Raw genomic sequence first — 50,707 nt, forward strand, 5'->3', positions numbered from 1 at the left:
GCGCAGCCCACCTCCGAGATCACCCGCCCGAAACCGCTGATGATGGCGGCCATCACGCCGAAACGCACCTCGTACAGCAATGTCGCCATCACGCGCCAAGGCGAAGCGCCGTGCGCGATCGCTGTTTCCGCAAAGCGCGGGTCGGCCGCCTGTACTGCCGCCAGTGTAAATGCCAGCAGGACCGGCAGCGCAATCAGCACCTGTCCCGCCACAATGCCCGGCTGCGAAAACAGCCACTGCAAACCGCCCATCGGCCCATGGCGCGAAAGCACCATGTAAAGCAAGAGGCCAATCAGCACCGTCGGCAGAGAAAGTGCCGCCTGCACCAGCCAGATCACCACGCGCCGCCCGCGGAACTGCGACATCGCAATTGCATAGCCCCCGGCCACCGCAAACGGCGTCGCCACCAGCAGGCCGACGACGCTGGTACTCAGCGAAATCCAGACAATCCGCCACAACACCGGATCGCCCTCGAACAGCAGCTTGAACGCCCCCCGCACAGCATCCCACGCCCCCATCAACCCTCCTTGTCCAGCCCGTGTCCCACCATGGGGTCACACCCGAAATGGGACACGGGCTCGGCGGTGAGCACCGCCGAGCTCGTGTCCCGATTCGGGTGTGACCCCATGGTGGAACACGAACTCGGCAGTAGGCCGGCGAGCTCGGGTTCGGGGACCAGGCGCTCGGGTGAGGTCAGGAGCAGGAAGTGGCGGCCGGTGCAGCGCGCGAGGAGCGTCATGCCAAGCCGGCTGGCGACGCTGTGGCCCATCTGCGTGGTGCCGGAGCGCGAGAGCAGGAAGGGAATCGACATCTGCGCGCCTTTGATCACCATTTCGGAGGTCAGGCGCCCGGTGGTGTAGAACACTTTGTCGTCGCCGGACATGTTATCCAGCCACATTTTCCCGGCGATGGAGTCGACCGCATTGTGGCGCCCGACGTCTTCCACAAAGTACAGCAGCTCGCCGTCTTGCGTGAACAGGGCGCAGCCGTGGACGGAGCCGGCCTGTTTGTAGATTGATTGCTGCGTGCGGATGGTTTCTACAATACGGTACACGCCGGACTGCTTCAGCCGCGCGTCGGGCGGGAGCACGATGTCGTCTACTTCTTCCATCAAGTCGCCGAACACGGATCCCTGGCCGCAGCCGGTTGTGACCACCTTGCGTGCGGTGCGTGCTTCGATGTCGGCCACGCCGCCGCGGGTCTTCACGGCTGCTGCGCCAACCGACCAGTCGACGTGGATCGATTCCACATCTTCCACCGAGCGCACCAGGCGCTGGTTGCGCAGGTAGCCGAGCACCAGGGCCTCGGGCGCGCCGCCCAGCGTCATCAAGGTCACCAGCTCCCGCTTGTCCACATACACCGTCAGCGCTCGCTCGGCCGGGATGTGGATCAGCGAGCGGCGGCCTTTCTCGTCGATGGCTTCAACTTCCTGCGTGAGCGGCACGCTGGCCTGGGTCATCTCCGGTAGTCTCATGCGCCTGCAGCCTCCATCGCTTTGCCGCCGCCAAAACTGGTCTGGGGCTGTACCTGCCCGCCCAGCGTCAGCTTGATCGCACAGTATTTGAATTCGGGGATCTTGCCGAACGGGTCCAGTGCCGGATTGGTCAGCTTGTTGATCGCCGCTTCGTAATAGCAGAAAGGCACAAACACCGCGCCGCGCGGCGAGCTTTCGTCGGCCCGGGCGTACAGCGAGACCTGGCCCCGCCGCGAGGCGATCGTCACGACGTCGCCCGGCTTGCCGCCTAGCGCCGCCAAATCAAGCGGATGCACCAGCGCCACCGGGTCCGGTTCGAGCGCGTCGAGGACGGCCGTGCGGCGCGTCATGCTGCCCGTGTGCCAGTGTTCCAGCTGACGGCCGGTAATCAGCACTTGCGGGTATTCGGCGTCCGGCCTTTCGTCGGCGGGAATGATATCGGCGGGCACAAAGCGCGCCCTGCCCGACTCGCGCGGGAAATCCTCGGTGAACACCACCGGCGTGCCGGGATCGCCCTCGGCCAGGCAGGGATAGGTGACGGCATGTTCGCGCTCCAGCCGCTCCCACGTGATGCCGGCGATGCTGGGCATTACCTGCCGCATTTCCGCGAACACGTCGGCTGCGCCGCCATATTGCCAATCGAGCCCGAGGCGTTGCGCCATTTGCTGGATGATCCACAGCTCCTGGCGCGCTTCGCCCGGCGGCTCGAGCGCCTGGCGGCCGATTTGCACCATGCGGTCGGTATTGGTAAAGCTGCCGGTCTTCTCTGGAAATGCGCTGGCGGGCAGGATGACGTCGGCCAGGTAGGCCGTTTCGGTCAGGAAGATGTCCTGGACCACCAGGTGTTCGAGGGACGCCAGCGCGGCGCGCGCATGATTGGCGTCGGGGTCGGACATGGCGGGATTCTCACCCATGATGTACATGCCCTTGACCTCGCCGGACTTGGCGGCGTCCATCACTTCCACCACGGTCAGGCCAGGCTTATCGTCGAGCGTGCCGGGAGAAAGCCCCCAGGCGCTTTCAAAGCGGGCTTTGGCGGCGGGTTCGGCCACGCGCTGGTAATCGGGATACATCATCGGGATCAGGCCAGCATCGGAGGCGCCTTGCACATTGTTCTGGCCGCGCAGCGGATGCAGGCCGGTGCCAGGGCGGCCGATCTGGCCCGTCATCAGCGCCAGCGCGATCAGGCAGCGCGCATTGTCGGTGCCGTGGACGTGCTGCGAAATGCCCATGCCCCACAGGATCATCGACGCGCGCGAAGCAGCATATTGGCGTGCTACGGCGCGGATGGTGTCCGCCTCGATGCCGCAGATTGGCGCCATCGCCTCGGGACTGAATTCGGCAACGTTGGCCGCCAGTTCCTCATAACCTATGGTGCGGCTGGCGATGAAGTTCCTGTCCACCAGCCCTTCCGTGACAATGACGTGCATCATGGCGTTCAGCAGCGCGACATCGGTATCGGGCTGGAATTGCAGGAAACGATGTGCAATGCGCGACAGGTCGGATCGGCGCGGGTCGCACACGATCAGCTTCGTGCCCTGCTTTACCGCATTCTTGATCCAGGTCGCAGCTACCGGATGGTTGACCGCTGGATTGGCGCCGATCAGGACCACCACCTCGGCCTTCATCACATCCTTGACGGGATTGGAAACCGCGCCCGAGCCTATCCCCTCCAGCAACGCCGCTACCGAGGAGGCATGGCACAGGCGCGTGCAATGATCGACGTTATTGCTGCCAAAGCCGGTGCGCACCAGTTTCTGGAACAGGTAGGCCTCTTCGTTGCTGCCCTTGGCGGAGCCGAATCCGGCCAGTGCGCGCGGGCCGTGCGCATCGCGGATGGCCGCCAGCTTGCCGCCGGCCAGCGCCAGCGCTTCTTCCCAGCTGGCTTCGCGGAACACATCGGATACGCGCTCAGGGTCCATGGCGAAATCGCCCGATTTGGGTGGTGCGTCGGCGCGCCGCACCAGCGGTCTGGTCAGGCGTTGCGGGTGGTGGGCATAGTCGAAGCCATAGCGGCCCTTCACGCACAGCCGGCCCTGGTTGGCGGGGCCGTTGCGGCCTTCCACGAAAAGGATCCTGTTGTCCTTGACGTTGTAGGTGAGCTGGCAGCCTACGCCGCAATAGGGGCAGACCGATTCGACCTGTTTGTCCGGCACTGCGAGCGCGGCATCGCGCGCCGGCATCAGTGCGCCAGTCGGGCAAGCCTGCACGCACTCTCCGCAAGCAACGCAAGTCGATGCGCCCATCGGATCATCCATGTCGAAAACAATTTTCTCCTGCTCGCCACGCCGGGCCAGGCCAATCACGTCGTTCATCTGCTCATCGCGGCAGGCGCGCAGGCAGCGTGTGCACTGGATGCAGGCGTCGAGGTTGACGGCAATGGCGGCATGGGTCAGGTCACGCATCGGCTGCGTGCGGGCGGCGAAGCGCGGCTTGCCGACGGAGAGCTTGGCGGCCCAATGTTCGACTTCGTTATGCCGTGTGTGGCCTTGCTCCGGCATGTCGGCCAACAGCAGTTCAAGCACCATTTTCTGCGCAGCGACGGCGCGCGCGCTGTCGCTGCGCACATGCATGCCTTGCACAGGATGGCGGCAACATGATGGCGCCAGCACCCGCTCACCATCAATCTCCACCATGCATGCGCGGCAGTTGCCGGCGGCGGCCATGCCGTCCTTGTAGCACAGATGCGGAATGTCGACACCTTCGCGGCGCGCTGCTTGCAGCAGCGTTTCGCCCTCTGCGGCCTGCACGGCGCGGCCATTGAGTTCGAAAGCAATCATCGGATCACCTCGTGCGGGAAGTATTTCAGCACGCAGTCCACCGGGTTGGGCGCAGCCTGCCCCAGGCCGCAGATCGATGCGTCGCGCATTACCTGCGACAGTTCGCCGAGCAGGCTGGCGTCCCATACCGGCTGCTCAATCAGTCCGACCGCCTTGGCGGTGCCGGCGCGGCACGGCGTGCATTGGCCGCAGGACTCGTGGCGGAAAAAGCGCATCATGTTTCCGGCCGCGGCCCGCGCGCTGTCGTGCTGCGACAATACGATGATGGCCGCGGAGCCGATAAAGCACCCATACGGTTGCAGGGTATCGAAGTCGAGGGCGATATTGGCCATGCTGGCGGGCAGGATGCCGCCGGATGCGCCGCCCGGCAGGTAGGCGTATAGCTGGTGGCCGTCCAGCATGCCGCCGCAGTATTCGTCGATCAGTTCTTGCGCCGTAATGCCGGCCGGGGCCAGCTTGACGCCGGGCAGTTTGACGCGACCGGAGACGGAGAACGAGCGCAACCCCTTGCGGCCATGGCGGCCATGGCTGGCGAACCATTTCGCGCCCTTGGCCAGAATCTCGGGAACCCAGTACAGGGTCTCGAAATTGTGCTCCAGCGTTGGGCGGCCGAACAATCCTTTCTGCGCCACGAACGGCGGGCGCAGGCGTGGCATGCCGCGCTTGCCCTCGATCGATTCGATCATCGCGGATTCTTCGCCGCAAATATAGGCGCCTGCCCCGCGCCGCAAATGGATGCGCGGCTCTGCCGGCGCCAGGCGCTCCAACTCCCGTTGCAGCAGCTTGCGGCAAGCGTGGTATTCGTCGCGCAGGTAGACGTAGATGTCGTCGATGCCGACGGCCCAGGCGGCGATCAGCATGCCTTCGATGAACTGGCGCGGATTGCGTTCGAGGTAGTAGCGGTCCTTGAAAGTACCCGGCTCGCCTTCGTCGATATTGACCGCCATCAGGCGCGGGCCCGGCTCCTCGCGCACGATGCGCCACTTGCGCCCCGCTGGAAAGCCTGCACCGCCCAATCCGCGCAGGCCGGAGTCTTCCAGCTCCGCGATCACCGATTCAACTGTCCGCGCGCCGGAAAGGCAATCACGCAGCACCGCAAAGAGCGCTCCGCCGCCGCTGCCCGCGCCAGCCTCGGCGCCGCCCTCGCCCGCACTGCGCGCCGCCAAAGCCGCAGCGCCCGGCCCGGCATCATCGGCGGCAACGGTTGTCGCAACGCTCTCGCAACTGGCCCGTGCCAGCGCACGCTGGCCGACCAGCACCGCCGGCGCCTGCTCGCAGCGCCCAATGCAAGGTGCGGAAATCACCCTTACATCGCGCCCGAGCAAGGCAGGCAGGTGCGCCAGCAGTTCGCCCGCACCGGCAAGCTCGCACGGCAAGCCGTCGCACACACGCACCGTCAGCGCAGGCGGTGCGGACTCGCCTTCCAGGACAATATCGAAATGGTGGTAGAAAGAGGCGACTTCAAAGACCTCGACTTGCGCCAGCCTCAGTTCGGAAGCCAGGGCCGCCAGGTGCGCGGCCGACAAGCAGCCATACGCATCCTGGATCAGATGAAGGTATTCGATCAGCAAATCGCGCCGGCGCGGCGAAGCGCCGAGTAAAGCCTGCACTTGCTGCAACGCAGCAACATCAACCTGCCTGCCTTTCGGCCGCTGGCGTTTGCGTTCCCGGCTGGCACCCTGCACTGCAATAGGAATCATGTGCTGATTCACCTCGCGATTGGCGTTTGCTTACCTCAGGGTATCATGCGTAGCCCTGTGGCGGAATATGTTAATTTCAACATAAGGATGCCACAGTGCGGAGGTACGCCCGTGGAAAATTTGCAGTCACTGGCGTCCATGTTGGACTTGTACCAGCTCAGCCTGACCGCCGTACTCGTCCTGCACGCCCTCAGCCTGGTGCCGCAATGGCAGCACCAATACTTCAACCCGCGCCTGCTGCGCGTGGCAATGCTGGGGATGATGCTGGGGATGGGGCAAGGTGCGGTCATCGTGGCCGCAGTCGAGCACGCTACATTCGTGCACGGCGGCGGCATCGCAATGCTTGGCGCCGCCATCATGATGCATGCCTGGGTCGCCTTGCAGAACCTGCTGGCCAGCTACGCGTTCGTCAACTTGCACCGCCCGTGCGCGATCATGGCGTACCGCATGCTGTGGGCCCAGCGCCCGCTCGGCTATCTCAGCGCCGCGCTGACAATGGTCGCGGGCTTTACCCTGATGTGATCAGTTGCGGCCGGCAGTGCCATGCTCGGGCCAGACGATATCGTTATCGACAGAATACAGGCGGCACGGTTCCTTGCTGGCTGCCTGGCAAGCTGCCAGCGCCTTCTCATTGGTGTTCTCGCCCTCTTCCGCCCAGCCCCAGGAACCGGTAGGCGAAATGGCAAACGCACGCGGCGTCGCCTTCTGCAGGAATTCGCGGTACTGCTCGCGGCCGCGCTGGGGCACGAACGGCACGGCATCCACATCTTCAAGCGCCGCGTAATGCGTAGCGCGCTGCACTGGAGGATCGGCCACCGCGTACACCTCCCGCGTCGGCATGCCGATCTCGCCCAGGAAACGCTCCACTTCCGGCAGCCAGATCGTCGCACCGTCGCGATTGCCGAGCAAGCCGTGGGCGTCTTTCTTGAATGGGCCAAAAGCCACCATTTCCGCCTTGCCGCCGGCCGCCGTGAACGCGCTATGCATCCGGGCCGCGAGTTCCGGACCGAAGTAGCTGTCGTTGGCGCCATACATCCACATGCTCGGCACCTTGTTGCGGCGGCCGTATTCGGTGAAGGCTTTGACCAGCGCACGGCGCCAGTCGCACAGGTCGCCGTGCACTTTCAGGCCGCCGGCAAAGTTCATGACGCCACGCACGCCCGGCAATTCCTGGGTGGCAGCGGCCATGCTGGCCAAGCCGCCGAAGGACTGGCCCGCCAGCACGATATGTTCGTTATCGACCCAAGGCTGCGCGCGCGCATAGCGCACCACGTCCGCAATGTCGCCCGCCTGCTCGTAGCCATTGGCGGTCATATTGCAGCCGTATTCGACGAATTTGCCGGTGGAATTGGCGAAGCCGGTGCGCATTGGCACCATCACCGCATAGCCGCGGCGCACGAAGGCCGTGGCCAGGTAAATGAAGCGGTCGCGGGCCTGCAGCTTGGGGTTGCCCGGCGCCTTGCCATGGTTGACGATCAGCAGCGGGAATGGGCCCGGGCCGGGCGGACGGAACACGGTGGTTTCCAGCTGCACGTCCTGCGCACGGCCGGCTGGAATCTTGATAATTTGCTCATTCAGGCGTGCATCGAGCGCGGCTTCCCCCGCCTGCGCAAATGGCAGGCTGGCGCAGGCCAGCAATAGGGCGGCAAGTCGGGTGGCGAAGGCTTTGATGATGCGCTCCGGAACGATGCGTTTGGGCAATGTCCCAGATTCTTATGCGCACGGCTGAGGAAAGCAATCCCAAAACGTCAACCGTAGCAATTAACTCATCCTGGAAAGCAGGTTTCGTACGGATTCCAGCACTTCATCGGCCAATTGCGGGTCGGATTTGTAGACATTCCGCGACACCGAGATGGCGCCGACCAGGGCAGCCATGATGGCCTGCGCCTGCTGTTGCTGCCCTTCCCCGGCCGGCAAGCGGCTGCGGATGTAGTCGACCATCTGCCGGTAGCCGCTCGTATAGTTGGCGGCGACGGCCGCATCCTGCCGCGCCACCTCGCTGGCAGCGGCAGCCAGCGGACAGCCTTCAGCCAGGTTGTCGCGCTGCTCCGGCGCCAGGTAATAGCCGATCAGTTCTTGCAGCGTGACGGGGCGTGCAGTGACCTTGCCAAAGGCGGAACGGGTGCTGAATTGCATGGCTTCGGCCGCCAGCGCGTCCTTGGAGGGAAAATGGGCGTACAGCGCGCCGTGCGTCAGCCCGGCTGCCTTGCTGATTTCCGCCACGCCCACACCATCGATCCCCTTTTCGCGGAACAGGCGCGCCGCGGTTTCGACCAGCAATTGCCGGTTTTCCGCCGCTTTTTCCTTGGTGATCTTCATGGCAAGCCCCTCCCGCATCAATCATTGCGACCATCATCATACCATGTGTTGCGTCGCATGCCTATTTTTTGGGCAGGAGGTTTGTTTCCACATGGAATCGGTTAAACTAGTGCCATGGCAATCTCCGCACTCCAAGCCGGCCTTTCCGGCCTCCAATCCAACCAGCAGGCGCTGGCGGTGGAGGGACACAACGTCGCCAACCTGTCGACGCAGAATTTCCAGCCGCAGCAAGCCAATTTCCAGGAAACGCCAGGCGGCACCACGGTCACCATTTCCACCGCCGCGCGCGGACTGTCGGCGGCGAATAATGCCGGTGGCGCACCTTCGGGCACCGATCCGGCCAGCTCCATCACCAACTCTCTGGTCTACAAGGCCAATTTCGACCTGTCCGCCAAAGTAGTGAAGGCGGCGGATGAGCGAATCGGCACACTGCTGGATATCCAGGCTTAACGTGCGCGCCTTACCGCGCTATGCTGTCATATGGGCAGCGTGGTGGAGGCTAGCATGGACGACATCGAACTCCCCCTTCAGGACCGCCGGCAGGCCGCCGAACTGCTGGCTGACAGGCTTGCCCATCTGCGCGGCAGCAATCCATTAATCCTCGCCATTCCCCGCGGCGCCGTGCCGATGGGACGCATCATTGCCGACCGCCTGCAGGGTGAGCTCGACGTCGTGCTGGTGCGGAAGATCCCCTCTGCTATTGATCCCGAACTGGCCGTCGGCGCCGTCGACGAGCACGGCAACCGCGAACTGGCGCCCTACTTCAACCGCACACGGACCAGCATGGAATGGGTCGAGCTGCAAACCCACGAGCAGGTGGAATTGATGCGGCGCCGGCGCGCTTCGTATGGCAGCCAGCGGCCGCCCGCCAATCCCGAAGGCCGCATCGTGGTGATTGTGGACGACGGCCTGGCGACCGGCTCCACCATGGCCGCGGCCCTGCGCGCCACGCGCGCCCGCAAGCCTTTCCAATTATTGGCCGCCGTGCCGGTGGCTGCCCCGGATTCGCTGGACATCATTGCGCCGCTGGCGGACGGCATCGTCTACCTGGCCGCGCCGATGAATTTCATGTCGGTCAGCCGCCATTACCGCAGCTTCCCGCAAGTATCGGAAGAAGAAGTGCTGGAGCTGCTCAAGCGCCAGTAGTGCGACTTTGAAGCGCCGCGTGTGCGACACTCAAGCCCAGGAGGCAGCCAGCGCATGACCGACCACGACCCACGCAAACATGATCGCCGCGAAGGCGACCGCGGACAACGGCGCCGTGCCGGCGACGCACCGCACTACCTCGATCCCGGCGAAACCATCTTCAGCCTCTGGGGCCGCGTCATCCTGGCGCGCTACAAGCGCTGGGCGGCAGCCGCCACGCGGCACATCATCCAGCGGCCTTTGCACATCGGCGTCTCAGCCCGCATCTACCATCCCGAACCCGGCGCCACCGGTTTGCGCAGCAAGAACCTGCAATACCTCGAAGAGTCGGTGGCGCAGTGGGTCATGTCGCGCGACGTGCTGGTATTCATGATCCCCACCGTGAACACGTCGGGTCTGCTGCACCCTTCCAATATCCGCCTGCGCGATTACGCCAAGCACCTGGACGGACTGGTGCTGCAAGGCGGCGCCGACGTCTCGCCGCAAAGCTATGCCGAAGCGCCCACCAAACCCGAATGGAGCGGCGACCGCGCGCGCGACATGTACGAGCTGGAACTGCTGCACGAATTCGTCGAAGCGGGCAAGCCGGTGCTGGGCATCTGCCGCGGATGCCAACTGCTCAATGTGGCCTTTGGCGGTACGCTGTACCAGGATATTGCGACCGACGTGCCGGACGCGCATCCGCACGTCTCAGACGACTACGACCGGCACCGGCACGAAGTCACCTTCCCGCCTGGTTCGTCCCTGCCCGCCATGGTGAAGGGCCCGCAACGCGCGCTGGTGAACTCAATCCACCACCAGGCTGTGAAGTCGCTGGGCAAAGACATGCAAGTCGAAGCGCTGTCCTACCCAGACAATATGATTGAAGCGATACGCTACCAAAGGGCGCCCTTCGTGATGGGCCTGCAATGGCACCCCGAATTCCACCGCGCCGGCGGGGTTGAACTGCTGGACTGCACCGGCATCCTCGACAGCTTCCTGCGCGCCGCCCGCGAGACCCGTTTTTAGTGCTCTTCAACGAATGGCAGGTACCCCATTTGCTATTGACTTAACTCAATACATCAACGTTTGCAGGGCTTGCCTTCGTATTGTTTGCCGATGACTTTGTATTCGCTGCCGTTCCAGCGCTCGACGGGGAAGCAGAATCCGGGGCCGCCGATCTCGAGGTCGGGCCAGCCGTCTTTACCTTTGGTCTTCTGAACGATCAGGATGCCGACGCCGCGCGACATGACTTCCCAGCTGCCGTCAGCTTGTTTGCTGACCAGGGTGTAGCCGACGCCGGTATCGCCAAAGCAGGCGCTGCTGCCCTCCGTGATGACGGCCTCGGGACGACCGTCACCATTGATGTCCTGTACCTGGTCTATCGCGCCAGGCACGTAGCTGGCGCTCGAATCCTTGCATGATTTCCACTGCTTGCCGTGTTGTTTGAATCCCGCTGCCTTGAATGCGGCAGCCTCGTCGGCTGGCGGCAAAGCACTGGTCCCGGCCAGCGCAGCCTGGCATAGCACCAAGCTAATTATTGTGACGACAACTTTCATAGCACACTCCTTCCTGCTCCCGCCATTCTATACCTTGCGGCATGCTAGCTGGACCAAAAAGGAAATGCAGCACTCGGCGCCTGCTGGCGCCAGAGGATTTGGAAGACCGATGCAGCAGCAGCGGCTTCATCGCCAACACGTCGCCTGCCCGTGCAGGGCAAGCCCGCTCACCGGCCCGCAGCGCAGCCGCATTTTGCGCACTGATCACGCCCTGTGTGTGCGAACCAGGCACCACATAGAGCGGCCCGTCTTCCGCAGCGCAGGTGTCGAGATGCAAACGCACGGCGACCAATTGTTCAAGAATCGCCAGCGGCGGCTGGACATACCAGCCATCCTCCTTCAGCGACCAGCCTCGCATGCCGTCCGCATCGGTGCGCCTTCGCACCGGAATGCTCAAGTCCTGGTGGACCGGCACCAGCCAATTGACCGACTCGGACTTTTCAAACAAGGTGCATTGCACCGCCATGTGGCCTGCTGGAAGAATTCCCGCCATGGCTGGGGAATCAAGGAATTGCGCGGCCAGCTCGGCGCACCATGATTGCGCAAGCAAAGCACGAGAACCGGGGCCGCTGATCGAAGGGAGATGCCCCATCAACTGCGCGCATTGCGCAGCGTCGAGCAAACCAGGAACAATATCGAAACCGTGCCGCTGGAAATGATTCAAGGCTGGGCGTAGAAGACCAAGGAGCTGCCGAGGGTCAGTGCTTCTTCAATGTGAGGATGCAGGTCCTTGAAAGGCGCTTTTTCCAGCATATCGGCTTGCAGGATGCTGAAGGCGTCCATCGCTACGTTTTCGAAACCGAACTTGCTGCACTCAATGATGGCCGCATCCCACAATGCGTCCGCCCCTTCCTGCAGCAGGAACAGCATGCACTTGTGCAGCGCATGCTCTTGCGGATACGCGTATTCATATACCGCTTTGCCCTCGAAAACGCCTTCGAAGGTGTAGATCCCCAGGACACTGTTATCGCTCATGAGCTGTTTGAATTAAAGGTCGTGCCTGATTATACGATGGACTCGCCCGGGGCCAATCGAGAGAAAGAGCGTCTAAATCCGCTCAATTCCCCCGGAACCGGGCAATCGCCGCATCGACGACGCCTTCCACACTGCCCGAAGCATCAAATTCCGCGCGCAGGTAGTGGGCGTCGCTGCCCATATGCGTCACCTGCATCAGGTGGTTCAGCGCTGCGCTGCCGCCGAGGGCTTCGGCGTGCAAGTCCATGCGGCGCAGGGTGGTGAGGATGTCCTCGCGCAAGGACAGGCTTTCGTAAGTCTTCGGGTGCACTACCGTTCCATCCAGGCCGAAGCGGCAAGCCTGGAAGCGGTTGTAGTTGTAGACCAGGTAATCGTCCTCGGCGGGCGGCGCCTCCTTGCGCTCCAGCAGATACGAACACAATGCCTGCAGGTAGCAAGCAAGTGCGGCGGCGCGTTCCACCGTCAGCGGCGTGTCGCACACGCGCAGCTCGATGGTGCCGTATTCGGGCTTGGGGCGGATGTCCCAATAGAAGTCCTTCATCGACTTGATCACGCCCGTGTGCTCCATCTTGGAGAAGAAGCTGTGCTCGAACTCGTCCCATTTCAGGATGAACGGCGCGCGGCCGCTCATGGGGAAGGCGAACACGCTGTTCAGGCGCGCCGAGTTGAACAGGGTGTCGTTGCCCTGCACGTAAGGCGACGATGCGGAAAGCGCGATGAAGTGCGGTACGTAGCGGCTAAGCGCGTGCAGCAGGTACAGCGCATCGTCACCGCTGCTGCAACCGATGTGCACGTGCTGGCCGAAAATCGTGAACTGCTTCGCCAGGTAGCCATACAGCGCCGATACTTCCTTGAAGCGGGGCTTGGAGAAGATCTTCCGCTCGGACCAGCGCTGGAACGGGTGGGTGCCGCCGCCGCAAATGCCGATGTTCAGCGTATCGGCCGCCCTCACCAGCGTGTCGCGCGTCTCGCGCAACTGTGCAAGCAGCTCGCCGTGGTTGGTGTGCACGTCGCTGTTAATCTCGATCATGCTCTCGGTGATCTCCGGCGTCACGTGGCCGGGAAATGGCTTGCGCGCCAACAGGTGCAGCAAGTCCGGGCTCGACGCAGTGAGGTCGAAGTCGGACAGGCTGACCAGCTGCAGCTCCAGCTCCACGCCCATGGTCAGCGGTTGCGACGATTTGAATTCTTCCAACGGCATATCAGCCCTCCTCTTTTGCCGTTTCGCGCGCCAAAATCAGCGCGCGCTGGGTGATGATAGGCCCCAGCACTTCCATGAACAGGGTCATGGCGGCCAGCGCAGCCAATTCATCCACCAGCACAATGCCCATATAGCGTGTCTGCTCCAGCAGCAGGATGGCGAACACCGACATCGGCGACAAAGCAATGCCGATCAGCGCCCCCTTGCGCCACGCAATACCGGCCACGTGGGCGAATACCGCCACCGCAATGGTCTTGGTGGCAAAGCGCACCAGTACCAGCAAGAGGCCAAGCGAAGCGCCGAATACCACCCGCTGCCAGTCAAGCGTGGACACTGCAAACACAAACAGCAATACCGTCAATAGCTCGCCGATCGCACCGAAGTTGCGTTGCGTGCGCGTGAAGGTCACACGGCGGTGACGCGCGGTCAGGCCGAAGGTCAGCGTTGCCAGCACCGGCGACAGATCGGCCGCTTGCGTGATCGACACCAGCAGCACCACCACCATCGCAAAGGCGACGGTACCGTCGCGCGACAGGGTGCCCAGGCTGCGCAGCAGCGCTGGCACCAGCATCCCGGCCACCGCACCCAGCACAGCGGAGGCGAGCAATTCGATCACGCTGCGCGACACCGCCTGGGTCAAGCTGCCGGAAGTCTGGAATACCCAGAAGCCGACCACCACCTTGAACACGAACAAAGCAAGCACGCAATTGATCGCCACCAGGTGCAGCACGCGCTCGGTCACCTGCCCCGAGCTGCGTTCCTCATTGATCACGCGCAGCACACCGGCCGGCGAAGAAGACATGGCCAGCGATGCGAGCAGCAATCCGGTCAGCGGCGGCATGCCTTGCCAATTAGCGATCAAGAACACGGCGCCAAACGTCAGCGCCGATTCGGCCAGCCCGCTCACCGCAATCCACGGATTCACGCGCAGCCAGCGCAAGTTGATGCGGTAACCAAACTCAAACAGGATAAGGCCGAACGCTATATTGGCGAGCAGCGTTACCTGGCTGCTGCCGTCCGGCACGAGAAGTTCGGGCATTGCCTGCGCAAGCAGGAAGCCCACCAGGCCGTACACGCTGATGCGCGGCAGATTGGTCCAGCGATGGACGAACTCACCTGCGAGCCATGCAAGCAGCATGGCGCAAGGCCACGCGAGTTCGTCAGAGATGACTAACAAATCGGTCATAGACTTACCTCCGACCCGTACTATATTGCATTTGTGAAAAACGTGACACACGAATCTTCGTTACAATGCCATGCATGGACATGATCAGCGAACACGTTTGCCACGGCGGGATGCAACGCTTCTATCGCCATGAGTCGGAAGCGATTGGCTTGCCAATGCGCTTTTCCATCTTCATTCCACCGCAGGCAGCCAACGGGCCTTTGCCCGCACTGTTCTACCTCGCGGGACTCACCTGCACCGAAGAGACCTTTGCCATCAAGGCCGGCGCGCAGCAGCATGCGGCGCGTGAAGGCATCATCCTCATCGCACCGGATACCAGTCCGCGCGGCGCAGGCATTGAAAACGAAACGGCGAGCTGGGACTTCGGCGAAGGCGCAGGCTTCTACCTCGACGCCACGCAAGAACCATGGTCGCAGCATTACCGCATGGAGAGTTATATCCACGAACTGCGCAAGCTGGCAATCGACGAATTGCCGGTGGACCCAAAACGCATCGGCATCTTCGGCCATTCGATGGGCGGTCATGGCGCGTTGACCCTGGCACTGCGCAGGCCGGACTTGTTCCGCAGCGTGTCGGCTTTCGCGCCGATCGCCGCGCCGGTGCGCTGCCCATGGGGACAGAAAGCCTTCAACGGCTACCTGGGTCCGGACAAGGAAAGCTGGCTGCAGCACGACGCCAGCGCGCTGATGTCGGTGCAGGACGAGGCGCCCTTCCCCTATGGCATCCTGATCGACCAGGGCCTGGCCGACAAATTCCTTGAGGAGCAGTTATATCCGGGAGTGTTCGAGGATGCGTGCCGCGCCGCCGGTCAGCCCCTGGAGCTGCGCCGGCATGCGGGCTACGATCATGGCTACTACTTTATTTCGAGCTTCATTGGCGACCATCTGACGTTCCACAGCCGCCAGCTCAGGGAAATCACTTAGTCAATACGCGGCGGATGGTCTCCGCCAGTTCTTCCGCGACGAACTTGGCCACGTAAGCATCGGCGCCAACGCCTTTTACGTGGTCTTCGTTGGTCTTGCCCGACAGCGAGGAGTGGATCACCACCGGGATCTTGGAGAAGCGCGCATCCTGCTTCACCAGGCGGGTCAGCGTAAAGCCGTCCATTTCCGGCATTTCCAGGTCGGTCAGCACCAGGGCCACGCGGTCTTCCACCGGAATGCCTTCGGCCTTGCAGCCTTCGGCGATGTGGTTCAGCTTATCCCATGCTTCCTTGCCGGTCTTCATCATCACGAAGGGCGCATGCATGGCTTCCAGGCCGCGTTCAATCAGGTTGCGCGCCACAACGGAATCGTCGGCGGCGAGGATAAAGGTGCCTGGCTTCAGCGGCAGGCGCCCGATCGTGTTTTCGTCGATATCCTTGCCATCGCTCGGCGTCAGGTTGCGCAGGATGGTTTCGACGTCCAGCACCTGCGCCAGGCGGGTGTTCTGCACGTCGCCATCGACGCGCGCAATCGAGGTCACCATGCCGCCGCCGTGGCTGCCTTCGGCGCTCAGCACCTGGCTCCAGTCAAGGCGCACGATCTCGTCCACCGATTCAACGGCGAAGGCTTGGGTGGTGCGGGCGAACTCCGTCACCAGCATGATGTTCAGGCCAGTCTTCGGCTTGACGCCGACGATGCCCGGCAGGTCCATCACGGGAATGATCTGGCCACGCAGGTTGACCACGCCCAGCATATGCGGCTCCGAACCCGCGACTGCAGTCACGGTCGGCATCGCAACGATCTCGCGAATCTTGAAGACGTTGATGCCATAGAGCTCGGAGTTGCCGCTGGTATCATCAACGCCCAGGCGGAACAGCAGCAACTCGAACTTGTTGGAGTTAGTGAGGTTACTACGCTCGTCAACTTCTTGTTGAACGGAATTCATCGCGATCGCTCCAATCTTCTCGAATAAGCATTCCCTTTGGTATGGAATGTTTCGGCAGTATACCGGCCTTTGTTAAAAATCCGGGGGCGATGAGGGGCAGAAACAACAAAAAAAGGACGCACGATGGCGTCCTTTCAAGAATCCTGGAGCGGGAAAAGAGTCTCGAACTCTCGACCTCAACCTTGGCAAGGTTGCGCTCTACCAACTGAGCTATTCCCGCAGAAGGCGCTATTATGACAGCCACTGTCAGAACAGACAAGTTCTTTTTCGAATGGCATCCCCCTATAATGCCCGCATGGATTCTATCGAGATAGTATTGGCAATGCTGCTGGCCGTGATCGCCAGCGCGTACATGACGCGGATGCTGCCAGCCGGCATTCCCCTCCCCCTGGTCCAGATCGGCCTTGGCGCCGGGATTGCCGCATGGTCCGGCCACGGCATCCAGCTGGATCCGGAGCTGTTCTTCCTGCTGTTCATTCCGCCGCTGCTGTTCCTCGATGGCTGGCGCATTCCGAATACGGGCCTGTTCCGCGACCGCGTGGTGATCCTGGAATTGGCGCTGGGCCTGGTGATCTTCACCGTGCTAGGCGCCGGCTACCTGATCCACTGGATGATTCCCGCCATGCCGCTGGCAGTGGCGTTTGCGCTGGCAGCCATCCTGTCGCCGACCGACCCGATTGCCGTCGGCTCGATCGCTTCGCGCGCACCGATCCCCAAGCGGCTGATGCACATCCTGGAGGGCGAAGCCCTGCTGAACGATGCCAGCGGACTGGTGTGCTTCCGCTTTGCCGTGGCGGCAGCGCTGACCGGCACCTTCTCGCTGACCAGCGCTTCACTGACGTTTGTCTGGCTTGCAGCGGTGGGTATCGCCGCCGGCGTGGGCGTCACTTCCGCCGTCGCCTGGCTGCAAGGCCGCCTCACATCGCGCTACGGCGAGCCCTCGGGATCGCCCATCCTGGTCAGCCTGCTGATTCCCTTCGGCGCCTACCTGGTGGCGGAACGCATGCATGCTTCCGGCATCCTGGCGGCGGTCGCCGCGGGCATCACCATGAGCTATGTGGAATTGGGCGGCCAGGCGCTGGCCGCCACCCGCATCCAGCGCACCGCCGTGTGGGACACGGTGCAGTTCACCCTGAACGGCGTCATGTTCGTGCTGCTCGGCGAGCAATTGCCGGACATCCTGCGCGGCGCCAGCGAGTCGCTGGAGCAAAGCGGCCATATCAATTCCTGGTGGCTGGTGCTGTATGCGTTTGCCATCAGCTTTGGCCTGATTGCGCTGCGCTTCCTGTGGGTTTGGGCTACCCTGCGCGTGACCCTCTATCGCCGCAGCCGCCGCGCCGGCGCCGGCAATGGCGAACGGCCGCACTGGCGCTTGCTGCTGGCCACCGCGCTGGCAGGCGCGCGCGGCGCGATCACGCTGGCTGGCGTGCTGACCTTGCCCCTGGCGTTGCCTGACGGCGATCCGTTTCCGGCACGCGACCTGACCATCCTGCTTGCCAGCTCGGTGATCCTGATTTCGCTGCTGGCGGCCAGCATCGGCCTGCCGCGCCTGCTGGGCGGGATGCACTTCCCAGAGGAACCGGCCGAGCGCCAGCAGGAAGACATGGCGCGGCGCCAGGCCGCATCGGCTGCCATTGCGGCCATTGAGCGCGCCGAACTGGCGCTGGCCGATGCCCACCATCCGGACGTGCTGCCGCAAGCCGCGGCACGCGTGATCGCCCTGTACGAATACCGCTTGAACGTGGCCTGGTCGGCGGAAGACCAGAACAAGGAGCACTTCCGCAAACTGGACCGTGCCGAGCGTGAGCTGCGCCTGGCAGCAATGGAAGCTGAACGCCAGGCCATCTTCGACCTGGCGCGCCACCACCACATTTCCGACGAAACGGCGCGCAAGCTGGTGCGCGAGATCGACCTCGTCGAAGCACGCCACCAGAAGCAGGCGAAATGAACAGGCGCGCCACGTTCTCACTCCTTATCGCGTGGCTGCTGTTCTGGGCCATGATGGTGGCAACCGCCGTCCAGGAGTTCCTGCGCCACGAACCAGGCCACGGCGGACTATGGCAGCCCATCCTGTGGGAATCGTCATCAATGCTGGTCGCTTCGCTGCTGCTGGCGATGCAGCGCCTCGCCACGCGCCGCTACGATGGACTGCTGACGACGCCGGTTCGCTGGTTCGCGCGGCAGGCGCTGTGGCTGCCCGTCTGGTGGATTTTGTTCACACCATTGGCGTTCGGGATTCGCCATGCGGTGTACGCCGCGATCGGCCTGGAGTACCGGCATGAGCCATGGGGCGAGACTTTCCTGTACGAGAACATCAAGATCTCGATCTTCGTCGTGATCTTCACGCTGATTACCTTCGGCATACTGTCATTCCGTGCGGCGGAGCAGGCCAACGCCCAATTGCGCACGGCACAGCTGCACCAGCTCACGCAGCAGATGCAGCCGCATTTCCTGTTTAACGCGCTGAACACCATCTCGTCGCTGATGCACTCTGACGTCGACCGCGCGGACGCCACCCTGGTGCAGTTGGCCGACGTGCTGCGCGCCACGCTGGACGTCAGCGGGCAGCAGCAAGCGCCCCTGTCCACCGAATTGCGCCTGCTGCGCGGCTATGCGCGGCTGATGGAGGAGCGCTTTATCGACCGCGTGCAGATCAGCTGGGATATCGATGCTTCCTGCGGCGAGTGCCAGGTGCCGGTAATGAGCATGCAGCCATTGCTGGAGAACGTGTTCAAACACACCGTCGAACGGCGGCGCGGCGTGACCAGCATCGCCATCAGTGCGCAGCGCAGCGGCGACGCGCTATTGCTTACAATTTCCGACGACGCTGGCCGGCTTACGACCGAGGCTCCCGCCGCCAAGCCGGGCGGGAGCGGGATCGGCGTGCGCAACTTGCGCGAGCGGCTGCAAGGGCTGTATGGCGAGCGCGCCAGCCTGTCGCTGCTGCAGATGGAGCCCGCCGGTGTGAGCGCGCAAATGAGGCTGCCATGCGCGTCCTGATCGTCGACGACGAGCGCCCGGCGCGCGACAAGCTGCGCCGCATGCTGGTGCAGGAGCAAGGCATCTGCGCCATTGAAGAAGCGCGCGACGGCGTGGAAGCGCTGGAGAAAGTCGCCAGCTTCGCTCCCGACGCCATTTTCCTCGACGTGCAAATGCCGGAAGTGAGCGGGCTGGAAGTGGCGGCCTCCCTGCCCCAGCCTGCGCCGCTGGTGGTGTTCGCCACCGCCTTCGACGAATACGCCGTGCCGGCTTTCGACGCCAACGCGATCGATTACCTGCTGAAGCCCTTCGATGCCACGCGCCTGCAGCGCGCCATGCAGCGCCTGCGTGAACGTCTCGCTGCCCGCCCCACCCAGGCCGAGCGCCCGCCAGGCTTGCCCGGCGCACCGCTGCAGCAATTGCTGGTCACGGAACGCGGCGGCACGCGTGTGGTGCCGGTCGCCGAGATCCAATGGCTCGAGACCGCCGACAATTACGTCGCCCTGCATACATCCCAGGGAGCGCCCCTGTTGCGGCAAACCCTGACCGACCTGCTGGACAGCCTGGGCGGCGACTTTGTGCGCTGCCACCGCCGCGCCGCAGTACGCCTGTCGCTGGTGGAAAAGATCGACTCGCAGGGCTGGCTCGTCCTGCGCAGCGGCGCCCTCGTCCCGCTCGGGCGCAACAACAAGGCCGCTATCGTGGAAGCGCTGGCGCATCGGTAATCCCGATAATTCAAATCGCCAATTCCCGTTTCCTGTTCTCGCCGTGAGCGCCGACAATGGCCCGGTCCACATCAAAGGAGAAACCATGGAACGGGTATTGATCGCCGGCGGCAGCTCCGGCATGGGATTGGCGCTGGCCGGGCGCCTGCTGCGCGAAGACTGCGCGGTAACGATAGTCGGACGCTCGCCGGAAAGACTGGCGGCAGCGCGCGCGCAATTGGCAGCAGCGCCGCAGCTGCGGACGATCGCAGCCGACATCACGCTGGAGGACCAGGTGGCCGGCCTGTTCGAGCAATGCGGCCCGCTGGACCACATCGTCTGCACCGCTGCCGATCTCGAAGGCGCGTACAGGCTCTTGCCGGAAATCGACGTCGCGGCCATGCGCAAGGCCATGGATTCCAAGCTGCTTGGCCCGCTGCTGCTGGCCAAGTACGGCGCGGCTGCGCTGCCTGCAAGCGGCAGCATCACATACACCTCCGGCATCGCCTATTGCCGGCCCATGGCACGCGGCTCGGTAGTAGCGGCGATCAATGGCGGGCTTAACTCCCTGGCCTATGCCTTGGCCGTGGAGCTGGCCCCTGTCCGCGTCAACGCCGTATCGCCCGGCTGGGTCGAAACACCGATCTGGGAACTTGTCGCCGGCGACGCCAAAGCCGGCATGCTGGAAGCAATGGCGAATAGACTACCTGCCGGCCGCATTGGGCATAGCGACGACATTGCCGACGCGATCTGCTTCCTGATGCGAAACCGCTTCACGACGGGCACCATCCTGCACGTCGATGGCGGCCACCGCCTCGTGTAAGCCAAGGGGCCGGCTGCGCACCGCTTCCTGGAACTGGCGCAGTGCGGCCGGTAATTGCCGCGCGCGCCAGATCATCTGGATGGCAACGCTCCCTGCGCCGCCTTCCCAAGGCAATGCGGCTATACCGCCATCGAGCCCTGCGAGGGCCAGCCTTGGCATCAGCGCGCAGCCGAACCCTGCGCGCACCATGCCCACGATGGCCCCCAGGCTGCCATATTCGCCAGCCACTGGCGGCGACTGGAAGCCGGCGCCGGCAAATGCCGTCTCAAACATGTTCCGATAAGCACATCCTTGTGCGGTGACGAGGAAGCGCTCCCGGAGAAGCTGCTGCGGCCCTGCGCTGCCGCGCGCGGCCAAGGCATGCCCGGCCGGCAGCAGCAGCACCAGGTCATCCGCCCCGACGCGTTCGCTGAGCAAACCACTCTCCGCTGGCGGCTCGGTAAAGGAAAAGCACACATCCAGCGTGCCGTCTCTCACCGCATTGCGCAGCTCGCCGCTGCCGCCGACACGCACATCAAGTTCAAGCCCCGGATGACGTCCCTGGAACCCAGCCAGCAGCGGCGCCAGCCAATGCACGCACAGGGTTTCCAGCGCGCCCACCGCCAGGCGGCCGCTCAAGGCCCCGGCGCCACCGGTCACGGCAGCCCTGGCATCGGCGGCAAGGGACAACAAGGCTCCGGCATATTCCACCAGCTGCGCACCCGCATCGGTCAGGGCCAGCTTGCGCTGCGAGCGCTCGAATAATTTCACGCCCAGGTCGTCTTCCAGCGCCTGGATCTGCTCCGTTACGCTCGATTGCGCCAGATGGACCTTCTGTCCCGCCTTGGTAAAGCTGAGGGTGGAAGCGACCGCAAGAAACGTTCTTAAGTGTTTGAGCTGCATGCCCACGATTATCGCAAAAATTGATCGAGCGTCCTGTTGCCCCGGCAGAAGCGTCGTTCGCCCCTGCCAGCCGCCGTTCGCCACCTATTGCTCGCCTGGCAAGCAGCGCGCCACTAAGCTGGCTTCATGTCCAACCCTCAGTGCAAAACGATCATGCAAAACAAACGCCTGTACTTCCTCGACTGGCTGCGCATCGGCGCCTTTTTCCTGCTGGTGCTGTTCCACACCGGCATGTATTACGTCACCTGGGACTGGCATGTGAAAACGCCCCACCCCAGCGACGCCCTTGAGCCTTTCATGATGCTCTCCTCCCCGTGGCGCATGTCGCTGCTGTTCCTGATCGGAGGCGCTGCGGCAGCTTTCCTGCTGGAAAAGCTGGGCGGCAAGGGGCTGGCGAAAGAGCGCAGCAAGCGCCTGCTGATCCCGCTGATCTTCGGCATGTTCTTCATCGTGCCTCCACAAGCGTACTTCGAGGTGGTTTCGGATGTAGCCTACCAGGGCAGCTATTTTGATTTCATGCAGCTGTATGTGCGGGCTTACCACGGCTTCTGCGACCACAATGGCTGCCTCGACCTGCCGACCTGGAACCACCTGTGGTTCCTGCCCTACCTGTGGCTGTACACCCTGATCCTGGCCGGCATTGGCAGCCGCCGTGTGCAGGCCGCCGGCGAGTGGCTGCTGGGCCAGCTGCATGGCTGGAAACTGTTCGTGCTGCCGGTTGCCGTGCTGGCCCTCGGCCGTATCCTGCTGCTGTCGCATTGGCCGCACACCCATAATCTCGTTGCCGACTGGCATAACCACGCCATGAGCTTGCCAGTCTTCCTGCTGGGTGCGGCGATGGCGCGCCAGGGCGAATTCTGGCAGCGGCTGGACGATGCGCGCTTTGCCGCCCTGGGCTTCTTCCTTGCGAGCTGGGCAGGCATCGTCTGCTTCGGCACAATGCATGAGGCATTCCAGATCACCTGGCTGCCGGCAGCGCGCACCGTGTATGCGCTGTGCCAATGGAGCGGCATCGTCGCCGTGTGCGGTTTCGGCCATCGCCACCTGAACTTCGACAGCGCCAAGCGCCGTTACCTGACCCAGGCCGTGTTCCCGGTCTACATCCTGCACCAGACGCTGATCATCTGCCTGGCGATGGCCCTGCGGGCGGCCGGCTTGCCGCCGGTGACGGAAGGCATCCTGATCGTGGTGCTGACCCTGGCGATCAGCTTTGGCGTGTTTGAAGTGGTGCGCCGCGTACCGCTGCTGCAGCCGCTGTTTGGCGTAGGGAAAGCGGCAGGCGCCAAGCCTGCCGCACAGGATGGCTTAGTTCAGAACCTTGCGTGAACGCTTGGCACGATACATCTCGGCATCGGCAATGGCGAGGGCTTCCTCCAGGTCGATGCCGGGCTTGCGCATGGCCATGCCGATCGACGCTCCCACATCATATCCCGCCAGGGTTTCCTGCACCCGCAACAGCATGGCCTGGGCGTCGAAATAGTCGCATTCCACCATCAGCATGGCAAATTCGTCGCCGCCCATGCGCGCCACCACGTCGGAGCCGCGCGTGACTTCCTTCAGGGCCTTGCTGCAGCGGATCAACAGCGCATCGCCGGAGGCATACCCTTGGGTATCGTTATAGAACTTGAGGTCGTCCAGGTCCAGCGACACCACGCAAGCCGGATGGCCGTAGCGCCGGCAGCGTTCTTCCTCGCGCAGCACCAGCATGTCCCAGCCGCGCCGGTTGTACAGGCCTGTCAATTCGTCGCGGGTGATGTCGACGTCGATCCGCTCGGCCTTGCGCGCAGCTTCGATGCCGGCCAGTTCCGCTTCCAGCAAGCCGCCCAGCAGCTCGCCCATCAGCACCACCATGTCCGTATCCTCGCGGATACGCTCCGGCTGCGGTTCGGGATCGATGGCGCACAAGGTGCCGAACAGCGTACCGTCGGCACGCCGCAAAGGCACGCCGACATAGGCGCCGACGGCGATCTGCTGCGTGATCGGGGCCTCGGCATACGCCGGCACGTTTGCCACATCGGGCGCGATATGCGGACCCTGCCCCTCGACCATGCGCGAGCACAGGGTCTCCGCCCAGCTATAGGTCTGGCCGGGCTTGACGCCATAGCCGTGGTCATCGGCGAACAGGACGATCCAGTCCTTGCCATCGGTGCGGGTGACCATCCATAACTTGAAGCCCAGGCGCTGCCGAAGGAATTGCATGGTGGCCTTGGAAGCGGCCGCAAAATCGTTCATCATTGCTTGCCTCATCAATAGCGATTACTGGCTGGAGCCGAACTGCCATTATGCACCGGTCGGAGTAGACTTGACAGCCTAAAATTACCTGGAGAATGTGCGATGACCCGCCTTACCGCCAAGGATTTTGACCCCGAAGTATTGGAACTGTTCGACAAATACGTGCACGGCCAGTTAAGCCGCCGCGATTTCATCTCGCGCGCCACGCGCTACGCCGTTGCCGGCGCCACGGGAGCCAGCCTGCTGGCCAACCTGTCGCCAAGCTTTGCCGCCCCGATGGTGGCGGCCGACGACAAGCGCATCAAGGCCGCTTTCGTCGAATATTCCTCACCCGACGGATACGGCAAGCTGCGCGGCTACCTGGTGCAGCCGGCCGCCGCCAAAGGCAAGCTGCCTGCCGTGCTGGTGGTGCATGAAAACCGCGGCCTGAACCCGCATATCGAGGACATCACCCGCCGCCTGGCGCTTGAGGGTTTCCTGGCTTTCGCGCCGGACGCCCTCTTCCCCCTGGGCGGCTATCCGGGCGACGAGGACAAGGCGCGCGAACTGTTTGCCAAGCTGGACCAGGCGAAGACCCGGGCCGATTTCCTGACGGCCGAACAAATCCTGAAGTCGCATCCGGCCAGCAACGGCAAGGTCGGCGTGGTCGGCTTCTGCTGGGGCGGCGGCATGGCCAACTACCTGGCCACCGTGGCGCCCGACCTGGCAGCCGCCGTGCCCTTCTACGGCATGCAGCCGCCCGCTGCGGACGTGCCGAAAATCAAGGCGCCCCTGCTGATCCACGACGCTGGCAATGATGCGCGCGTGCTGGCCGGCTGGCCGGCTTATGAGGCGGCCCTGAAAGCCAGCGGCGCGCATTACGAGCACTTCGTCTACCCGGGCGTCGAACATGGCTTCAACAACGACACCACGCCGCGCTACGACGAAGCGGCTGCCAAGCTGGCCTGGCAGCGCACGGTGGACTTCCTGCGGCAGAAAACGGCTACTTCGTAAAAGTAAAGGTGTGTGCGACTGGGCCGGGCAGCAAAGGCGTGGGCTTGCCCGCCACCCAGTCCGCATGTCCGGCCAGGAAGAATGGCGACAGCGGGTGGCCGCTCTGGCCGCCAGGCATATTGAACAAACCCTGCTCCTCATGCCCGGGCGAGACGGTCATGCGCTCGGACTGGCCAAACGCCGGCCCCGCCACGCGCGGCATATTGCTATCGCCCGGCAGCTGGTCCGGCGGCACGCTGAGCCACTTCCTCAGCATCGGCAAAGCGCCGGCAATGGGATGGGCAATGCTGGCCGTGTTGCGCGCACCCCAGGTGGCCGATGCCAGCGGCTTGCCATCCTTGCTCAGGTGCTCGATGGTGCGGTCCAGCGCCGCCAGCTGCAGCGCATTCCAGCTGGCATAACCCTGGGGCAGCCAGCCGGCCGGACGCTCGTCCAGCAAGCGTTCCAGCACCACCGGCCAGCGGCTGGAAGCGGCGCGCATATTGGCGTCCTTGTTCAACTTCGCCAACTCGATATTGGCGCCGCCGTACAGCAATTCATACAGCGACCACATGAAGGCGCGGCTGGCGCGATAGGCCACCGAATCCACGCTGGCGCGGCCATTCCAATTGTTCTTCAGCAGGCGAGCCAGTTCGGCGCGCTGCGGCTTGCCTTTCAGCGCCTCCTCGTCCAGCACGGCCAGCGCGCGGTCGCGCCACTGGGAGATGAACAGCGCGCGGTCGTCCAGCGTGACACCGTAGACGCCCTGCTCGTCGGCCTTGTCGCCCAGCGCAGCCAGGTCGTCGCGCGCCTGCGTCGCGCGCGCCCCCAGGTCGAAGCCGCCGTCGCCCAGTTTCAGCGCATCGGCGCCAAGCAGTTGGCGGTTGTTGGCCGTTACCAGCTGCCCGGCGGCGGGGTTGCGCACCGCAGGATAGGCCGCAGCCGGCAGCAAGCCTTGCCAGCCGCGCGTGCTGCCGTTGGCCGCCAGGGGATAGCTGGCGTCGACTGGCGTCGCTGGCCGCTGCGGCAAGGGGCCGACGATGGTCCAGCCGATATTGCCGCTGCTGTCGCCCACCACCAGGTTCTGTGCCGGCATGCCGATTTTTGGGGCCAGCGCCAGGGCTTCGTTCACGCTCTCCGCTTCTTCCATATGCAGCAGGCCCAGGTTGACGGCCTTCACATCATGCGCCACCCAGTGCACGGCGTAGTCGCGGCTGCCGGCGCGCATGACCGGTCCCAGCGATGTCTCGCGCACTTTCAGCGTGACGGCGGGCTTTCCCTTTACCAGGATGCGCTCTTCGTGTTCGGCCGGCGTTTCCCAGCCGCCCGGCAATTTGAGCTGGCCCGGACGGTCCTTGGCCGTCGCCACTTCCACCAGGTCGATGTAGTCGCCATAGCTGTTGGTGAAGCCCCAGGCCACATGGCCGTTGCTGCCGGCCGCCACCGCCGGCACGCCCGGAATGGTGACGCCGACGACGCGGCGCGTGCTGCCATGCGGGCCCGGCACGTGCAGCAGCATGCGGTACCAGGTGCTTGGCAGTTTGATGCTGAGATGCATGTCGTCGGACACGATGGCGGCGCCATTGCGGCTGCGCTGGCCCGACACCGCCCAGTTATTGCTGCCCACGCCATCGACGAAGGCGGCAGCGGCCAGCGTAGCCGGCTCGGGCGAAATGCCCTTGCCCCACCAGTCCGGCGCGCGCACCGGGATCGGCGCATCGGGTGCCGGCGGGCTGGCGGCGTCCAGCGGCGCATCCCATTGCGTTGTTTCAGGCAGCAGGAAGGCCAGTTGCGCCTGGCTCGCATGTTCCTTCAGCCAGCCGCGCGACAGTTCACGGCCAATGCCGGTCACTTGCAAATCGATATACATGGCGCAGGCCACCAGGAACGAATCCTCCAGCGCCCATGGGCGCGGCGTCATGCCGACCAGGGCATATTCAAAAGGACGGGTGCCCAGCGCGTTCAGGCCATCGTTCACCCCGGCGGTGTAGCGCTCGAGCAGGCGGCGGTCGGCCGCCGGCATGGCCTGCACCGCCTGTGCGGCACGGGCGCGGAATCGGTGCAGGCGGTTGATGCGGTCGGTCTCCAGCGCCTTTTCGCCAAACAATTCGGATAGTTCGCCGGAGGGCATGCGGCGCAAGAGGTCCATCTGGAAGAAGCGGTCCTGCGCGTGCACATAGCCTGTCGCATAGGCCACGTCGCCGCGCTCGCCGCCGGCGATGGAGGGAACGCCATGCGCATCGCGCATCACAGTCACCGTGCCGGCCAAACCGGCGACGCTGCGGCGCCCGTCAAGCTGTGCCAGGCTGCCGCGGAGGAAGAACCACAGCGCCAGTAGCGCCACCAACAAGAGCACCAGCAAACCCAGCGCAAGACGTTTCAGCCATAGCTTCGCCATTGGCAAACCCCATTCTTATTGTGTTGCGTCAATCTTGCCAGAATCTAAATGATTACGGTGCAAAAATGTGCAAGCGTGCTACAGTATTTGCACCATGATCGCCGCCCCTACTCCATCGAATGAGGCCGAGCGCCTTGCAGCCCTGTACGCGCTGCTGCTGCTCGATACACCGCCCGAACAGCGCTTCGACAAGATCGTCGAATTCGCGGCCGGGGAATTCGAGGTTCCCATCGCCTTGATTTCCCTGCTCGACACCGACCGCCAATGGTTCAAGGCTGCCATTGGCCTGGGCGACACCTGCCAGACGGGCCGCGATATCTCCTTTTGCGGCCATGCCATCATGCGCGCCGAGATCATGGTGGTGGAAGACGCCCTGCTCGACGAGCGCTTCCATGACAATCCCTTGGTGACCGGGGCGCCGCACATCCGGTTCTATGCCGGCGCACCGCTGATTCTGTCCAACGGCATGGCGCTCGGCACCTTGTGCATCATCGACACCAAGCCGCGCCATCTCGACCCCATGGCGCTCGCCATCCTCTCCACCTTGCGCAGCCTGGTGATCCAGGAGCTGGAAAACAGCCATGGCTGAACTCAAGCAAATGCTGCTGGTGGAACCGGAAGGCGTGCTGCGCCGGACCGTCGCCATGACTGCGCGCTCAATGGGATTGGCCGACGTGCAGGAAGCGGCCAGCACGCCGCTGGCGCGCCGGATCCTCGGCCAACGCGCCTTTCACGGCGCCCTGATTTCCATCGATGCCGGGGACGGGTTCGACTTTACGCTGCTGGACATGGTGCGCCAGGGCCACAGCGCCAGCCGCCCGCGCATTCCTATCGCGGTGCTGGCGTCGCGTTGCGACGAAGTTCTGCTCGCCGCACTGCGCGAACGCGGCATCACCCGCATCGTACTCAAGCCTTTCCGCGCCCGCACCCTGCTGGATGCCTTCACAGCCCTGGCTGGCGGCTAAGCGCCGGCGCGGCATGGCCAGCGCCGCCGTGCACCATTTCATGGTAACGGAAGGCTTCGCGGATATTGCCGCGCAAGGCCTGGTCATCCCAGGGCTTGGTATAGAAGCGGTAGATTTCTCCGCGGTTGATGGCGTTCAGCACGGACTCCAGTTCGGCGTAGCCTGACAGGATGATGCGCACTGTCTCCGGGTACAGCTTGCGCACCCGGCTCAGGAACTCGGTGCCGCTCATATCCGGCATGCGCTGGTCGCTGACCACGACCTGCACCTCGTGCGTGGCCAGCAGCGAAAAAGCTTCCTGCGCATTGTGGGCCGCCAGGATCTGGTAGCCGTCGCGGCGCAAGAGGCGCATCAGCGATGACAGCACATTCGGCTCGTCGTCCAGCAGCAGCAAGGTGCCCCTGGTTTCATTGGCCGGCCGCAGCGCGGGCTGGCGCGACTGTTCCTGCTGCAGCAAGGCGGCAAAGGCTTCCGGCGTGATCGGCTTGCTGAGGTGGAAGCCTTGCGCTTCGTCGCAGTTATAGCGCTGCAGGTAGGCCAGCTGGCCTTCCGACTCGACGCCCTCGGCGATGATGCGGAAGTCCAGGCTGTGGCCCAGCGAGATGACGGAGCGCACAATCGCGGCCACGGTGGGGTCGCCCAGCATGTCGCGCACAAAGGACTGGTCGATCTTCAGGTAGTCGATGGGGAACAGCTTGAGGTAGGCCAGGCTGGAATAGCCTGTGCCGAAATCGTCGATCGACACCCCGACCCCGACCTTCTTCAGGCGCTGCACGGTGGCCACCGCCTCGTCGGCATTCTGCATCATCATGCTTTCGGTCAGTTCCAGTTCGAGGTGCTGGGCTTGCAGGCCGGTGCTGCGCAGCGCCTCCACCACCTCGTCGGCCAGCCCCTTGTCGCGGAACTGGCGCGCCGACACGTTGACGGCCACGCGCAGCGGCTTCAGGCCGGCATCCTGCCAGGCCTTGTTCTGGGCGCAGGCGGTGCGGATCACCCAACGCCCCAGCGCCACGATCAGGCCCGTTTCCTCCGCCACGCCGATGAAGCGGCCCGGGGGAATCAGGCCCATGGTGGGATGCTGCCAGCGCAGCAGCGCTTCGACACCGGAAATCTCGCCGGTGGCAACATTCATCTTGGGCTGGTAGACCAGGAACATCTCGCCGCGCGCCAGCGCGCCGCGCAATTCGTTTTCAATGGCGGCGCGTTCCACGATGCGGGCATGCATGGCCGGCTCATAGAACTGCACCTGGTTGCGGCCGCCTTCCTTGGCGCGGTACATGGCGATATCGGCGTAGCGCATCAGCAGCTGCGGGTCGGTGCCGTCGGCCGGATAGAGCGCGACGCCCATGCTGCAGGTGACCGCATGTTCCCGGCCAGCCAGATGCACGGGCGCGGCGATGCTGTCGAGGATCTTGCGCAGCACGGCTTGCGAGGGCATCGCCTCGTGACCGTCCAGCAGCACCAGCACAAATTCATCGCCGCCCATGCGCGCCACTGTATCGGAATCACGCACGCAGGCGTTCAGGCGCGAGGCCACGGTACGCAGCAATTCGTCGCCCGCTTCGTGTCCCAGGTTGTCGTTGACCAGCTTGAAGTTATCGAGGTCGATAAAGGCCACCCATACCGTGTGCCCGTAGCGCTGGGCATATCCGATCGCCTGCGCCAGGCGGTCGCCGCAAAGGTTGCGGTTCGGCAGGCCGGTCAGGGCGTCGTGATTGGCCTGGTGCTCGAGCTGCGCCTGGTAATCCATGGTGGACGTCATGTCGGTCAGGACGCAGACACGGTGCGTGCGCTGGCCTTCCGGTCCGCCAACCGGCGCCACGTGCAGCTGCGCCCAGTAGGCGCGGCCATCCTTGCGGCGGCCGCGCAGCATCAGCTGCACATCGTTTTGGCCGTGCACCGCTTCGTGCACGGCGGTGCGCGCGGCGCCATCGTCCTGGTCGGATAACAGCTGTTCCAGGCTGCGGCCGGCCAGCTCCCCAGCCGCGTAGCCTGTCAACTCGGCCAGCGCCTGGTTGGCGTAGTCGATGGCGTCGCTGCCATCCTGGATGGCGGTGATGGCAATGGCGTTGACGCTCGATTCCAGCGCGCGGTTATGCAGTTGCAGCATCAGCTCGACCTGCTTGCGTTCGGACACGTCTTCGATGGTGCCGAGCAGGCCGATGGTCTTTCCTGCCTGGTCATGCAAGGGCAGCTTGTTGATCAGGAACCAGTGCACGCTGCCGTCCGCAAACAGCAGGTGGTCCTCGCGGTTCAGCTGCGGGACGCCGCTGCGGACGATCTGCAGGTCATCGCTGCGAATGCGTTCGGCGTTATGCGACCAGGGAAAATCGAAATCGCTCTTGCCCACCACCTCGGCCTGCGAGGACAGGCCGGCGGCGCGCAGGAAAACGTCATTGCAGCCGCGGTACAACAGGTCAAGGTCTTTCCAGAAAATCTGGTGCGGGATATGGTCGACCACCAGTTGCGTCATTTCCTGCGATGCGTGCAGCGCCCGTTCGATGCGCAAGCGCTCGGTGACATCGTGGGCAAACACAAAGCGCGCCTTGTGCCCCGCCATCAGCAGCGGGTGGGATGAGATCTCGACCTGGATATGGCGGCCATCCTTGCAGCGATGGGTCCAGGCGCCCGATTGCTGCGCCGAGCCGGAAGGCGCAGTAGACAGGTCATCGTGCAGGCGCTCGATCTCGTCGCTGGGGCGAATATCCTCAATCGTCATCTCGAGGAACTCTTCTTCGCTGTAGCCATACACCTCCACTGCCGCGCGGTTGACCACCAGGAAGCGCAGCGAGGCCAGGTCATACACCCACATGGGATGGGGATGGTGGTCGAACAGGCGTTTGAAGCGCAGGCGCGAACCGTAGGAGTCGGCTTCGGGCAGCGGGGTCACAAGACAGCGGAAGCATTCCGGCTGGTCGCCGTGGCCGGCATAGAATTCCAGCGCCAGCGTCACAGGCGTTCCATCGCCCTCCTTCGCGCACAAAGCCAGTTCGCCACGCCACAGGCCACGCTGCCTGGCTTCCGGCATGGCGTCATCGCGCAGTTCGACGGCGGACCAGTTGCGGAACAGGCCAAAGGCATTGCCCCCGGTGCCGAGTTCGCCGGCCAGCCGCCGTACGTGAGCGTTCGCGGCGAGCAAAGCGCCTTCGGCATCCATCATGAAAGCCAAGTTGGGGCTGTCTTCATACACGGCAGTGAATGCGTCCAGCCTGGTCCTTCCCGGCGAAGCGAGAGAAACCCTGTCCATGCCACCGATGGTAGCAGAACTATCCTGCCAGCAGCGCCCATCTGAGCGGCAATGCGTCTTCCCTCCATACAAGCTGCTGCGGGAAAAATTCCCAGTGCCGGCCACCTTCGTCCAGAGTGAGGCGCGCCGAGCCGCTCATCTGCAGCAAGCCGCCGCTTTCAAAATCCGGAAACACCAGCCCGGCCTTGCCATTCAGCAGTATGTTACCGAGAGTGGCAAAAAAGCGGTTGCCTTCATAGTCCGGAATCCTGAGGCTGCCGTCGCTGCCGATCTGGACAAATCCCGGCGGGCCGCCACGGTGCGAGACGTCAACCTTCATGTCTTCTCCCTCGCCGGAATAGGTCGCCACAAAAAAAGTCCCGGCGCGGCCAATGAGGTCGCGTGCCAGTGCGTCCAGCTGCGGCAGGCGGCGCGGCGGCAAGCCTGACGGTTCGCCCGGCTGGCGTTCGAAGCGATAGTCGCGTTTGTGGATGTATTGCGGGCAGTTGCCGAACGATTCGCCGACCGTCATTTCAAAGCGCTCCTGACCCAGGGCGCGCAGCCTGCCATTCAGCCGGTTGCGGCGCCGCGTGTGCAGCTCGATGCCGAGCATGCCCACGGCCGCGCCGTCGCGCAGGCCGGCCTGCGCCGGATCGTCCGCCTCGGCCGGCAGCACAAGCTGCAGGTGTTGCGGGTCCGGCGAATGCAGGAATCCTTCTTCCCCGGCACGCAGGGTGGCCCATGGGCGGCCTTCGGCGTCAACGCTGCCGAACACGGCGAAAGGCAGCTGGGCGAAGAAGTCGCGGTGCTGCTCCGGCATGTAATCGCGGATCACCTTGCGGCCGATTTCGTCCATCCGTTCCGCCACGCCCAGCGTGGACTGCAGCGCGATTTCTCCGGCGTGCCAGGGCGCGTTCATGCTGCCAACCCGACCGGTGATTTGATGAAGGGCTGGAAGCGCGGCAGCGCTTCGACGCGGGCGAGCCAGGCCGTGATGCTGGCGTACGGCGCCAGGTCCACATTGCCTTCCGGCGCGCGCGCGATGTAGCTGTACAGGGCGATATCGGCGATGGTCGGCTGGCCGCCTGCGATCCATTGTTTGCCGACCAGGCTGCCGTCCACCAGGCCAAGGATGCGGTGGGCGCGGGCGATGGCGTCAGCCGGATCCACCGGTTTCTTGAACAGGTTGATGATGCGCGCCGTGGCCGGGCCGCTGGCGATCTCACCTGCTGCGACGGACAGCCAGCGCTGTACCATGGCTGCCCCCACCGGGTCTTTCGGGAGCCAGGAGGGGTCGCCGTAGCGGCTGGCCAGGTAGACCAGGATGGCGTTGGAATCAGCCACCACGATGCCCTCGTCCTCCAGCACCGGCACCTGGCCAAAGGGGTTGAGCTTGAGGAAGGCGTCGGTCTTCTGCTCGGCTTTCATCAAGTCCACTTCGACCAGCTCGAAATCCAGGCCCAGCAGGGACAGGAACAGGTGGGCGCGGTGGGCGTGGCCGGAAATTGGATGGTAGTACAGCTTCATGGGATCTCCTTTCAAATAGTGCTGAAAGTGTGATCCATGCGAGCAAAGATGAGAATCACCATCATCGGCAATAAACTATTCCACCCGGCGGAATAATGCCTAGGGCAGTACTTCAAACAGGAGGAACTGGCTGACCTGGGTCTGGCGGAAATTATCGTCGCTGGCCATCACCAGGGTTGCATGGCCGTTGGGCAGGCGCGGGCCGAAGGCCATGGCTTCCAGGTTGTCAACGCGCGGCAGGCCAAGCGTGCGCGAATCGAGCACCAGGCGCTTGCGGGCGGGCGTGAAGTTCGCGCCCGTCAGTGCGGGCAGCGATTTCACATCGCTCGCGCCGCGTGCATCGGTGGCGTAAATGCGGACGTAGTTATGGTGCACGTCCGCGGCATCCTGCACGGTGGCGCGCTCCAGCACCAGCAGTTCGCCGTCGGGCAGCACGAGGATTTCGGAGACGCCGTTTTCGGCCTCCTTGCCCGGCCCCGGTTGCGCAGGAATCGCGTCGAGCGGATAGGCGAACTGGCGCAGCACCTTGCCATCGCGCTGGAACTGGGTCATGCGCACCATGCCGCCTGCTTGCGGCGTAGGGATAGGGCCATCTTCGTACAAAGGCCATTCGAGCGAGGCCCACAGGCTGCGGCCATCGGGCGCGAACGCCAGTCCTTCGAAGACTGCGTTGTAGCGGCTGCCGCGCTCCTCGTCCTTGTGCACCTTGAAGTTGTCCGGCAAAGGCAGGTCGGCCAGGTAGCCGCCGGCGCGCGTGGCGTGGCGGATGAACGGGTCGAGGCCGGCGCGGCGGTCGCCTTCGCTGGCGTACCACATGCTGCCGTCCAGCGGGTCGAGGCGGATCGATTCCACGTCCGCCTGTGCGCACCCGGCCGGGCTGGCGACGTAGTCTTTGCCGTCGGAATTCATGAAGTAATGCACGCCGACGAAGCGCACCGCGCGGAATGCAGTGGCATCGAAATCAAGTTCGGCTTCATAGAAACGCGCCGGGTTGTGGGTGCAGCGATCGTCGGATTCCACCAGCCAGCGCCCATGCGCGGCGTCGTAATCGAGGCCGGAAAAACCGCCCAGCATGGTGCCCTCAAACAGCGCGCGGTGCGGCACGCGCTGCTCGCCGATCAGGCGCAGCGCGCTGACCGGCGAGGCGTTCACAACTGGCGCCGGCTGCGGCGCACTGGCACATGCGGCCAGTGCGGCCGCCAGCGTGGCGGCACGGGCAACAGCTGCGAGGTGGCGGACGGTCTGCATCATCCGTGGTGCAGGCGCTTGTGCATGCTGCGCAGGCCGAGCCACATGCCGACCGCGACCACCGGCACCATCACGCCCATCAACAGTTCCGGATTGACGCCCGCGCCCAGTACCTTGGCGCCCTTGGCGGTGTAGCCGATCAGTCCCACAACGTAGTAGGAGATCGCCGCCACGGACAAGCCCTCCACCGCTTGCTGCAAGCGAAGCTGCTGCGCGGCGCGCTTGTTCATCGATTGCAGGATCTTGCGGTTCTGCGCCTCCTGCACGATGCCCACGCGGGTGCGCAGCAGGTCGTTGCTGTTGGCGATGCGGCCGGCCAGCGCCTGCTGGCGTGCGGCCACCGCTTCACAAGTTTTCATGGCCGGAGCCAGGCGCCGTTCCATGAATTCTTCCACGGTCGGCGTGCCTTCAATGCGCAGCTCGCGCAATTCGTCAATGCGGGCGTTGACCAGGCCGAAATAGGCCTTGGATGCAGCGAAACGGTAGCTGGTGTCAGCCGATACTTTCTCGATACGCGCCGCCAGGTGGGTAATGCGGTCGAGCAGCGTCTGTTCGGTGGTACCGTCATCGACCTTGCCGTCCGCCTCGACCAGGGCGCCGGCCAGGGTCGCCAGCTCCGACTCCACCTCGTTCAGTTCCGGCGTGGCGTCTTGCGCCATCGGCAAGCCAAGCAGGGCCATCATGCGGTAGGTTTCAATTTCCAGCACGCGCTGCACCAGGCGGCCCGATTGCTGTTCATGCATGCCGGCGTCGCAGATCACGAAGCGGCTGAAGCCATCGGCGTGGATGGCGAAATCGGTCCACATCTCGCCGCCATTCATGACCTGGCTGCCGGCCAGCGGCGCGCCCTGGAACAGGCGCTGCAGGCTTTCCGCGAAGGCTTGCTGCTTGCCGCCCGGACGTCCCAGCAAGACGTGCGCCGCCACCATCACCCTGCCCTTCAGGCGCAGCAGCCATTGCTCCGGCAGGTGGCGCGCCGGCATGTTGGCGAAAGCCTCTTCCGGCATCGGCATATTGGCCACGGTTTCGGCGAAGGTAAAGGTGGCGAATTCGGTGTGCAATTCCCACTTCAGGCGGAAACGGCCAAAGTCGTGGGTAAAGTATTTCCCGCCAGCCGCCGGCGCTGTCACGCCGAAATGCCCGCACAGGTCCGCCAGCAACTCTTGCTGCTCCTGTTCGCCCATGATCGCGAAGTGGGTCAGCAACGTCGGCGCTTCCAGTTTCAGGAAGGGGCGCGAGTGGATCTCGGCAGCAAGGGGCACGCGCTGCGCATGGTTCAGGCTCGAAAACACGATACTCATGGGGCTAGGCTCAGTGATGGCAGAGTCCAGATATTAACATTGTATTTACCGCATTATGTTGCACCGCAACGCAACTTAAGGCATCCATCACTTGCCGGCATCAGTGGCTCCAGCCAGAAATAGGTGGGCGGATCGCCCGGCCCTATTCTTATGCTGCTGGCATTTGTAAAGATTTCCAGCAGGCGGCCGCTGTCCGGATCGGACAAACGCAGTGCAGCATTTTCACCACGGTCAGGATCGAGCAGGTAGCGTGCCTGGCCCGGCAGCTCCTCGGCCGGCCGCGCCGAACGGCAATCCCATGCCGTGCCCGCCACGTCCTGCTCATGCGCCCCCGCCGGCACTACCTGCCCTGCGCGCACCATCATCAGCTGCTTTCCCGCGTCGCCTTCGCCCGCCATATTGAAGGCCGCACGCAGGCTCAGCGTTGCCTGTGCAGCCGCAGGTGCGTGGCAATGCAGAGATAGCCCATTGGCCTCATCGAGCACATAAGTGGCGACCACCGATTGCGGCCCGGGGCTGACCAGGCGCAGACCGACGCTGGCATCTTCCACCAGGGGCACGGCATGCCAGGGCAAGCGGTGCAAGGCACGCCCCGGCGCTGGCAGCAGATGGATGCCGCAATCGGGCGCTTCCGCATGCACCACGTCGGCCAGCCGGCCGTGTCGGTCCGGGGCACGCAGGCAGGCAATGGATCCGCCCATTGTGCTGAGCCGCACTTCCATGCCATGCCGGTTGCACAAGGTGAATATATACAGCGGCAAGCCTTCCGCAGTGTGCCCGGCATCTTCCTGTGTGATGCTTAATTCCATCCTTTAAGTATATTCACCGATCGCATATTTGATAAAATTGGACTTTATTTCCGGTCGGCAAATTAATAAATGCAGGCATCGCAATTTTCCTCTCGTACAGCCCTTGCGCTAGGGGCGGCGCTATTTATGGCGTGCATTTCCGCGCAAGCCGATGAGGTATCAGATATCAATAAAATGTTGCGCGCCGGGCAGTTGCCGGCTGCTTTGGCGAAGGTTGATGTTGCACTATCACAACACCCAAAGGATGCGCAATTGCGTTTTATTAAAGGAATGATTTTGTCCGAACAGGGCAAAAGCGCCGATGCAATTAATATTTTCCAAAAACTGACGGAAGATTACCCGGAATTACCTGAGCCTTATAACAATCTGGCAGTGCTGCATGCATCGGCCGGGAATTACGACAAGGCGCGCGTGGCGCTGGAACGCGCCATCCGTACCAATCCAACCTATGCCACCGCCCACGAAAACCTGGGCGATGTGTATGCCAAGCTGGCCAGCCAGTCTTATGACAAGGCAATGCAGCTGGCCGATCCGACCCAGCAGCCGCCGCAAAAGTCGAAACTGGCCATGGTGCGCACGCTTGCCCCGAAAGGCGGCGAGGCCCCTTCCGTGCTGGCGGCAATCGCAGCTCCCCCTCCCGCGCCAGCCAAAGCGGCGCCGGCGCCTGTGATTGCGCAGTCTGCACCATCTGCGGCCAAAGCGGCGCCGCCGGCGCCGGTTCAGCCGCCTGTGGTCGCCCAGGCTAAACCTGCACCGGCCCCTGCGCAAGCGAAACCAATCCCTGTAGCGCCGCCTGCCGCGGCACCAGCGCCGGCGGTACAATTGGCGAAGGCCGCAAGCAAGCCCGAACCGAAACCGGAGGCGGTCAAGAAAGAAGACACCGACGGTGCTGACGTCAACAAGGCCGTCGAGAACTGGGCCAAGGCCTGGAGTTCGCAGGACATGAAGGGTTACCTGAACTCTTACAGCGGAAATTTCCAGACGCCGAAGGGCCAGAACCGCAAGGCCTGGGAAGCCGACCGCACCGCCCGCATCGAGGGCAAGGGCCATATCAAGGTGACGATCGAGTCGCCGCAAATCACGGTCAACGGCAATACCGCCACCGTGAAGTTCCGCCAGAAGTATGTGTCGGACCGACTCAGCACCACCGGCCGCAAGACCCTGGTGCTCGAGAAGCAAGGCAAGAATTGGCTGATCAAGCAAGAGCAGTCGGGGGGCTGATGGAGATGTTGAAGCGAGCCGGTATCGGCGCAGCGCTTGCGCTGCTGGCGACCTGCGTGCCGGCCAAATCCATCCATCCGGCCGAAGCCCCGCGCGCCCGGCAGGATGCGGAAATCCTGCTGCTCGAAGTCTATAAGGACTTGCGCGCCGGCCAGCTGCAGGACGCGATGAGCAAGGCCGACGCGCTGGTGCAGGCCTATCCCAATTTCCGCGTCGGGCACCTGATCCGCGGCGACCTGCTGCTGATGCACACGCAGCCGGTGGCCCAGCTGGGCGCCGGCGCCAGCGGCCCGGCCGACAAGCTGAAGGACCTGCGCGACGAGGCGCGCGTGCGCCTGCAGACGCTGGTGGCGCGTCCCGGCCCCGAACTGGCGCCGCGCTCCGTGCTGCAATTGCGCGCCGACATGCGCCACGTGCTGGTGGTCGACGCCACGCAATCGCGCCTGTACGTCTACCAGAACAACAACGGCCAGCTGAAACTGGTGACCGACTACTACGTCAGCCAGGGCAAGCTGGGGGTCGACAAGTTCCGCGAAGGCGATCAGAAAACCCCGCTTGGCGTGTATTACATCACCGGCCGCGTTTCCGGCCCCAAGCTGCCGGACTTCTATGGCGCAAGCGCCCTGCATATCAACTACCCCAATGAGTGGGACCGCCTGAACGGCCGCAGCGGCGGCGGCATCTTCCTGCATGGCACGCCGGCCGACAACTACAGCCGTCCGCCACTCGCTTCCGATGGCTGCGTGGTGCTGACCAATGAGGACTTGCGCAAGCTGGAAGGCACGGTCGATATCGGCAAGACGCCAGTGGTGATCGCCGACCACCAGGAATTCATCAGCAAGGCCAAGTGGGATGCCGAACGCTTTACCGCCAACCGCCTGGTGGAATCCTGGCGCGCCGACCTGGTGAGCGCGGACAGCAAGCGCCTGCTGAAAAACTACTCGTCCAAATTCAAGTCGGCTAACGGCGAAGACCTGAAGACCTGGTACGAGAAAGACATGCGCGCGCTGGCCAGCGTGAATGGCCTCAGCGTTTCGCTCAGCGAAGTGACCATCTTCCGATATCCAAGCCGCGACGATATGCTGGTCAGCACCTTCACCCTCGAGTCGAAAATCGGCAAGAACCGCTCCTCGCAACGCAAGCGCCAGTACTGGGCGCGCGAAGGCAGCGACTGGAAGATCGTCTTCGAAAGCATGATTTGATTCCCCTGCGCCGCCAGCTGCTGACCTGCCTGGTCATGGTGCTGGTGGCGCTGCTCCTGATCCGTTTCGTACAACACGCGCAGTTGCCGGATGTTCTACTGGCCGGCCTGCCATGGCCGCAGCAGGCATTGCTGGGCGCCGCGCTCGGCTTGCTGGTGGGTGGAGCGTCCCTCATCAGCGCATTGCGCAAGCCCGGCGCAACGTCCGTGCAGCGCACCGCCGGCAGCTATGGGCAGCTCGACCTGCATGGCCTGAACCCGGTATGGATTGCGCTGGCGGCCGGCGCCGGCGAGGAGCTGCTGTTCCGCGCCGCGCTGCAGCCGCTGCTGGGCATCTGGCTGAGTTCAGCGCTGTTCCTGCTGCTGCACACCCGTGCCTATGATTTCCGCCGTTTCGACCGCACCGCCCTGCTGCAGGCGGCCGGCGTCATGGGCATGAGCCTCGTGTTTGGCCTGGTGGCACTGTACGCCGGCTTGATCGCGGCGGTACTGGCGCACACCCTGATCGACATCCTGGGACTGTATGCGGTGCGCCGCGTCGTGGCGATGTCGAAATAAGCTGCGCCCGATCGTCGTAGCGATGCAGCAGGTGCAATTCCGCATCTGCCCCACAGGAGAATCCCATGCGTTTCATGATCATTGTCCGTTCCAACGCCATTTCCGAATCGGATGCCCTGCCCGATCCGGCCATCGTCAGCGCCATGACCGACTACCACGAGAAGCTGGCGGCAGCCGGCTACCTGGTCGACGCCAACGGCCTGAAACCCAGCTCCCAGGGCTGGCGCGTGCAATACAAAAAGGGCCGTCCCAAAGTCGTGGACGGCCCCTTCGCGGAAACCAAGGAGCTGATTGCCGGCTACACCCTGATCGATGTTCCTTCGCGCGAGGTGGCGCTGGAATGGACGCTGGCCTTCCCGGCGCCTTTCGGCGAACTCGATTGCGACATCGAGGTGCGCCGCCTGTTCGAACTGGACGAACTGGAACCCGCGGAAGCGATTTCGCGCTTCCGCGAGCTGATTCCTGCCCGCTAAGCGCTTACTGGAACGCCACCTCGGCAAAGCTGCGCAGCTTGCGGCTGTGCAGCTTGTCCGAGCCCAGGCCGCGCAGTTTTTCCAGCGCCCGGATGCCGATGCGCAGGTGCTGGTCGACGCGGTCGCGGTAGAACTGGTTGGCCATGCCCGGCAGCTTGATCTCGCCGTGCAGCGGCTTGTCGCTGACGCACAGCAGCGTGCCGTACGGGACCCGGAAACGGAAGCCGTTGGCGGCGATGGTGGCGCTTTCCATGTCCAGCGCCACGGCGCGGCTCTGGCTGAAACGGCGCTCCGGCGTGCGCTGCGGCAGCAGCTCCCAGTTGCGGTTGTCGGTGCTGGCCACGGTCCCGGTGCGCAGCACGCGCTTCAGGTCGTGGCCGCCCAGCTGCGTCACTTCCGCCACCGCCGATTCGATCGCCACCTGCACCTCGGCCAGCGCCGGAATCGGCACCCACAGCGGCAAGTCTTCATCCAGCACATGGTCTTCGCGCACATAGCCGTGCGCCAGCACGTAGTCGCCCAGCTGCTGCGTGTTGCGCAGGCCGGCGCAGTGGCCCAGCATCAGCCAGGCGTGCGGACGCAGCACGGCGATATGGTCGGTGGCGGTCTTGGCGTTGGCCGGACCGACGCCGATATTGACCATGCTGATGCCGCTGCCGTCGGCGCGCACCAGGTGGTAGCCGGGCATCTGCGGCAGGCGCGGCGGCGCGGCGCCCAGGTCGTCGCCCGGCTGCATGGCGTGGCCGACGCGGCGCGTGACGATATTGCCCGGCTCGACGAAGGCGACATAGCCGTCGTTGTCGGGGCTGGCCATCAGCTCGTGGCCCATGCGCACGAATTCGTCGATGTAGAACTGGTAGTTCGTGAACATCACGAAGTTCTGGAAGTGATCGGGCGACGTGCCCGTATAGTGGCGCAGGCGCTGCAGCGAATAGTCCACGCGCGGCGCGGTGAACAGCGACAGCGGCTGGGCCTCGCCGGGCGGCGCCTCGTAGGTGCCGTTGGCGATGCCGTCGTCCATGGCCGCCAGGTCCGGCAGGTCGAACACGTCGCGCATCAGCAGGCGGCGCTCGGCGCTCAGGCTGCCCTCGATATGGTCATGTTCGGCGAAGGAAAAGTGAATCGGGATCGGCTGGGAACTCAGCCCCACCTCGAGCTGCATCTGCTGCTGGCCGTGATTCTTCAGCAGCAGGCGGAATTGTTCGGCGTAATAGCCGGCGAACAGGTCGGGCCGCGTCAGCGTGGTCTCGAAGGCGCCAGGGCCCGCGACAAAGCCGTAGGACAGGCGCGAATCGGCGCGCGCCACGGTCTCGGTCTGCACCCGGACGTAGGGATAGCAGGCGCGCACGCGTTCGGTCGGGGTCTCGCCCTCGACAAAGCGCTGCAGGGATTCGCGTAAAAAGCGGATACTGTCGTCGTAAATTGCCCGGACTTGGGCCAGTGCTGCGGAAGGGTCGTCAAACATGCGGGGTGCTACGTGGGGACGGCTGAACATTGCTACTCCTTTCTGCGGGCTTCATCCTATTATAATGGCAGCATGTGGCAGAAATATTTAATCGGAGTGATTGCGGCAGGCAGCATGGCAGGCGCGTTGGCAGACGCGCCGCTGACAGTGGCCTGGCGCGAGAAACCGCCCTACTATTATTTTGAAAATGGCGTCGCGAAAGGCTTCATGCTGGAACGCGCGAAACAGGTATTCGCCGCCGCCGGCGTGCCGGCGCGCTTCGTCAATGAGCCGCAAAAGCGCATCTGGGCCAATTTCAGTCACGGACTGCAGAATTACTGCTCGATCAGCTGGTACCGGCTGCCCGAACGAGAAGCGGTGGCACAGTACTCGCTGCCGGTGCATGCCGACCAGCCGCATGCCGTGCTTGCGGTGCCGTCGGTGGTGGCCCGTATCAAGTCCCATCCGAACCTGAAGTCGCTGTTGGCGGACAAATCGCTGACGCTGGGCGTGATCGACGGCGTGTCCTACGGCCCAGAGCTCGACGCCTTGATCGCCGGCAGCGAAAACCGCATCATGCGCCGTACCGTGGAAACCTCGGCCATGTTCCGCATGGTGGCTTTCGGCCGGGCGGACTTCCTGTTCGTCGACCGCGAGGACTGGAACTACCTGCGCCTCAAGTACCCGGAGTTGCAGATGCTGGTGCTGATCGACTTCGCCGACATGCCACAGGGTCTGAAGCGCCATATCGTTTGCAGCCGCGACGTCCCGGCCGAAACGATGGAGCGCCTGAACCGCGCCATCCTGGCCCGCAACGATACGCCGCGCCGCTAGATCCCCCTGGCGCCCAGCGCCTGCATGCGCTGGCGCCAGCGCTCAACGGCCGCCGCATCCATCTTGCCGGCGCCGCCCACGATCGTCTTGCGCACCGGGGCGATGCCGACAAAATTGAGGATATTGCGCTCCAGCGATTTAAGGCTGTGGGCGCCGTAGTACCAGCGGTAGATCAAGGCGGGCATTCCCATCGACACCACCACGCGCGCGCTGCGGCCCGCCAACAGGCCAGCGTGCAGCGGGTTGCCCGCCTTTCGCGCCAGCGCAAAGCCGGGCCGCGCCACCTGCTCCAGGAAAGCCTTCAGGCTGGCCGGCATATCGCCCAGCCAGAGCGGGTAAAAGATCGCGATATGGCCGGAATCGGCAATGGCGCGCTGCGCGGGCGCCAGCGCTGGCGGCAGTTCGCCCTCCTCCCACTGCTGCGCATTGGCGAGCAGCGGAAACTCCAGCGCGGCCGGAGTCACGACCGTGGCCCGGTGGCCGGCAGCGCGCGCCGCCTCGATGTAGGCCTCGGCAAGCGCGTGGCACAGGTGGCCGCCGGCGGGATCGGGATGACCCTGGATCACCAGGATATTCCTCATGCATCCTCCACCGTCACCAGGTTGCTCTGGGCCTCGGCGAATTCCAGGGCATACGCCAGTTCGCCCGGGGTATCGGCGTGAATCGTCAGGATCGGCTGGCCCACTTCGAGCCGGCTGCCAAGCGGGGCGAAGAAGCGCACACCGGCCGCCGCCGCGCGTGGGGCGCCGGCCAGCTTGGCCAGCGTGGCCAGCTTGCGGTTGTCCACCGCTACCACGCGGCCGGCGTGGCGCGCTTCGAGCACATGCGAACAGGCGGCGGCCGGCGGCTGGCGCAAGCCGCCCTGGGCGGCGCAAATGGCCTGGAACTTCGTCCAGGCGGCGCCCGAATCGAGCGTCTGTGTGGCCAGCGCCATGCCTGCGCCGGGCGCGGCGCGGCCGCCCAGTTCGAGCACGCCGGCCGCCAGCGTCAACGCGCGCTGGCGCAAATCCTGCGGTGCATCGGCTGCGCCTTGCAGCACCGCCAGCACGTCCAGCGCTTCCATCGCAGGGCCGATGCCGACGCCGACCGGCTGGCTGCCGTCGCTCAGTACACAGTGCACGGCCAGGCCAAGCGCCTTGCCCGCGCCCTCCAGGCGCGCCGCCAACTGCTGCGCGGCCTGTTCTGAGCGCACCTTGGCAGTCCGGCCGACCGGGATGTCGATCAGCACGTGGCTGGCGCCCGCGGCCAGCTTCTTCGACAGCACCGAGGCTACCAGCAAGCCGTCGCTATCGAGTTCCAGGGGACGCTCGACGCGGATCAGCACATCGTCGGCCGGACTCAGGGTCACGCTGCCGCCCCACACGATGCAGCCGCCTTCCTGCTGCACTACGCGGCGCATGGCATCGATGCCGATCGCCACCGGGGCCAGGGTCTCCATGGTATCGGCGGTTCCGGCCGGCGAGGTGATGGCGCGCGAAGAAGTCTTGGGCATGGTCATGCCGCAGGCGGCCACGATCGGCACGACCAGCAGCGTGGTGCGGTTGCCGGGCAGGCCGCCGACGCAATGCTTGTCCACCACCACCTGCGAAGGCCAATGCATGCGCTGGCCGGCGGCTGCCATGGCGCGCGTCATGGCAATGGTTTCAGCCAGGTCGAGCCGGTTGCCGGAGCAGGCTGTGATGAAGCTGGAAAGGTGGATGTCCGGATAGCGCCCGCCGGCAATATCGGCGATGATCTCGCGCGCCGCAACGTCGTCCAGCGGTCGGCCATGGATCTTGCCGCGCACGGCGGCGAACGAGGCAAGCGGCGGCGGATGGCGCACGGTGACCGGCGCGGCCGGCGACGCGCCCAGCGCTTCCCAGGCTGCTTCGGACAGTCCGATGTCCTGCTCATCCAGCAAATCGCCATCGACCACGTTCAGCGTTGCGGCCACGGTTTGCCCGCCGCACTGCAATTCGATGCGCGATTGCGCTTCAAAGCCTTCGGCGCGGCACACCTTGCAGTCGCGCCGCATGTAGGCAACCGGCTGCTGGTAGGTGTCGATGCCAAGGCGTCTGGCGCGTAGTGCATATCCCATGAATCAATCCTTTAACCTATCATTTCAAGCCAGTGGCCGGGACTGGGCGCGCTTGCAGCGGTCGCGGCCCTGGCGTTTGGCGGCGTACATGGCGGCGTCGCTGCGCCGCAGCAGGTCATCGGCCAATTGCGCATCGTGCGGGAAGATCGCCAGCCCGATGCTGGCCGACACATAGGCCGGCTGTTCGTCGGCCAGCCGCACCGGCGCCCGCACCGCCGCCAGCGCCCGTTCCAGGATTTCTTCGGCCTCGCTGACGTCGTTCAGGCCGGCCAGCAGCAGCACGAACTCGTCGCCGCCCAGGCGCGCCACCGTATCGTTGGCGCGCACCACCTGCTGCAGGCGGCTCGCCACTTCCACCAGCACCGCGTCGCCCGCCTCATGGCCGAAGGTGTCGTTGACGTTCTTGAAGCCGTCCAGGTCCATCACGCACACCGCAACCAGTTTTTCAGTGCGCGCGGCAAAAGCCAGCGCCTGCTGCAAGCGGTCCTCCATCAGGCGCCGGTTGGGCAGGCGCGTCAGCGGATCGATGAAGGCCATCTGCTCGATTTCCTCCTGGCGCACGCATTCTTCCGTAATATCGGTGAACAGGCCGAAGTAGTACTGCACCTTGCCCATCTCGTCGCGCACGGCGCTCAAGGTCAGGTGGGCGGCAAACAGCGAGCCGTCGCAGCGCTTGTCCCACACCTTGCCCTGCCACTGGCCGCTGCCCAGCAGCCCCTGCCACATGGTCTTGTAGAAGTCCGCATCCTGCTTGCCGGACTGCATGATGCGCGGGTGCTGGCCGATCAGGTGCTGGCGCTCATAGCCGCTCATCGCGGCAAAGGCGCGGTTGGCTTCAACGATGCGCATGTCGCGGTCAACCACCAGGATGCCTTCGGAAGTGGCGTCGAACACCTTGGCTACCAGGTGCTCGCGCGCGGCCGCGCTGCGCATACGCTGCCGCAGCAGGCGCGAAATGCCGGTCACGCGGCGCAGCATCAGCCATGCGGTGAAGGCAGCGGCCAGCACGGCGCTGGACAATGATGCGAGCGAAATTTCCAGCACGGCTGCCACGGCATCCCCTTACTTCAGCTCCACTTCTTCCAGATAATCCGGGACACGGCAAGGCCAGGCCAGCTGCTCCGCAATGCGCCGGCGCAGCGCGTCCGCCGCCGCCGGCTCGCCGTGGGTAATGAAAACCTGGCGCGGCGTGGCCGAAGAATGCGACAGCCAGCCCAGGAGTTCGTCCGCATCGGCATGCGCGGAAAGGTTGGCAATCATCGCCACGCGCGCCCGCACAGGTACGTACTCGCCATGGATCTTGATCGAGGTTTCTCCCGCCATCATGCGCGCACCCCGCGTGCCGGCGGCCTGGAAGCCGGCAAACAGGATGGTGTTGCGCGGGTCGCCGGCGAAGGCTTTCAGGTGGTGCAGCACGCGCCCGCCGGTCGCCATGCCGCTGGCGGCGATGATCACCATCGGAGCCTGGCGCCGGTTCAGCGCCATCGATTCCTCCACGCTGTTGACGATGTGGGCAACATGGCCCAGTGCATGGCAGGCTGCTTCGTCCAGCCGGTGCTGGGCGCGATGCTTGATGTACAGGCGCGTGGCGTCCACCGCCATCGGGCTGTTCAGGTAGACCGGCAACGCGAGCGGAATCGCGCCGGCCTGTTTCAGCTTCCAGATCTCGTACAGCAGTTCCTGCGCGCGGCCCACGGCAAAGGAAGGAATCACGGTCACGCCGCCGCGCGCAGCAGTCTTGCTGATAATGTCCGCCAGCACGCCGCTCGGATCGGACGGATCGTGGCGGCGGTCGCCGTAAGTTGATTCCAGCACCAGGTAATCGCACTTGCCCAGGACCGTCGGCGGCCGCATGATCGGGTCGTTGGGCCGGCCGACGTCGCCGGAAAACATGATGCTGCGGCCATTGCAGCGCAGCGCAACCGAGGCGGCGCCGAGGATATGGCCGGCCAGCTGGAAGCGCGCCGTCATGCCTGGCGCCGGCGCGAATTCCTGCCCCACCGGCACAACCTCCAGGTATTCCAGCGCGCGCAGCGCATCGGCTTCCGAATACAGGGGCAAGGCCGGCTTGTGCTTGGAGAAGTTGTGGCGGTTTGCATACAGCGCCTCTTCCTCCAGCAAGCGGCCGCTGTCCGGCAACAGTACCTGGCACAGGTCGCGCGTCGCCTCGGTGCAGTACACTTTGCCGCGGAAACCGGCGCTGACCAGCACCGGCAAAAAGCCGCTGTGATCGAGGTGGGCGTGCGTCAGCACCACGCTGCGGAGGCTGTCCGGCGGCACCGGGAATGGGTCCCAATTACGCAGCCGAAGCTGCTTGAACCCCTGGAACAGGCCGCAATCAACCAGTACCCGCTCGTCACCCAAACGCAGCAGGTATTTGGAGCCTGTGACAGTGCCCGTGGCACCGAGAAATTTTAATGTGAGCATATTTGCAGCATATCCAAGCCCACGGACAAATTGTTTGATCCAGGTCAAAGAGCAGCGCCGCAAAATGCGGCAGTGCGAAAATGACATTGTTGCCTTGCAAGGATGTAGAATCAGGGCCTTTATCCAATTCGACAGCAGGACGCCATACATGACAGAACTGAAACGGGGCCTGAAAAGCCGCCATATCCAGCTGATTGCGCTGGGCGGCGCCATTGGCACGGGCCTTTTCCTGGGCATTGCGCAAACGATCAAGATGGCCGGCCCGTCGGTGCTGCTCGGCTATGCGCTGGCCGGTTTTATCGCCTTCCTCATCATGCGCCAGCTGGGCGAGATGGTGGTCGACGAACCGGTGGCCGGCTCCTTCAGCTACTTCGCCGACAAATACTGCGGCCACATGGCCGGCTTCATGTCGGGCTGGAACTACTGGGTGCTGTATGTGCTGGTCAGCATGGCCGAATTGACGGCGGTCGGCATCTATGTGCAGTACTGGTGGCCGGGCGTGCCGACCTGGGTCAGCGCCCTCGCCTTCTTCATGGTGATCAACGCCATCAGCCTGGCCAATGTGCGCGCCTTCGGCGAAATGGAATTCTGGTTCGCCATCATTAAAGTGGTGGCGGTGGTCGGCATGATCCTCTACGGCGGCTACCTGCTTGCCTCCGGCAATGCCGGGCCGGAAGCGACCGTGGCCAACCTGTGGTCGCACGGCGGCTTCTTCCCGAACGGCGTATCGGGGCTGGTGATGGCGATGGCCGTCATCATGTTCTCCTACGGTGGACTGGAACTGGTGGGCATTACCGCGGCCGAAGCGAGCAATCCGTCCGAGACCATCCCCAAGGCCACCAACCAGGCCATCTACCGCATCCTGATCTTCTATGTCGGTGCGCTGGGCGTGCTGCTGTCGCTGTACCCGTGGGAGAAAGTGGTCACCGGCGGCAGCCCGTTCGTCATGATCTTCCACGCGCTGAACAGCAACTGGGTGGCCAATGCACTGAACGTGGTGGTGCTGACCGCCGCGCTGTCCGTGTACAACAGCGGCGTGTACTCCAACAGCCGCATGCTGTACGGCCTGGCCAGGCAAGGCAACGCACCGAAATCGCTGCTGAAGGTGAACCAGCGCGGCGTGCCGCTGGCGGCGCTGGGCGCCTCCGCCCTCGCCACCGGTATCTGCGTGGTGCTGAACTACTTCATGCCGGGGCAGGTGTTTGAACTGCTGATGGGCCTCGTAGTGTCCTCGCTGGTGATCAACTGGGGCATGATCAGCTGGATCCACCTGCGCTTCCGCGCGCAGAAGCGCGCCGACGGCCAGGAAACGGCATTCAAGAGCTGGGGCTACCCGCTGACCAACTACCTGTGCCTGGCCTTCCTGGCCGGCATCCTGGTGATCATGTTCATGACCGACGGCTTGCGCATTTCGGTCTACCTGATTCCCGTGTGGCTGCTGGTGCTGTTCATCGGCTACCGCTTCCGTGGTGCAGCGGCGACGGCGGCGGCATGAGCAAAGTCGCTTTAGTAACGATTCACGGCATGGGCGAGCAGCCGCTCGACTATGCCGACGATATGCGGCGCGCCCTGCAGCACAAGATGGGCGACGCCTTCGTCAACGTCGACGTGCACAGCGTGTACTACCAGCACCTGCTCAAGCCCAATGAGCAGGATGTTTGGAACCGCACGCGCGAACGGAGCAAGGTGCGCTACGAGCAGCTGCGCAAATTCATCCTGTTCGGCTTTGCCGATGCCGCCGGACTGGAAAACCGCAAGGAATACGACGGCTCCGTCTACGAACTGGCGCAGGAAGAAATTGCCCGCGCCCTGCTCGCCATCCACGCCCAGCGCGGGCCGGACACACCGATCGTCATGCTGGCGCACTCGCTGGGCTGCCAGGTGATGTCCAGCTTCATTTACGACGCGCAGAAGCGCGCAGGCGGCGGCGCGGTAGCCGCCGGCATCTGGAAGCCTGGCCGCATGGCCGACAGCCTGACGGCGGAGCAGCGCAGCTTCCTGCAATGCACCACCTTGCGTTCGGTCGTCACGACCGGCTGCAACATCCCGGTCTTCGTCGCCGCCCACAAGCGGATGGACGTCAAGCCGATCACCAAGCCCACTCCCGGCTTCAGCTGGCTGAACCTGTACGACCCGGACGACGCGCTGGGCTGGCCGCTGCAGCCACTGGAGGGCGGCTACGAAACGCTGGTGGAAGACCGCGCCATCAACGCCGGCCAGGGCATCCTGGACTTCATGACCAAGAGCTGGAACCCGCTGTCCCACACCGCCTACTGGAGCGCCGCGCCCGTCATCGAACCCCTCGCCAGCCTCCTGGGTGAAAAAGGGGACGTACCCCTTTAAAGGTGAATCTACTTTAAAGGGGTACGTCCCCTTTTTCACCGCTGACTCCGGCTTTTATTTTGAGAGGGTGGCTGCGGCGGCCTGGCGCTGCTGCTCGATGCGGCGGATCTTTTCGGCGACGCGGGCCAGCTGCTCGCGCGGGAGGCCGGCTTCGCGGCCGCGCTCGAGGTCGGCCCGCAAGTTGATCAGTTCGGGGGTGGCGGCTTTCGCGTAGGCGGCGGCGAGGCGCTGTTTTTGCGCGAGCTGGTAGGCGGCGTAGGCCTCGTGGTCGGCCAGCATGCTGGCGTCGGGGTGCTGGCCTTCGCTGCTGCGCTGGATCGGCGGTGTGCGTTCGTCGCCGGATTCCCGCGCTTGCGCCATCGAGATCCAGGCCGGCGCACGCGCGTCAACCGGCGGGATGGGAACGCGGCGCAGGCCGTCGCCTTCGCTCGGCGCCGCAGCAGTGGCCGCGGCAAGGGCTGGCGCGGGAGCCGGTGCTGCGGGCGCTGGCGGCGGCGGTGGAGCGGCTGGCTCCCCTGCTTCCGGCGGCATGTCGCGGGTAATGGCGAAGTACCATTGGCCCGCAATCGCGGCGGCGATCACGGCGACGATGGCAATGGCGATGCGCGGTCCTCGTTTCATTGTGCCTCCAGGATGTCGATTCGCGCCGAGCGGCGCGCCTGTTCCTTCATTTCACCCAGCTGCTGCGTGGCCTTCTGCAGTGCGATCATGCGGCAGGCCTGGTAGCGCACCGTTTCCGATCCCGGCGGGTGCACACCTTGCTCACGTTCCTCAACCAGCACGATCTCCCAATATCCCGGTTCGTTCGGGCCGACCGGGGCGCGGATCGCGGCCGATGCCTTGCCCGGCTCCTGGCTGAAAGCGAGGCTGGCCAGCCAGTCCTTGCTGCCGTCGGCACTGATCCAGCCAAGGTCGCCGCCCCGGGCGGCGTCGGCGGCACGCGACATGCTGCGTGCGGTGGCGGCGAAGCTGGCGCCGCCCTGCAGGGCCTTTACCGCACGCTGCGCCTCAGCTTCGTCCGACAGGCGGATATGGCGGGCGCGCACTCTTTCCATGCGGGTGAACTGGTCCTGGTGCTGCTGGTAGTACTTCTCGATTTCTTCGGCACTGGTTTCCTGCGCCAGGCGATTCAGCACCGGGCTGCCTGCGTCAGTGTCCATGCCGACGCCATATTGCTGCTGCAGCGCCGCCAATTTCTCGCTGTCGGCAATGGCTTTGCGCAGGTCGGCCAGCGCTCCGGCGCCAAAGCGCTGGCTGGCCCAGTGCATGACGAAGGCGTTGCCCAGGATGTGGCGCGCTTGCCGGGTTGCGACGCCGGCGGCTTGCTGCGACAACGCCAGGCGGCCCTGTACGTTCTGGCGCCGGTATACGTCGAGCAGCGTAATACTCGCTGGCTTTGCGCCGGGAAGCTGGTAGCGCAAGACCTCCAGCTTGGCGGCTTGCGCCTGCTGCTCTTCGGACAGGGCAATCTCGAGCAGCATGGCGCCGGACCGGCTGAAAATGGCGTCCAGCCGGGGCTTCGGCATCGGCGCCTGCGCAATCACCAGGCTTTCCAGGCTGGCGCGGGGAAGCGCCTTGATGGCGGCTGCGATCTCTTTTCCATGCACTTCGTTCAATGCGGCGGCCAGGCGCTCTTCGACGACGACGTCAGGTGTATAGGCTACCGTCGCCTGCGCCCTTGGCGCGGCCGCACCTGCGCGCGCCGACAGCAGGCGCGCATCGATCAAGTCGTCCAGCACGGCGCGCCGCGTCAGCGATGGCTCGCTGGCGCGGCGTTGCAGCCACAGCGTATCGACGGTGGCGGCGTACAGCGGCGCGCCATCGATGCGGGCGGCCAGCGGTGCGGCGGCAGGCGCCGCAACCGCCGCCGCTGCG

General features: G+C 64.4%; 48 protein-coding genes and 1 tRNA gene (1 of these 49 only partly in view). 20 read left to right on the top strand and 29 right to left on the bottom strand.

Features of this window, described 5'->3' with window-relative positions; translation table 11 throughout:
• The 4 genes in view from GM658_RS15945 to GM658_RS15960 are tightly spaced (each overlapping or abutting the next) and all read right to left on the bottom strand, a layout consistent with a single transcriptional unit that may run on beyond the window.
• Positions 1–518, bottom strand: partial view of an ABC transporter permease gene (locus tag GM658_RS15945; protein WP_155455037.1) — the 5' portion only. The gene continues 190 nt to the left of window position 1, outside the view; only the first 518 of its 708 coding nucleotides appear in the window; its start codon is at positions 516–518; its stop codon lies beyond the left edge, outside the window.
• The gene (locus tag GM658_RS15950; RefSeq protein WP_155455038.1) at positions 518–1,474 is read right to left on the bottom strand and encodes a formate dehydrogenase accessory sulfurtransferase FdhD; all 957 of its coding nucleotides are present in this window, start codon (positions 1,472–1,474) and stop codon (positions 518–520) included. Before GM658_RS15950 ends, GM658_RS15945 begins: the two co-directional genes overlap by 1 nt.
• Positions 1,471–4,254 carry a formate dehydrogenase subunit alpha gene (gene fdhF, locus GM658_RS15955; RefSeq protein WP_155455039.1) on the bottom strand — a complete coding sequence of 928 codons (2,784 nt, stop codon included), beginning with the start codon at positions 4,252–4,254 and terminating at the stop codon, positions 1,471–1,473. The genes GM658_RS15950 and fdhF overlap by 4 nt, the downstream gene beginning before the upstream one ends.
• On the bottom strand, positions 4,251–5,966 hold the full coding sequence (locus tag GM658_RS15960) for an NAD(P)H-dependent oxidoreductase subunit E (RefSeq protein WP_170298838.1): 1,716 nt from the start codon (positions 5,964–5,966) through the stop codon (positions 4,251–4,253). Before GM658_RS15960 ends, fdhF begins: the two co-directional genes overlap by 4 nt.
• A gap of 126 nt (positions 5,967–6,092) precedes the next feature.
• Here GM658_RS15960 and GM658_RS15965 point away from each other — a divergent pair, with 126 nt between their 5' ends.
• Positions 6,093–6,476: a hypothetical protein gene (locus GM658_RS15965; protein ID WP_211841874.1), complete on the top strand. Its 384-nt coding sequence runs from the start codon at positions 6,093–6,095 to the stop codon at positions 6,474–6,476.
• On the opposite strand, the gene GM658_RS15970 is transcribed toward GM658_RS15965, so the two are convergent.
• Positions 6,477–7,487 (bottom strand): dienelactone hydrolase family protein, encoded by a 1,011-nt coding sequence (locus GM658_RS15970; protein WP_371865129.1) that lies wholly within the window; start codon positions 7,485–7,487, stop codon positions 6,477–6,479.
• Positions 7,488–7,715: 228 nt separating this feature from the next.
• On the bottom strand, positions 7,716–8,273 hold the full coding sequence (locus GM658_RS15975; protein WP_155455042.1) for a TetR family transcriptional regulator: 558 nt from the start codon (positions 8,271–8,273) through the stop codon (positions 7,716–7,718).
• Positions 8,274–8,387: 114 nt separating this feature from the next.
• On the opposite strand from GM658_RS15975, the gene GM658_RS15980 reads away from it, so the two are divergent.
• From GM658_RS15980 to GM658_RS15990, 3 genes are read left to right on the top strand one after another with little or no spacing between them, the layout of a single operon-like run.
• On the top strand, positions 8,388–8,723 hold the full coding sequence (locus tag GM658_RS15980) for a flagellar basal body protein (protein WP_155455043.1): 336 nt from the start codon (positions 8,388–8,390) through the stop codon (positions 8,721–8,723).
• 54 nt (positions 8,724–8,777) lie between these two features.
• Positions 8,778–9,419 (top strand): phosphoribosyltransferase, encoded by a 642-nt coding sequence (locus GM658_RS15985; RefSeq protein ID WP_155455044.1) that lies wholly within the window; start codon positions 8,778–8,780, stop codon positions 9,417–9,419.
• A gap of 54 nt (positions 9,420–9,473) precedes the next feature.
• Positions 9,474–10,427 carry a gamma-glutamyl-gamma-aminobutyrate hydrolase family protein gene (locus tag GM658_RS15990; protein ID WP_155455045.1) on the top strand — a complete coding sequence of 318 codons (954 nt, stop codon included), beginning with the start codon at positions 9,474–9,476 and terminating at the stop codon, positions 10,425–10,427.
• Positions 10,428–10,480: 53 nt separating this feature from the next.
• Here the strand turns inward: GM658_RS15990 and GM658_RS15995 are convergent, their stop codons facing one another.
• From GM658_RS15995 to GM658_RS16015, 5 genes are all read right to left on the bottom strand, one after another.
• The gene (locus GM658_RS15995; protein WP_155455046.1) at positions 10,481–10,957 is read right to left on the bottom strand and encodes a hypothetical protein; all 477 of its coding nucleotides are present in this window, start codon (positions 10,955–10,957) and stop codon (positions 10,481–10,483) included.
• Complete coding sequence (locus GM658_RS16000; protein ID WP_155455047.1) at positions 10,932–11,621, bottom strand: phytanoyl-CoA dioxygenase family protein; 690 nt, start codon at positions 11,619–11,621, stop codon at positions 10,932–10,934. The genes GM658_RS15995 and GM658_RS16000 overlap by 26 nt, the downstream gene beginning before the upstream one ends.
• Positions 11,618–11,932, bottom strand: coding sequence for a hypothetical protein (locus GM658_RS16005; protein ID WP_155455048.1), 315 nt, complete (start codon positions 11,930–11,932; stop codon positions 11,618–11,620). Before GM658_RS16005 ends, GM658_RS16000 begins: the two co-directional genes overlap by 4 nt.
• 82 nt (positions 11,933–12,014) lie before the next feature.
• On the bottom strand, positions 12,015–13,133 hold the full coding sequence (locus GM658_RS16010; protein WP_155455049.1) for a YbdK family carboxylate-amine ligase: 1,119 nt from the start codon (positions 13,131–13,133) through the stop codon (positions 12,015–12,017).
• A 1-nt stretch (position 13,134) separates the two neighbouring features.
• Entirely contained in the window at positions 13,135–14,319 is a 1,185-nt protein-coding gene (locus GM658_RS16015) for a cation:proton antiporter (RefSeq protein WP_155455050.1), read from the bottom strand.
• Between the two features lie 74 nt (positions 14,320–14,393).
• On the opposite strand from GM658_RS16015, the gene fghA reads away from it, so the two are divergent.
• On the top strand, positions 14,394–15,242 hold the full coding sequence (gene fghA / locus GM658_RS16020; RefSeq protein WP_155455051.1) for an S-formylglutathione hydrolase: 849 nt from the start codon (positions 14,394–14,396) through the stop codon (positions 15,240–15,242).
• Here the strand turns inward: fghA and GM658_RS16025 are convergent.
• Both GM658_RS16025 and GM658_RS16030 read right to left on the bottom strand, forming a co-directional pair.
• Entirely contained in the window at positions 15,235–16,188 is a 954-nt protein-coding gene (locus GM658_RS16025) for a chemotaxis protein (RefSeq protein WP_155455052.1), read from the bottom strand. The two genes, fghA and GM658_RS16025, sit on opposite strands and share 8 nt — an antisense overlap.
• A gap of 144 nt (positions 16,189–16,332) precedes the next feature.
• Positions 16,333–16,408, bottom strand: a tRNA-Gly gene (locus GM658_RS16030).
• Between the two features lie 75 nt (positions 16,409–16,483).
• Here GM658_RS16030 and GM658_RS16035 point away from each other — a divergent pair.
• The 4 genes from GM658_RS16035 to GM658_RS16050 all read left to right on the top strand — a co-directional run bounded on the left by GM658_RS16035 (position 16,484) and on the right by GM658_RS16050 (position 20,694).
• A complete protein-coding gene (locus GM658_RS16035; RefSeq protein ID WP_170298839.1) occupies positions 16,484–18,136 on the top strand; it encodes a Na+/H+ antiporter in 1,653 nt (550 codons plus the stop codon).
• Positions 18,133–19,188, top strand: coding sequence for a sensor histidine kinase (locus GM658_RS16040; RefSeq protein WP_155455054.1), 1,056 nt, complete (start codon positions 18,133–18,135; stop codon positions 19,186–19,188). The genes GM658_RS16035 and GM658_RS16040 overlap by 4 nt, the downstream gene beginning before the upstream one ends.
• Positions 19,176–19,892: a LytR/AlgR family response regulator transcription factor gene (locus GM658_RS16045; protein ID WP_155455055.1), complete on the top strand. Its 717-nt coding sequence runs from the start codon at positions 19,176–19,178 to the stop codon at positions 19,890–19,892. The genes GM658_RS16040 and GM658_RS16045 overlap by 13 nt, the downstream gene beginning before the upstream one ends.
• A gap of 85 nt (positions 19,893–19,977) precedes the next feature.
• The gene (locus tag GM658_RS16050; protein ID WP_155455056.1) at positions 19,978–20,694 is read left to right on the top strand and encodes an SDR family oxidoreductase; all 717 of its coding nucleotides are present in this window, start codon (positions 19,978–19,980) and stop codon (positions 20,692–20,694) included.
• Here GM658_RS16050 and GM658_RS16055 read toward each other — a convergent pair.
• Positions 20,575–21,576, bottom strand: coding sequence for a LysR family transcriptional regulator (locus GM658_RS16055; protein ID WP_155455057.1), 1,002 nt, complete (start codon positions 21,574–21,576; stop codon positions 20,575–20,577). The genes GM658_RS16050 and GM658_RS16055 overlap by 120 nt on opposite strands.
• A 153-nt stretch (positions 21,577–21,729) precedes the next feature.
• Between GM658_RS16055 and GM658_RS16060 the strand changes: the two genes are divergently transcribed.
• The gene (locus GM658_RS16060; RefSeq protein WP_155455058.1) at positions 21,730–22,902 is read left to right on the top strand and encodes an acyltransferase family protein; all 1,173 of its coding nucleotides are present in this window, start codon (positions 21,730–21,732) and stop codon (positions 22,900–22,902) included.
• On the opposite strand, the gene GM658_RS16065 is transcribed toward GM658_RS16060, so the two are convergent.
• Positions 22,882–23,811, bottom strand: coding sequence for a sensor domain-containing diguanylate cyclase (locus GM658_RS16065; RefSeq protein WP_211841875.1), 930 nt, complete (start codon positions 23,809–23,811; stop codon positions 22,882–22,884). The two genes, GM658_RS16060 and GM658_RS16065, sit on opposite strands and share 21 nt — an antisense overlap.
• Positions 23,812–23,910: 99 nt before the next feature.
• Here GM658_RS16065 and GM658_RS16070 point away from each other — a divergent pair, with 99 nt between their 5' ends.
• A complete protein-coding gene (locus GM658_RS16070) occupies positions 23,911–24,801 on the top strand; it encodes a dienelactone hydrolase family protein (RefSeq protein WP_155455060.1) in 891 nt (296 codons plus the stop codon).
• On the opposite strand, the gene GM658_RS16075 is transcribed toward GM658_RS16070, so the two are convergent.
• Positions 24,791–27,178, bottom strand: coding sequence for a penicillin acylase family protein (locus GM658_RS16075; RefSeq protein WP_155455061.1), 2,388 nt, complete (start codon positions 27,176–27,178; stop codon positions 24,791–24,793). The two genes, GM658_RS16070 and GM658_RS16075, sit on opposite strands and share 11 nt — an antisense overlap.
• Before the next feature lie 94 nt (positions 27,179–27,272).
• On the opposite strand from GM658_RS16075, the gene GM658_RS16080 reads away from it, so the two are divergent.
• Both GM658_RS16080 and GM658_RS16085 read left to right on the top strand, forming a co-directional pair.
• Positions 27,273–27,767 (top strand): GAF domain-containing protein, encoded by a 495-nt coding sequence (locus GM658_RS16080; protein WP_155455062.1) that lies wholly within the window; start codon positions 27,273–27,275, stop codon positions 27,765–27,767.
• A complete protein-coding gene (locus tag GM658_RS16085; RefSeq protein WP_155455063.1) occupies positions 27,760–28,143 on the top strand; it encodes a DNA-binding transcriptional response regulator in 384 nt (127 codons plus the stop codon). Before GM658_RS16080 ends, GM658_RS16085 begins: the two co-directional genes overlap by 8 nt.
• Here the strand turns inward: GM658_RS16085 and GM658_RS16090 are convergent.
• From GM658_RS16090 to GM658_RS16115, 6 genes are all read right to left on the bottom strand, one after another.
• Positions 28,121–31,390, bottom strand: a complete 3,270-nt coding sequence (locus GM658_RS16090; RefSeq protein ID WP_155455064.1) for an EAL domain-containing protein — start codon at positions 31,388–31,390, stop codon at positions 28,121–28,123. The genes GM658_RS16085 and GM658_RS16090 overlap by 23 nt on opposite strands.
• Before the next feature lie 19 nt (positions 31,391–31,409).
• Positions 31,410–32,288, bottom strand: a complete 879-nt coding sequence (locus tag GM658_RS16095) for a pyridoxamine 5'-phosphate oxidase family protein (protein WP_155455065.1) — start codon at positions 32,286–32,288, stop codon at positions 31,410–31,412.
• Positions 32,285–32,896: a glutathione S-transferase family protein gene (locus GM658_RS16100; RefSeq protein WP_155455066.1), complete on the bottom strand. Its 612-nt coding sequence runs from the start codon at positions 32,894–32,896 to the stop codon at positions 32,285–32,287. Before GM658_RS16100 ends, GM658_RS16095 begins: the two co-directional genes overlap by 4 nt.
• Positions 32,897–32,995: 99 nt before the next feature.
• A complete protein-coding gene (locus GM658_RS16105; protein WP_155455067.1) occupies positions 32,996–34,147 on the bottom strand; it encodes an esterase-like activity of phytase family protein in 1,152 nt (383 codons plus the stop codon).
• On the bottom strand, positions 34,144–35,445 hold the full coding sequence (locus GM658_RS16110; protein WP_155455068.1) for a DUF3422 family protein: 1,302 nt from the start codon (positions 35,443–35,445) through the stop codon (positions 34,144–34,146). Before GM658_RS16110 ends, GM658_RS16105 begins: the two co-directional genes overlap by 4 nt.
• Before the next feature lie 53 nt (positions 35,446–35,498).
• On the bottom strand, positions 35,499–36,254 hold the full coding sequence (locus GM658_RS16115; RefSeq protein ID WP_155455069.1) for an aldose epimerase family protein: 756 nt from the start codon (positions 36,252–36,254) through the stop codon (positions 35,499–35,501).
• 174 nt (positions 36,255–36,428) lie between these two features.
• On the opposite strand from GM658_RS16115, the gene GM658_RS16120 reads away from it, so the two are divergent.
• From GM658_RS16120 to GM658_RS16135, 4 genes are all read left to right on the top strand, one after another.
• Entirely contained in the window at positions 36,429–37,475 is a 1,047-nt protein-coding gene (locus tag GM658_RS16120; RefSeq protein ID WP_229416933.1) for a nuclear transport factor 2 family protein, read from the top strand.
• Positions 37,475–38,677, top strand: a complete 1,203-nt coding sequence (locus GM658_RS16125) for a L,D-transpeptidase family protein (RefSeq protein WP_229416934.1) — start codon at positions 37,475–37,477, stop codon at positions 38,675–38,677. The genes GM658_RS16120 and GM658_RS16125 overlap by 1 nt, the downstream gene beginning before the upstream one ends.
• Positions 38,674–39,234, top strand: a complete 561-nt coding sequence (locus GM658_RS16130) for a CPBP family intramembrane glutamic endopeptidase (protein WP_155455071.1) — start codon at positions 38,674–38,676, stop codon at positions 39,232–39,234. The genes GM658_RS16125 and GM658_RS16130 overlap by 4 nt, the downstream gene beginning before the upstream one ends.
• Before the next feature lie 65 nt (positions 39,235–39,299).
• Positions 39,300–39,707 carry a YciI family protein gene (locus tag GM658_RS16135; RefSeq protein ID WP_155455072.1) on the top strand — a complete coding sequence of 136 codons (408 nt, stop codon included), beginning with the start codon at positions 39,300–39,302 and terminating at the stop codon, positions 39,705–39,707.
• Between the two features lie 4 nt (positions 39,708–39,711).
• On the opposite strand, the gene GM658_RS16140 is transcribed toward GM658_RS16135, so the two are convergent.
• Positions 39,712–41,202 carry an AMP nucleosidase gene (locus GM658_RS16140; RefSeq protein ID WP_155455073.1) on the bottom strand — a complete coding sequence of 497 codons (1,491 nt, stop codon included), beginning with the start codon at positions 41,200–41,202 and terminating at the stop codon, positions 39,712–39,714.
• A 42-nt stretch (positions 41,203–41,244) separates the two neighbouring features.
• On the opposite strand from GM658_RS16140, the gene GM658_RS16145 reads away from it, so the two are divergent.
• Positions 41,245–41,985 carry a substrate-binding periplasmic protein gene (locus GM658_RS16145; RefSeq protein WP_155455074.1) on the top strand — a complete coding sequence of 247 codons (741 nt, stop codon included), beginning with the start codon at positions 41,245–41,247 and terminating at the stop codon, positions 41,983–41,985.
• Here GM658_RS16145 and GM658_RS16150 read toward each other — a convergent pair.
• Genes GM658_RS16150 through GM658_RS16165 form a run of 4 tightly spaced genes read right to left on the bottom strand, consistent with a single transcriptional unit; the run spans position 41,982 to position 46,489 of the window.
• Positions 41,982–42,566, bottom strand: coding sequence for an NAD(P)H-dependent oxidoreductase (locus tag GM658_RS16150; protein ID WP_155455075.1), 585 nt, complete (start codon positions 42,564–42,566; stop codon positions 41,982–41,984). The two genes, GM658_RS16145 and GM658_RS16150, sit on opposite strands and share 4 nt — an antisense overlap.
• Positions 42,563–44,062, bottom strand: a complete 1,500-nt coding sequence (locus tag GM658_RS16155; protein ID WP_155455076.1) for a thymidine phosphorylase family protein — start codon at positions 44,060–44,062, stop codon at positions 42,563–42,565. Before GM658_RS16155 ends, GM658_RS16150 begins: the two co-directional genes overlap by 4 nt.
• Positions 44,063–44,086: 24 nt before the next feature.
• Positions 44,087–45,115, bottom strand: coding sequence for a diguanylate cyclase domain-containing protein (locus GM658_RS16160; protein ID WP_155455077.1), 1,029 nt, complete (start codon positions 45,113–45,115; stop codon positions 44,087–44,089).
• Between the two features lie 9 nt (positions 45,116–45,124).
• Positions 45,125–46,489, bottom strand: a complete 1,365-nt coding sequence (locus GM658_RS16165) for an MBL fold metallo-hydrolase RNA specificity domain-containing protein (RefSeq protein ID WP_155455078.1) — start codon at positions 46,487–46,489, stop codon at positions 45,125–45,127.
• 148 nt (positions 46,490–46,637) lie between these two features.
• Here GM658_RS16165 and GM658_RS16170 point away from each other — a divergent pair, with 148 nt between their 5' ends.
• Positions 46,638–47,984: an amino acid permease gene (locus tag GM658_RS16170; protein ID WP_155455079.1), complete on the top strand. Its 1,347-nt coding sequence runs from the start codon at positions 46,638–46,640 to the stop codon at positions 47,982–47,984.
• Complete coding sequence (locus GM658_RS16175) at positions 47,981–48,832, top strand: hypothetical protein (protein WP_155455080.1); 852 nt, start codon at positions 47,981–47,983, stop codon at positions 48,830–48,832. The genes GM658_RS16170 and GM658_RS16175 overlap by 4 nt, the downstream gene beginning before the upstream one ends.
• A 54-nt stretch (positions 48,833–48,886) precedes the next feature.
• On the opposite strand, the gene GM658_RS29090 is transcribed toward GM658_RS16175, so the two are convergent.
• Positions 48,887–49,453 carry a hypothetical protein gene (locus tag GM658_RS29090; protein WP_211841876.1) on the bottom strand — a complete coding sequence of 189 codons (567 nt, stop codon included), beginning with the start codon at positions 49,451–49,453 and terminating at the stop codon, positions 48,887–48,889.
• A partial coding sequence (locus GM658_RS16185; RefSeq protein WP_155455081.1) for a peptidylprolyl isomerase occupies positions 49,450–50,707 on the bottom strand: 1,258 nt, incomplete at its 5' end. The genes GM658_RS16185 and GM658_RS29090, both read right to left, overlap by 4 nt.

It is taken from the genome of Massilia eburnea (assembly GCF_009720745.1).
GTDB lineage: Bacteria > Pseudomonadota > Gammaproteobacteria > Burkholderiales > Burkholderiaceae_D > Rugamonas > Rugamonas eburnea.

Excerpts from the sequence above, each read along its gene's own strand:
- GM658_RS16060 (WP_155455058.1), top strand. The coding sequence starts at position 21,730 with ATGCAAAACAAACGCCTGTACTTCCTCGACTGGCTGCGCATCGGCGCC.
- GM658_RS16125 (WP_229416934.1), top strand. The coding sequence starts at position 37,475 with ATGGAGATGTTGAAGCGAGCCGGTATCGGCGCAGCGCTTGCGCTGCTG.
- GM658_RS16145 (WP_155455074.1), top strand. The coding sequence starts at position 41,245 with ATGTGGCAGAAATATTTAATCGGAGTGATTGCGGCAGGCAGCATGGCA.
- fghA (WP_155455051.1), top strand. The coding sequence starts at position 14,394 with ATGGACATGATCAGCGAACACGTTTGCCACGGCGGGATGCAACGCTTC.
- GM658_RS16120 (WP_229416933.1), top strand. The coding sequence starts at position 36,429 with ATGTTGCGCGCCGGGCAGTTGCCGGCTGCTTTGGCGAAGGTTGATGTT.
- GM658_RS16090 (WP_155455064.1), bottom strand. The coding sequence starts at position 31,390 with ATGGACAGGGTTTCTCTCGCTTCGCCGGGAAGGACCAGGCTGGACGCA.
- GM658_RS16140 (WP_155455073.1), bottom strand. The coding sequence starts at position 41,202 with ATGTTCAGCCGTCCCCACGTAGCACCCCGCATGTTTGACGACCCTTCC.
- GM658_RS16105 (WP_155455067.1), bottom strand. The coding sequence starts at position 34,147 with ATGATGCAGACCGTCCGCCACCTCGCAGCTGTTGCCCGTGCCGCCACG.
- GM658_RS16005 (WP_155455048.1), bottom strand. The coding sequence starts at position 11,932 with ATGAGCGATAACAGTGTCCTGGGGATCTACACCTTCGAAGGCGTTTTC.
- GM658_RS16085 (WP_155455063.1), top strand. The coding sequence starts at position 27,760 with ATGGCTGAACTCAAGCAAATGCTGCTGGTGGAACCGGAAGGCGTGCTG.
- GM658_RS16065 (WP_211841875.1), bottom strand. The coding sequence starts at position 23,811 with ATGATGAACGATTTTGCGGCCGCTTCCAAGGCCACCATGCAATTCCTT.
- GM658_RS16115 (WP_155455069.1), bottom strand. The coding sequence starts at position 36,254 with ATGGAATTAAGCATCACACAGGAAGATGCCGGGCACACTGCGGAAGGC.
- GM658_RS16150 (WP_155455075.1), bottom strand. The coding sequence starts at position 42,566 with ATGAGGAATATCCTGGTGATCCAGGGTCATCCCGATCCCGCCGGCGGC.
- GM658_RS15980 (WP_155455043.1), top strand. The coding sequence starts at position 8,388 with ATGGCAATCTCCGCACTCCAAGCCGGCCTTTCCGGCCTCCAATCCAAC.
- GM658_RS16165 (WP_155455078.1), bottom strand. The coding sequence starts at position 46,489 with ATGCTCACATTAAAATTTCTCGGTGCCACGGGCACTGTCACAGGCTCC.
- GM658_RS15950 (WP_155455038.1), bottom strand. The coding sequence starts at position 1,474 with ATGAGACTACCGGAGATGACCCAGGCCAGCGTGCCGCTCACGCAGGAA.
- GM658_RS16015 (WP_155455050.1), bottom strand. The coding sequence starts at position 14,319 with ATGACCGATTTGTTAGTCATCTCTGACGAACTCGCGTGGCCTTGCGCC.
- GM658_RS16095 (WP_155455065.1), bottom strand. The coding sequence starts at position 32,288 with ATGAACGCGCCCTGGCACGCCGGAGAAATCGCGCTGCAGTCCACGCTG.
- GM658_RS16050 (WP_155455056.1), top strand. The coding sequence starts at position 19,978 with ATGGAACGGGTATTGATCGCCGGCGGCAGCTCCGGCATGGGATTGGCG.
- GM658_RS16040 (WP_155455054.1), top strand. The coding sequence starts at position 18,133 with ATGAACAGGCGCGCCACGTTCTCACTCCTTATCGCGTGGCTGCTGTTC.
- GM658_RS16100 (WP_155455066.1), bottom strand. The coding sequence starts at position 32,896 with ATGAAGCTGTACTACCATCCAATTTCCGGCCACGCCCACCGCGCCCAC.
- GM658_RS16055 (WP_155455057.1), bottom strand. The coding sequence starts at position 21,576 with ATGCAGCTCAAACACTTAAGAACGTTTCTTGCGGTCGCTTCCACCCTC.
- GM658_RS15985 (WP_155455044.1), top strand. The coding sequence starts at position 8,778 with ATGGACGACATCGAACTCCCCCTTCAGGACCGCCGGCAGGCCGCCGAA.
- GM658_RS16035 (WP_170298839.1), top strand. The coding sequence starts at position 16,484 with ATGGATTCTATCGAGATAGTATTGGCAATGCTGCTGGCCGTGATCGCC.
- GM658_RS16135 (WP_155455072.1), top strand. The coding sequence starts at position 39,300 with ATGCGTTTCATGATCATTGTCCGTTCCAACGCCATTTCCGAATCGGAT.
- GM658_RS16010 (WP_155455049.1), bottom strand. The coding sequence starts at position 13,133 with ATGCCGTTGGAAGAATTCAAATCGTCGCAACCGCTGACCATGGGCGTG.
- GM658_RS16080 (WP_155455062.1), top strand. The coding sequence starts at position 27,273 with ATGATCGCCGCCCCTACTCCATCGAATGAGGCCGAGCGCCTTGCAGCC.
- GM658_RS16110 (WP_155455068.1), bottom strand. The coding sequence starts at position 35,445 with ATGAGTATCGTGTTTTCGAGCCTGAACCATGCGCAGCGCGTGCCCCTT.
- GM658_RS15995 (WP_155455046.1), bottom strand. The coding sequence starts at position 10,957 with ATGAAAGTTGTCGTCACAATAATTAGCTTGGTGCTATGCCAGGCTGCG.
- GM658_RS15990 (WP_155455045.1), top strand. The coding sequence starts at position 9,474 with ATGACCGACCACGACCCACGCAAACATGATCGCCGCGAAGGCGACCGC.
- GM658_RS16045 (WP_155455055.1), top strand. The coding sequence starts at position 19,176 with ATGCGCGTCCTGATCGTCGACGACGAGCGCCCGGCGCGCGACAAGCTG.
- GM658_RS16025 (WP_155455052.1), bottom strand. The coding sequence starts at position 16,188 with ATGAATTCCGTTCAACAAGAAGTTGACGAGCGTAGTAACCTCACTAAC.
- GM658_RS15965 (WP_211841874.1), top strand. The coding sequence starts at position 6,093 with ATGTTGGACTTGTACCAGCTCAGCCTGACCGCCGTACTCGTCCTGCAC.
- GM658_RS16155 (WP_155455076.1), bottom strand. The coding sequence starts at position 44,062 with ATGGGATATGCACTACGCGCCAGACGCCTTGGCATCGACACCTACCAG.
- GM658_RS16070 (WP_155455060.1), top strand. The coding sequence starts at position 23,911 with ATGACCCGCCTTACCGCCAAGGATTTTGACCCCGAAGTATTGGAACTG.
- fdhF (WP_155455039.1), bottom strand. The coding sequence starts at position 4,254 with ATGATTGCTTTCGAACTCAATGGCCGCGCCGTGCAGGCCGCAGAGGGC.
- GM658_RS29090 (WP_211841876.1), bottom strand. The coding sequence starts at position 49,453 with ATGAAACGAGGACCGCGCATCGCCATTGCCATCGTCGCCGTGATCGCC.
- GM658_RS15975 (WP_155455042.1), bottom strand. The coding sequence starts at position 8,273 with ATGAAGATCACCAAGGAAAAAGCGGCGGAAAACCGGCAATTGCTGGTC.
- GM658_RS16170 (WP_155455079.1), top strand. The coding sequence starts at position 46,638 with ATGACAGAACTGAAACGGGGCCTGAAAAGCCGCCATATCCAGCTGATT.
- GM658_RS16175 (WP_155455080.1), top strand. The coding sequence starts at position 47,981 with ATGAGCAAAGTCGCTTTAGTAACGATTCACGGCATGGGCGAGCAGCCG.
- GM658_RS16075 (WP_155455061.1), bottom strand. The coding sequence starts at position 27,178 with ATGGCGAAGCTATGGCTGAAACGTCTTGCGCTGGGTTTGCTGGTGCTC.